This is a genomic window from Burkholderia sp. 572 (genome assembly GCF_040545135.1).
Classification (GTDB): domain Bacteria; phylum Pseudomonadota; class Gammaproteobacteria; order Burkholderiales; family Burkholderiaceae; genus Burkholderia; species Burkholderia cepacia.
The window spans coordinates 337,622-394,066 of the sequence record NZ_JBEPLH010000001.1 but is presented as its reverse complement, the minus strand read 5'-3'; the positions used below and the strand labels follow the sequence as shown (position 1 = coordinate 394,066).

Annotated in this window: 53 protein-coding genes and 1 pseudogene (1 of these 54 running past the window's edge); 33 read left to right on the top strand and 21 right to left on the bottom strand. The window is 65.3% G+C overall.

The genetic code is table 11. The annotated features are described in order from the left end of the window. Together ABIC51_RS01850 and ABIC51_RS01845 are read right to left on the bottom strand one after the other, a co-directional pair. A protein-coding gene (locus tag ABIC51_RS01850; protein ID WP_021161391.1) for a chemotaxis protein CheC crosses the window boundary here: on the bottom strand, positions 1–198 show its start. It extends 429 nt beyond the left edge of the window; the window shows 198 of its 627 coding nt (coding positions 1–198); the start codon lies at positions 196–198; its stop codon lies beyond the left edge, outside the window. Next, positions 191–559 (bottom strand): response regulator, encoded by a 369-nt coding sequence (locus ABIC51_RS01845; RefSeq protein ID WP_021161390.1) that lies wholly within the window; start codon positions 557–559, stop codon positions 191–193. The genes ABIC51_RS01850 and ABIC51_RS01845 overlap by 8 nt, the downstream gene beginning before the upstream one ends. Before the next feature lie 481 nt (positions 560–1,040). On the opposite strand from ABIC51_RS01845, the gene ABIC51_RS01840 reads away from it, so the two are divergent. Continuing rightward, a complete protein-coding gene (locus ABIC51_RS01840; protein ID WP_059693255.1) occupies positions 1,041–3,299 on the top strand; it encodes a hybrid sensor histidine kinase/response regulator family protein in 2,259 nt (752 codons plus the stop codon). Positions 3,300–3,344: 45 nt separating this feature from the next. Here the strand turns inward: ABIC51_RS01840 and ABIC51_RS01835 are convergent, their stop codons facing one another. Next, positions 3,345–3,899: an NADPH-dependent FMN reductase gene (locus ABIC51_RS01835; protein ID WP_175860475.1), complete on the bottom strand. Its 555-nt coding sequence runs from the start codon at positions 3,897–3,899 to the stop codon at positions 3,345–3,347. 365 nt (positions 3,900–4,264) lie between these two features. Between ABIC51_RS01835 and ABIC51_RS01830 the strand changes: the two genes are divergently transcribed. Together ABIC51_RS01830 and ABIC51_RS01825 are read left to right on the top strand one after the other, a co-directional pair. Then, positions 4,265–4,864: an RNA polymerase factor sigma-70 gene (locus ABIC51_RS01830; protein WP_027790201.1), complete on the top strand. Its 600-nt coding sequence runs from the start codon at positions 4,265–4,267 to the stop codon at positions 4,862–4,864. Further along, positions 4,842–5,057, top strand: a complete 216-nt coding sequence (locus tag ABIC51_RS01825; RefSeq protein ID WP_059495285.1) for a zf-HC2 domain-containing protein — start codon at positions 4,842–4,844, stop codon at positions 5,055–5,057. Before ABIC51_RS01830 ends, ABIC51_RS01825 begins: the two co-directional genes overlap by 23 nt. 122 nt (positions 5,058–5,179) lie before the next feature. On the opposite strand, the gene arsC is transcribed toward ABIC51_RS01825, so the two are convergent. After that, complete coding sequence (gene arsC / locus ABIC51_RS01820) at positions 5,180–5,539, bottom strand: arsenate reductase (glutaredoxin) (protein WP_034195996.1); 360 nt, start codon at positions 5,537–5,539, stop codon at positions 5,180–5,182. Between the two features lie 389 nt (positions 5,540–5,928). Then, positions 5,929–6,213, bottom strand: coding sequence for a hypothetical protein (locus ABIC51_RS01815; RefSeq protein ID WP_354006317.1), 285 nt, complete (start codon positions 6,211–6,213; stop codon positions 5,929–5,931). A 409-nt stretch (positions 6,214–6,622) separates the two neighbouring features. Here ABIC51_RS01815 and parA point away from each other — a divergent pair, with 409 nt between their 5' ends. Beyond that, positions 6,623–7,285, top strand: a complete 663-nt coding sequence (gene parA, locus ABIC51_RS01810; RefSeq protein ID WP_027790199.1) for a ParA family partition ATPase — start codon at positions 6,623–6,625, stop codon at positions 7,283–7,285. Positions 7,286–7,308: 23 nt separating this feature from the next. Continuing rightward, a complete protein-coding gene (locus tag ABIC51_RS01805; RefSeq protein ID WP_021163724.1) occupies positions 7,309–8,370 on the top strand; it encodes a ParB/RepB/Spo0J family partition protein in 1,062 nt (353 codons plus the stop codon). 92 nt (positions 8,371–8,462) lie between these two features. Here ABIC51_RS01805 and ABIC51_RS01800 read toward each other — a convergent pair whose 3' ends face one another. Further along, positions 8,463–9,830: a replication initiation protein gene (locus ABIC51_RS01800; RefSeq protein WP_021163723.1), complete on the bottom strand. Its 1,368-nt coding sequence runs from the start codon at positions 9,828–9,830 to the stop codon at positions 8,463–8,465. A gap of 1,822 nt (positions 9,831–11,652) precedes the next feature. On the opposite strand from ABIC51_RS01800, the gene ABIC51_RS01795 reads away from it, so the two are divergent. Next, positions 11,653–12,834, top strand: a complete 1,182-nt coding sequence (locus tag ABIC51_RS01795; protein WP_175898514.1) for a DNA-binding protein — start codon at positions 11,653–11,655, stop codon at positions 12,832–12,834. 136 nt (positions 12,835–12,970) lie between these two features. On the opposite strand, the gene ABIC51_RS01790 is transcribed toward ABIC51_RS01795, so the two are convergent. The 3 genes from ABIC51_RS01790 to ABIC51_RS01780 all read right to left on the bottom strand — a co-directional run bounded on the left by ABIC51_RS01790 (position 12,971) and on the right by ABIC51_RS01780 (position 15,235). Beyond that, positions 12,971–13,996: a tyrosine-type recombinase/integrase gene (locus ABIC51_RS01790; RefSeq protein ID WP_027790197.1), complete on the bottom strand. Its 1,026-nt coding sequence runs from the start codon at positions 13,994–13,996 to the stop codon at positions 12,971–12,973. A 109-nt stretch (positions 13,997–14,105) separates the two neighbouring features. Continuing rightward, the gene (locus tag ABIC51_RS01785) at positions 14,106–14,483 is read right to left on the bottom strand and encodes a DUF2471 family protein (RefSeq protein ID WP_021163720.1); all 378 of its coding nucleotides are present in this window, start codon (positions 14,481–14,483) and stop codon (positions 14,106–14,108) included. A gap of 140 nt (positions 14,484–14,623) precedes the next feature. Next, positions 14,624–15,235: a helix-turn-helix domain-containing protein gene (locus ABIC51_RS01780; RefSeq protein ID WP_175898516.1), complete on the bottom strand. Its 612-nt coding sequence runs from the start codon at positions 15,233–15,235 to the stop codon at positions 14,624–14,626. 161 nt (positions 15,236–15,396) lie between these two features. Here ABIC51_RS01780 and ABIC51_RS01775 point away from each other — a divergent pair, with 161 nt between their 5' ends. Further along, positions 15,397–16,596, top strand: coding sequence for a glycine C-acetyltransferase (locus tag ABIC51_RS01775; RefSeq protein WP_021163718.1), 1,200 nt, complete (start codon positions 15,397–15,399; stop codon positions 16,594–16,596). Between the two features lie 13 nt (positions 16,597–16,609). Further along, positions 16,610–17,638 carry an L-threonine 3-dehydrogenase gene (gene tdh, locus ABIC51_RS01770; protein ID WP_021163717.1) on the top strand — a complete coding sequence of 343 codons (1,029 nt, stop codon included), beginning with the start codon at positions 16,610–16,612 and terminating at the stop codon, positions 17,636–17,638. A 396-nt stretch (positions 17,639–18,034) separates the two neighbouring features. On the opposite strand, the gene ABIC51_RS01765 is transcribed toward tdh, so the two are convergent. Beyond that, positions 18,035–18,451 (bottom strand): hypothetical protein, encoded by a 417-nt coding sequence (locus tag ABIC51_RS01765; protein ID WP_226129874.1) that lies wholly within the window; start codon positions 18,449–18,451, stop codon positions 18,035–18,037. Further along, positions 18,448–19,086 (bottom strand): GNAT family N-acetyltransferase, encoded by a 639-nt coding sequence (locus ABIC51_RS01760; protein ID WP_146254272.1) that lies wholly within the window; start codon positions 19,084–19,086, stop codon positions 18,448–18,450. Before ABIC51_RS01760 ends, ABIC51_RS01765 begins: the two co-directional genes overlap by 4 nt. A 183-nt stretch (positions 19,087–19,269) precedes the next feature. Between ABIC51_RS01760 and ABIC51_RS01755 the strand changes: the two genes are divergently transcribed. Together ABIC51_RS01755 and ABIC51_RS01750 are read left to right on the top strand one after the other, a co-directional pair. Further along, positions 19,270–19,875 carry a TetR/AcrR family transcriptional regulator gene (locus ABIC51_RS01755; RefSeq protein ID WP_354006316.1) on the top strand — a complete coding sequence of 202 codons (606 nt, stop codon included), beginning with the start codon at positions 19,270–19,272 and terminating at the stop codon, positions 19,873–19,875. A gap of 63 nt (positions 19,876–19,938) precedes the next feature. Continuing rightward, the gene (locus ABIC51_RS01750) at positions 19,939–20,418 is read left to right on the top strand and encodes a nuclear transport factor 2 family protein (protein WP_175898518.1); all 480 of its coding nucleotides are present in this window, start codon (positions 19,939–19,941) and stop codon (positions 20,416–20,418) included. Between the two features lie 493 nt (positions 20,419–20,911). On the opposite strand, the gene ABIC51_RS01745 is transcribed toward ABIC51_RS01750, so the two are convergent. Next, positions 20,912–21,997, bottom strand: coding sequence for a tartrate dehydrogenase (locus ABIC51_RS01745; protein ID WP_175898520.1), 1,086 nt, complete (start codon positions 21,995–21,997; stop codon positions 20,912–20,914). A gap of 117 nt (positions 21,998–22,114) precedes the next feature. Between ABIC51_RS01745 and ABIC51_RS01740 the strand changes: the two genes are divergently transcribed. Then, the gene (locus ABIC51_RS01740) at positions 22,115–23,038 is read left to right on the top strand and encodes a LysR substrate-binding domain-containing protein (RefSeq protein ID WP_175860480.1); all 924 of its coding nucleotides are present in this window, start codon (positions 22,115–22,117) and stop codon (positions 23,036–23,038) included. 158 nt (positions 23,039–23,196) lie between these two features. On the opposite strand, the gene argC is transcribed toward ABIC51_RS01740, so the two are convergent. Continuing rightward, a complete protein-coding gene (argC, locus tag ABIC51_RS01735) occupies positions 23,197–24,144 on the bottom strand; it encodes an N-acetyl-gamma-glutamyl-phosphate reductase (protein ID WP_124532139.1) in 948 nt (315 codons plus the stop codon). 120 nt (positions 24,145–24,264) lie between these two features. On the opposite strand from argC, the gene ABIC51_RS01730 reads away from it, so the two are divergent. Further along, positions 24,265–25,149 (top strand): LysR family transcriptional regulator, encoded by an 885-nt coding sequence (locus tag ABIC51_RS01730; protein WP_060068055.1) that lies wholly within the window; start codon positions 24,265–24,267, stop codon positions 25,147–25,149. Positions 25,150–25,224: 75 nt separating this feature from the next. Here the strand turns inward: ABIC51_RS01730 and ABIC51_RS01725 are convergent, their stop codons facing one another. Genes ABIC51_RS01725 through ABIC51_RS01710 form a run of 4 tightly spaced genes read right to left on the bottom strand, consistent with a single transcriptional unit; the run spans position 25,225 to position 28,542 of the window. Then, positions 25,225–25,689, bottom strand: a complete 465-nt coding sequence (locus ABIC51_RS01725) for a hypothetical protein (protein WP_175898521.1) — start codon at positions 25,687–25,689, stop codon at positions 25,225–25,227. A gap of 60 nt (positions 25,690–25,749) precedes the next feature. Beyond that, positions 25,750–26,967, bottom strand: a complete 1,218-nt coding sequence (locus tag ABIC51_RS01720; RefSeq protein ID WP_354006315.1) for a patatin-like phospholipase family protein — start codon at positions 26,965–26,967, stop codon at positions 25,750–25,752. Then, on the bottom strand, positions 26,964–27,749 hold the full coding sequence (locus tag ABIC51_RS01715) for a 3-hydroxybutyrate dehydrogenase (RefSeq protein WP_027790185.1): 786 nt from the start codon (positions 27,747–27,749) through the stop codon (positions 26,964–26,966). Before ABIC51_RS01715 ends, ABIC51_RS01720 begins: the two co-directional genes overlap by 4 nt. A gap of 52 nt (positions 27,750–27,801) precedes the next feature. After that, on the bottom strand, positions 27,802–28,542 hold the full coding sequence (locus tag ABIC51_RS01710) for an acetoacetate decarboxylase (RefSeq protein ID WP_354006314.1): 741 nt from the start codon (positions 28,540–28,542) through the stop codon (positions 27,802–27,804). 443 nt (positions 28,543–28,985) lie between these two features. Here ABIC51_RS01710 and ABIC51_RS01705 point away from each other — a divergent pair, with 443 nt between their 5' ends. Next, complete coding sequence (locus tag ABIC51_RS01705; protein ID WP_021157499.1) at positions 28,986–29,567, top strand: undecaprenyl-diphosphatase; 582 nt, start codon at positions 28,986–28,988, stop codon at positions 29,565–29,567. A 24-nt stretch (positions 29,568–29,591) separates the two neighbouring features. Here the strand turns inward: ABIC51_RS01705 and ABIC51_RS01700 are convergent, their stop codons facing one another. The 3 genes from ABIC51_RS01700 to ABIC51_RS01690 form a co-directional block, all read right to left on the bottom strand. Continuing rightward, positions 29,592–29,816 carry a hypothetical protein gene (locus ABIC51_RS01700; RefSeq protein ID WP_027790184.1) on the bottom strand — a complete coding sequence of 75 codons (225 nt, stop codon included), beginning with the start codon at positions 29,814–29,816 and terminating at the stop codon, positions 29,592–29,594. A gap of 167 nt (positions 29,817–29,983) precedes the next feature. Further along, on the bottom strand, positions 29,984–30,811 hold the full coding sequence (locus ABIC51_RS01695; protein ID WP_226159901.1) for a siderophore-interacting protein: 828 nt from the start codon (positions 30,809–30,811) through the stop codon (positions 29,984–29,986). Positions 30,812–30,848: 37 nt separating this feature from the next. Then, positions 30,849–31,562: a PadR family transcriptional regulator gene (locus tag ABIC51_RS01690; protein WP_354006313.1), complete on the bottom strand. Its 714-nt coding sequence runs from the start codon at positions 31,560–31,562 to the stop codon at positions 30,849–30,851. 261 nt (positions 31,563–31,823) lie between these two features. Between ABIC51_RS01690 and ABIC51_RS40835 the strand changes: the two are divergent. The 20 genes and pseudogenes from ABIC51_RS40835 to ABIC51_RS01595 all read left to right on the top strand — a co-directional run. Beyond that, positions 31,824–31,922: pseudogene (locus ABIC51_RS40835) on the top strand (transposase); the annotation flags it as partial. Between the two features lie 382 nt (positions 31,923–32,304). Beyond that, a complete protein-coding gene (locus ABIC51_RS01685) occupies positions 32,305–33,789 on the top strand; it encodes a flavin monoamine oxidase family protein (protein ID WP_027790179.1) in 1,485 nt (494 codons plus the stop codon). Positions 33,790–33,799: 10 nt separating this feature from the next. After that, positions 33,800–34,459, top strand: coding sequence for a c-type cytochrome (locus ABIC51_RS01680; protein WP_146254265.1), 660 nt, complete (start codon positions 33,800–33,802; stop codon positions 34,457–34,459). A 35-nt stretch (positions 34,460–34,494) separates the two neighbouring features. Next, positions 34,495–35,169, top strand: coding sequence for a hypothetical protein (locus ABIC51_RS01675; protein ID WP_175860484.1), 675 nt, complete (start codon positions 34,495–34,497; stop codon positions 35,167–35,169). Between the two features lie 61 nt (positions 35,170–35,230). Then, entirely contained in the window at positions 35,231–35,833 is a 603-nt protein-coding gene (locus tag ABIC51_RS01670; protein WP_175898523.1) for a TetR/AcrR family transcriptional regulator, read from the top strand. Between the two features lie 244 nt (positions 35,834–36,077). Continuing rightward, positions 36,078–36,911, top strand: coding sequence for a phytanoyl-CoA dioxygenase family protein (locus tag ABIC51_RS01665; RefSeq protein ID WP_027790175.1), 834 nt, complete (start codon positions 36,078–36,080; stop codon positions 36,909–36,911). Between the two features lie 16 nt (positions 36,912–36,927). Then, positions 36,928–37,341 (top strand): RidA family protein, encoded by a 414-nt coding sequence (locus ABIC51_RS01660; protein ID WP_027790174.1) that lies wholly within the window; start codon positions 36,928–36,930, stop codon positions 37,339–37,341. Between the two features lie 215 nt (positions 37,342–37,556). Further along, on the top strand, positions 37,557–38,924 hold the full coding sequence (locus ABIC51_RS01655; protein ID WP_027790173.1) for a DUF1329 domain-containing protein: 1,368 nt from the start codon (positions 37,557–37,559) through the stop codon (positions 38,922–38,924). 78 nt (positions 38,925–39,002) lie between these two features. Further along, a complete protein-coding gene (locus tag ABIC51_RS01650) occupies positions 39,003–40,847 on the top strand; it encodes a DUF1302 domain-containing protein (RefSeq protein WP_175898525.1) in 1,845 nt (614 codons plus the stop codon). A 56-nt stretch (positions 40,848–40,903) separates the two neighbouring features. Beyond that, positions 40,904–43,264 carry an efflux RND transporter permease subunit gene (locus tag ABIC51_RS01645; RefSeq protein WP_175860489.1) on the top strand — a complete coding sequence of 787 codons (2,361 nt, stop codon included), beginning with the start codon at positions 40,904–40,906 and terminating at the stop codon, positions 43,262–43,264. Between the two features lie 31 nt (positions 43,265–43,295). Beyond that, on the top strand, positions 43,296–43,580 hold the full coding sequence (locus ABIC51_RS01640; RefSeq protein ID WP_027790170.1) for a hypothetical protein: 285 nt from the start codon (positions 43,296–43,298) through the stop codon (positions 43,578–43,580). A 31-nt stretch (positions 43,581–43,611) separates the two neighbouring features. Further along, positions 43,612–44,580, top strand: coding sequence for a WD40/YVTN/BNR-like repeat-containing protein (locus tag ABIC51_RS01635; protein ID WP_146254260.1), 969 nt, complete (start codon positions 43,612–43,614; stop codon positions 44,578–44,580). Positions 44,581–44,616: 36 nt separating this feature from the next. Continuing rightward, positions 44,617–46,098 carry a flavin monoamine oxidase family protein gene (locus ABIC51_RS01630; RefSeq protein ID WP_146254259.1) on the top strand — a complete coding sequence of 494 codons (1,482 nt, stop codon included), beginning with the start codon at positions 44,617–44,619 and terminating at the stop codon, positions 46,096–46,098. Then, the gene (locus ABIC51_RS01625; RefSeq protein ID WP_027790167.1) at positions 46,099–46,770 is read left to right on the top strand and encodes a c-type cytochrome; all 672 of its coding nucleotides are present in this window, start codon (positions 46,099–46,101) and stop codon (positions 46,768–46,770) included. A gap of 173 nt (positions 46,771–46,943) precedes the next feature. Then, positions 46,944–48,074 carry a saccharopine dehydrogenase family protein gene (locus ABIC51_RS01620; protein ID WP_027790166.1) on the top strand — a complete coding sequence of 377 codons (1,131 nt, stop codon included), beginning with the start codon at positions 46,944–46,946 and terminating at the stop codon, positions 48,072–48,074. 42 nt (positions 48,075–48,116) lie between these two features. Next, positions 48,117–49,670, top strand: coding sequence for a class I adenylate-forming enzyme family protein (locus ABIC51_RS01615; RefSeq protein WP_175898529.1), 1,554 nt, complete (start codon positions 48,117–48,119; stop codon positions 49,668–49,670). A gap of 25 nt (positions 49,671–49,695) precedes the next feature. Next, positions 49,696–50,937 carry a thiolase family protein gene (locus tag ABIC51_RS01610; protein ID WP_146254257.1) on the top strand — a complete coding sequence of 414 codons (1,242 nt, stop codon included), beginning with the start codon at positions 49,696–49,698 and terminating at the stop codon, positions 50,935–50,937. An 11-nt stretch (positions 50,938–50,948) separates the two neighbouring features. Beyond that, positions 50,949–52,433 (top strand): NAD(P)/FAD-dependent oxidoreductase, encoded by a 1,485-nt coding sequence (locus tag ABIC51_RS01605; protein WP_027790163.1) that lies wholly within the window; start codon positions 50,949–50,951, stop codon positions 52,431–52,433. Positions 52,434–52,597: 164 nt separating this feature from the next. Further along, positions 52,598–53,272: a TetR/AcrR family transcriptional regulator gene (locus ABIC51_RS01600; protein ID WP_226128305.1), complete on the top strand. Its 675-nt coding sequence runs from the start codon at positions 52,598–52,600 to the stop codon at positions 53,270–53,272. Between the two features lie 173 nt (positions 53,273–53,445). Continuing rightward, on the top strand, positions 53,446–54,735 hold the full coding sequence (locus ABIC51_RS01595) for an acyl-CoA dehydrogenase family protein (RefSeq protein ID WP_175860493.1): 1,290 nt from the start codon (positions 53,446–53,448) through the stop codon (positions 54,733–54,735). Positions 54,736–55,194: 459 nt separating this feature from the next. On the opposite strand, the gene ABIC51_RS01590 is transcribed toward ABIC51_RS01595, so the two are convergent. After that, a complete protein-coding gene (locus ABIC51_RS01590; RefSeq protein WP_146254256.1) occupies positions 55,195–55,599 on the bottom strand; it encodes a DUF2384 domain-containing protein in 405 nt (134 codons plus the stop codon). Positions 55,600–56,445 lie beyond the last annotated feature (846 nt).

Genomic DNA, 56,445 nt, shown 5'->3' with positions numbered 1-56,445 from the left:
CACGTTGTCGTAGATGCCCGTCATCTCGCGCAGCGCATCGCCCGCGTCGGTCGCTTTCACGACCCGCACGCGCGGCACCGACAGTTCGATGAAGCGCCCGAGCAACAACGCGAGCCGTGCGGCGGCACGGCCCATTGCGAGGTTGGCGATCTCCTGCAACGCGTCGCGTTGCTCCGCCGTGAACACCGAGTCAGGCATACAACCCATACTCCTTGAGAATGGGCAGCAATGCCTCCGACGTCACGGGCTTGGCAACGAATGCGATCGCGCCCAATTCGCGCACGCGTGCTTGCGCCTGCGGCTGGATATCGGCGGATACCACGATCACGAACGTGTTCAGATCTTCGTGGCGCAGTGTCTCCAGCACCTGATATCCGCTCATGTCGGGCATCGTCAGGTCCAGAAACATTACGGAAGCTTTGCCGTCACGATACAGCGCCAAGGCCTCTCGACCATTCGCGGCATACGCGACATCGACGTCCCAGCCTCCCGGCAGCGCCTTTGTCAGAAGTTTGCGAGCGAGCAGCGAATCGTCGGCAATTACAATCGGCAAAGGCATGGGGCGATGCGGTATACGGAATGGTCTCTCTCGCGTTAACGACCGCGCGGCGCACTTCTTGAGGCGCCAATGCGTTCGGGCGCGGGCAGCCGCCTTGCAACCGCGCGCGGGCGCCGCAACGCGGGCGCGCGCGACGCGCCGCGCGGCGAATGCCGGCGGGCGCAGATATCTGTCATAGGGAAAGCAAGGCGCGATTCTCGGAGTAAACCGGAGGCGATGCAACTCGCCATATTCACCATTTCGGACAGAATCGGTCCGAACATGCGCCATTCCGAAAACAGCCGCGACCATTTTCGAGATAAGCACGCAAAATTTTTCCTTGTGTACGTTTGCGCTGCCGGATTCGTCGCGTTTTCAATCTGACGAATTCCCCCTGTCGAAATCGACAGGATTACTTGCGTCCGGGTGCATCCTGGGCCGTACGGCGGGCCGTCGCAACTCGTTTATGATGGCAGGCACCTTCGCCTCACCCGCTTCCTCGATGACGTCCGACCGGCCCGCCGATTCCCACGCTCCCGCCTCCACGCCCGCCGACGACTGGCAGGACGACGGCAACTATGCGTCCGGTGCGCCCGAGCACGATTTCGCGGTGCGACGCGTGACGCTGATCGTGCTGCTCGTCGCGGCGATCGTGCTGCCCTGCATCTACGTCGTGGTGATGGCGTACAACGACCTGAAGACGCGCGAGGCCGCCGCGAGCGACGTGACGATGCGCACCGTGCGGGTTGCCGAGGAGCACGCGCTCAAGGTGTTCGACCTGAGCGAGACGCTCGATGCGCGCATCGTCGATCTCGTGCAGGACATGGACGATGCGACCGTGCGCAACAGGGAGTCCGACATCCACGAAGCGCTGAACACGATCGGCGGCGGCTATCCGCAGGTGGCGGCCGTGTCGATCTTCGGCGCGAGCGGGATGCTGCTCGCGAACAGCCTCTACTATCCGGCGCCCTATGCGTCGATCGCGAACCGCGACGATTTCGCCGGCATTCGCGACGGCAAGGTGATCGAACACATCTCGCGGCTGATGATGGGGCCGCTCAAGCTCGAGAACATTCCCGTGTTCAACACGGGCGTCGCGCGTCGCCATAGCGACGGTTCGTTCGCCGGAATGGTGTCGATCGCGCTGAAGTCGTCGTATTTCAACGCGTTCTACCGCGACCTGCTCGGCGGCGCCAGCACGCCGATGACGATGGCGCTCGCGCGCTCGGACGGCGCGGTGATCGCGTCGTATCCGCCGCCGCCGGCACTCGCGCACACCGACCGCGCCGTCACGTTCGGCGACGCACGCAACGATCCGCGCGCCGGTGTCGTGCGGGTGCGCCACGACGGCGCGAGCAGCGAGATCGTCGCGTATCGCCAGGTCGGCAGCTATCCCGTCTACGTGACGTGCTCGTATCGCACGTCGGCGATCTGGCGTGAATGGTACGAACACCTGAGCGTGCTGTTCCTCTCGATGTTCGCGCCGTCGGTCGCGCTGTGGTCGGTGATCTGGCTGTCGCTCAAGCGGCTGAAGGCGGAAGAGGAGGCGTGGGACCGCTGGCAGGCCGAAGCGTCGATGCGCCGTTCGATCGAATCGGCGTACCGGCAGTCGCGCAAGATGCAGGCGCTCGGCAATCTCGTCGGCAGCGTCGCGCACGATTTCAACAACCTGCTGATGATCATCTCGAGCAACGTGCAGATCGTGCGGCGGCGCGGGGTCCAGCATCTCGACAAGGAGCTCGGCGCGATCGAACGCGCGCTGAAGAACGGGCAGTCGCTCACGCGCCAGCTCCTCGGCGTCGCACGCAAGCAGCCGCTGCACAACGAGACGATCGACGTCGGGCAATGGGTCGGCACATGCCGCGAACTGCTGAAGACGTCGCTCGGTTCGAAATCGTCGCTGGTCGTCGCGATCGAGCCCGGTGTGTGGCCGATCCGCGTCGACGTCGCCGAGCTCGAACTCGCGGTGATCAACCTCGCGGTCAACGCGCGCGACGCGATGGCGGCCGGCGGCCGCTTCACGGTCGGCGCGCGCAACGTGACGCTGCGTCGCGAGGACGGCTTTCCGCTGACCGGCGATTTCGTGCAGATCTCGCTCGACGATACGGGTTCGGGCATGGCGCCCGACGTGCTCGCCCGCGCGTTCGAGCCGCTGTTCACGACGAAGGCTCAGGGGATGGGGACGGGGCTCGGCCTGCCGCAGGTATTCGCGTTCTGCGAACGCTCGGGCGGCCTCGCGACGATCGACAGCGCCGTCGGTGCCGGCACGTCGGTGCGCCTCTACCTGCCGCGCGCGCGCGCCGAGGATGTCGTCGCACGGCCGCCGGCGGTCGCGCACGACGCGGGCACGGGCGCGCTCGCCGGCCTGCACGTGCTGCTCGTCGAGGACAACAGCGAAGTCGCGGCCGGCACCGAAGCGCTGCTGTCGCTGCTCGGGCACCGCGTGACCTACGCGCCCACCGCCGACGACGCGTTGCGCCTGATCGAAGGCGCGGCCGCGAACGACGCGTTCGACCTCGTGATTTCGGATATCCACATGCCGGGCAGCCTGAACGGCATCGACCTCGCCGAAGCGGTCGAGAAGCGGCCGGAGAAGCTGCCCGTGATTCTCGTCACGGGTTACGCGGAGGAACTCGACCGCACGCGCACCGTCAACGTCCGCGTGCTGTCGAAGCCGTTCGACATCGCGCTGCTCGACGAGATCCTGCTGGGCATCCGCGAAGCGCGCGACGCACGGCACGCGCGACACGCCGGCACGTGACCCGCTACGTGCGGGCCGGCGCCGGCGGCATGAACGGGGCGACGCTCAGGCCGACTTCAGCAAGCGCACCCAGCCCGTGTAGCGATCGACGAAACCCTGCAGGAACTTGCGGGTGTCTTCGCTGACGATCTGGCCCTGATCGTCGATGCGTGCCGGATCGTGCTTGATGAACATCTCGGGCTGCCCGAGCGTCTTCACGTCGAGGTACGCGAGCACGTTGCGCAGGTGCTGCTGCGCGAGCGCGGTACCCGTCGCACCCGGCGACGTGCCGAGCACCGCACCCGGCTTGCCCGACCACGAATTGGAACCCCACGGGCGCGAGCCCCAGTCGAGCGCATTCTTCAGCACGCCCGGAATCGAGCGGTTGTACTCGGGCGTGAAGAACAGCAGCGCATCGGCGGCTTCGATCGACTGCTTGAAGCGCTTCGCGACTTCCGGGAAATCCGCGTCGTAGTCCTGGCTGTACAGCGGCAGTTCGCCGATCTCGACGAACTCGAACGAGAAATCGGCGGGGGCGAGCGAGATCAGGGCGTGCGCGAGCGCGCGGTTCCACGAAGCGCGACGCAGGCTGCCGACGACCACAGCGATGCGATAGGACATGACATTCTCCTTCCGGTGAGTGAGGAATCGGATCGATTGCTTCCGAACGAGCGACAAAGGTCTGTTTATAGGCAAGCCAGCCCGCGAACCGCCCCACGGGGCCGCCCGACCGACTTTCCACAAGGTTTTCCACAGAAATTGTGGATAACTTGACCGTTATGATCTGACGTTACAAACTGCCCGCCGCGTGTCGAAGTCGACACGCAACACAGGGTTCGGCAAGCATAGCGCAGCGCGTCGACCGGTTTCGTGAATTCGTGACGGAACATGCATTGCAGGCGGGCACCGCGCCCAGTAAGCTGCTCGCACCGCGACGCGCCCGCTTGGTGGCGCACGCGATTGCCTCGAGACACCGCAACCCAGACATGCCGTCCGAATACGACGATCCCGCCTATCTCGCGCAACTGCGGCGCGACCTGCTGCGCTTCGCGCGACTCCAGCTCCGCGATGCCGACGCGGCCGAAGACGCCGTGCAGGAAGCGCTCGCCGCCGCGTGGTCGCACGCGGGCGATTTCGCCGGGCTGTCGGCCCACAAGACCTGGGTGTTCGGCATCCTGCGCAACAAGCTGATCGACGTGCTGCGCGCGCGGCAGCGCACGGTGAGCTTGTCGGCGCTCGATGCCGAGCTCGACGGCGAATCGGCGCTCGATCGCGAGCTGTTCAAGGAAAACGGGCACTGGGCCGCGCATGCGAAGCCGCGACCGTGGCCGCGCCCGGAAACGCTGTTGCAGCAGCAGCAGTTCTGGACGCTGTTCCAGACCTGCCTCGACCACCTGCCGGAGCAGATCGGCCGCGTGTTCATGATGCGCGAATTCCTCGACGTCGAGATTACGGACATCTGCAGCGAATTGACGCTGACGACGAATCATTGCAGCGTGCTGCTGTATCGGGCGCGCACGCGCCTGCGAACCTGCCTCAGTGAAAAAGGACTGACGACCGAAGATGCTGCCGGGGAAATGTACTGACGTGACGCGACTGCTGTCGGATGCGCTGGACCGGCATCTGACCCTGCATGAGCGCCTGCAGGTGCGTGTACACCTGCCGACCTGCAGTGGCTGCAGGGCCTATCGCGGTCAGATCGCACTGCTGCGGACAGCCGCGAAAGCGGCGGCGGGGCGGGGGCCGGACGACGACGACGGGTCGTCCGGGGAAGGCTAGGGGCGGCTTGCTTGGTTGCGATCACCCGGGTGGTGGTCGCACGGTGTCCGGCGATCGGATCGGCTTCGAATGCCGATGTTTGTACCCGGCCGATGCAATCAGAAAAATACGGCGGGCAAGAATTATTCGAACAGCGCCTGCACCGATTCGGGCGGCCGGCCGATGGCGGCCTTGCCCCGATAAACGACGATGGGCCGCTGCAGCAGAATTGGATGAGCGGCAATCGCCGCGTAGGCTTGTGTGTCGGTCAGATCGGCGCGGGCCAGATTCAGCGTCTTGTACGGTTCCTCTCCGTCGCGCAGCATGTCTCGAACCGGGCGGCCAAGCTGCCGATGCAGCGCTTCCAATTCCTCTACCGTCGGTGGCGTCTTCAGGTACTCGACGACATTCAGGGGCGCACCGGTGGTATTCAGCGACTCGATCAAAGCAAGCGTCTCGCGCGACTTCGAGCATCGGGGGTTGTGGTAGATCGTGATCATCATTCAAGCCTGGAGGGTAGAGCCCCGTATTGTAGCCAGTCTGCATCGGGTGTCTGGGCCGGGAGGTTGGCGCGGGATCGCGGGATTTCGAGTGGATTTGCTGCTTCGCGGAAGCAGATGGACCAGGTCGTGCGACGGACCATGAGAGGGGAGTGCTGTTCGGGATGCGCTTCACGGCGTTGCGTTGATGTGTTTATGCGCATAAAGGTGAGCGGTGTTCTGCCGCGGGATGACGGATCGAGGTGCCGCACGCCAGATCAATACGATGGGAGGTTCCGACCGGAAAGGAGGCGGGCGGGTGCGTCGTACGTCGGTTGCTTTATGCGCATAAAGCGGGCGGTTGCCGGGCGAGGCAGCTCTCGATTCGCGGCGTGGTGACAGTGGAAACGTCCTCACGTGGATGCGATTGCTACGTCGACATGCCCGATGGTCAATCGCCGCGCACTGGATTCCGGAGCAGTCGGGGTGTGATCTTTCGCCGCTCGCCGCTCGCCGCTCGCCGCTCGCCGCTCGCCGCTCGCCGCTCGCCGCTCGCCGCTCGCCGCTCGCCGCTCGCCGCTCGCCATCGCCATCGCCATCGCCATCGCCATCGCCATCGCCATCGGCCGCAGTTTATGCGCATAAACGAGACGCCCAAAGGCAGCGAGGTGTGCCGACGTACACGGGTTCAGCGGCATGCCTCAACGCGGTGTACCGGGCCAGGACATACCGCTAACACTCCACTATCAGAGGTGCAGCTCCCCCCGGTCACGCGGTCGACAGCCGCGGTTTCAGCGGAGTTTATGCGCACAAACTCTCCAGCTCTCAGCCCCAACTGCCTCATCGAACGAAAGGACAGCGCACCACGATCCCGCGGCAACTCGCTATTCACACCGACGGCGCCACACTTGATGACTCAAGCCCCGCCTCGTTCATCGACGTTACAGACATCCGCTACACCATCCAATCGGGCCACTCGCCATCTCCGGTTCGTTTATGCGCATAAACCGATAGCCCGAATGGCCAATGCGTAGTTGTCGAACGACAATTTCATTGAAATTCAAATATCGTCCTGTAGAATTCCAACGACCAAAATAGGAGTGAAAATTGGCCGCGGAAATCATTGCAGTCACTCAACAAAAAGGTGGCGTCGGCAAAAGCACGATTGCCATGCACCTCGGTGCCGCGTTCCATGAAAAAGGGAAGCGCGTCCTCGTCATCGACGCAGACCGTCAAAACACGCTGGTTCACTGGTCGAGCGCATCCGGCGACAGCGAAAACGGCATCCCGTTTCCGGTCGTCAACCTCGCCGAAGCCGATGGCCAGATCCATCGCGAGATCAAGAAGTTCATCAACGACTACGACATCATCGTCGTGGACTGCCCGCCGTCGATCACCGAGAAAGTGTCGGGTGTCGTCCTGCTGGCCGCATCGATTGCCGTGATTCCGACGTCGTCGTCGCCGGCTGATTACTGGTCGAGCGTTGGGCTGGTCAAACTGATCCAGCAGGCGCAGGTCATGAACGAAGACCTCCGCGCGGTCTTCCTGCTGAACAAGACCGAAGAGAAGCGCATGCTGACCCGCGAGCTCAAGCGCGCGCTCGAGGAACTCGGCTTCCCGTTGCTGAAAACGCAGATCCCGACCCGGGAGGCGTACAAGCAGGCGATGGCGCTCGGTCAGACCGTGCTGCAGATGAACGATCGTGGCGGCAAGCTGGCCGCCACGGAAATTCGCGCATGCGCCGACGAAATCGTCGCCATGCTGCCCTGACTTTATGCGCACAAAGGAGTCACATGAAACCCTCCCAATTTGCCAAAGGATTCCAAGCGCGCCCGGATATCACGACGAGCGAGAAGCGCACGGCGCTCGATCGACTCAATGCGATCGACGGCATCGTCAAGTCCGAGACCCCCACCCCGGCGCCGACCAAATCCGCGAAGAAAGACACCGCGCCGCAGCCCGCTCCCGAGCTCACGCTCGATCCGTCGATCGATGAATCGGCGCAATATCGTGCGTGGCGTCTCGAGAACCGCTATGCGCCCGGGCAGGTGATCGAGCTGTCGCTGAAGGCGATCAAGCATAGCCCGTTCAATCCGCGGCACTTCTATCTGAAATCGTCGATTGCCGAACTCGCGGTCAACCTCGCGAAGCAAGGGCAACAGCAGGCGATCCACGTGATTCCGGACTACGACAATCCGGGCACGTATTTCGTCAGCGATGGCGGCCGCCGCGTGCGGGCGCTAAAGGAAGCCAACAAGGAATCGGTCAAGGCGATCGTGATCGACGTGCCGATCGGCATCCAGAGCTACAAGCTCGGCTACGATCTCAACGTCCAGCGCGATTCGCAGACGGTGTTCGACAACGCCGTCGTGTGGCGCCGCTTCCTCGACGACAAGCATTTCCAGAGCCAGAAGGAACTCTCCGAGCACCTCGGCCTCGACGAATCGACGGTGGCCGTCGCCCTGTCGATCGGCAAACTGCCGGAAGCGATCATGCAGGAAATGGTCGCGCGCCCCGATCGCTTCGGTTCAAACATGGCGTATCAGGTTGGCCGCTATCACAATGCGCGCGGCACCGAGGCCACGCTGCGGCTGATCAACAAGATCGTGTCGGACGATCTCAGCACGCGCCAGGTGTCGGACATCGTCAAGGGCCGCGTCGCGGCGCAGGAAACGCCGAAGGCTGCCGGCCGTCAGCGCTATGCGCAGCGTCTCGAGATCAAGCTTGGCGGCAAGTCGGTCGGCGACCTGAAGTCGTATGGCGAAGATCGCATCGAACTGCGCCTGCGCGGCCTCCCGAAGGACAAGCGCGACGCGATCCTCGAGCAGCTCGAGCGGATGCTGTTGTCGGAGTGACGGAAACGGCCGGCTGGGCCTGGTGAAGATGCCGGGCCCGCCAACCCCGAGGGCGGGGCCGGCGGCGGCCCGTCAGCGGGCCTGAGCGGGCCTCAGGCGGCCCGCGACTGGTTCAGCGTGAACGACAGCAGGTCGCCGTCCGTCGGCTCGCCCCAGGTCTTCTGGGCCAGCCAGTCGAAAAAGGCCGTCTCGGCCAGCTTGGAATCGAGGCCGCGCTTGCGCCAGTCGTCGCGCAGATGGGTGCCCATCGTCGGCAGCGCCTCCGACTCGAACGACTCGCGCGCCACTTCGCGCTCGGCGTCGCCCTGCTCTTCGTACAGCACCTTCGCTTCCTTGCGGCGGAACGCGGCGAATTCGCTCAACAGGCGTGCCTTCAGATCGTCCGGCTGGGCCGCCGCAATCTTCGCAGGCGGCGTGCCGGCAGGCAGCGCGTCGACCGATTCGACCGGCGGCGCATAACCCTTCTTCAGCGCATCCTTGAACAACGCCGGTGCGCTGCGCACCGGCGGCAGCGTCGTGCTGCGCATCCGCTGCTCGGTCATCTGCAGCGCGGCACGAATGCGGTTTTCCTCGCTGTCCGCATAGAGCGTCTGCGCTTCCTTCAGCGGGATCCCGATCTTCACCATCCGGTCGACCAGCGTGCTGTCGAACACGTTCGGATGTTCGTCGAGCGCGAGCATCGGCTGCTTGCGCTCGGTCACACGGAACTGGATCTCCGCGACCCGACGCCCTTCACGGTGTTCGATCAGCTCGACGAAGATGTTGGTGACCGCGTTGACTTCCGCGATCGCGGGACGCAGATAGTCGCGCTTGAAGTACTTGTACTCGCGCTTCGCTTCGTCGCCGGCTTCCGTGTCGGGCGTGCCCGACAGGATCGGCCGCCACCATTCCCACGGCTCACGCATCGTCAGGTGGCTCGGGTTCGTCAGGTAGCGCACGCAGATTTCGTACAGCGCGAGGCCGGCGCTGCTGCGCAGCTGGCTCTGGAACTGCAGGCTCAGGCGCGCGTACTGGACCGGGTCGAGCAGCTTTTTCTTGATCTTCGGCGCGAACGAGAATTCGACCCACACGCGGCGGGTCGCCGGATCCTCGAGAATTTCGGCGTCGGCGATCAGCGTCGAGATCCCCCACTTGCGTCCCGGCTTCTGGCTCGACGTCCCCGTGCTCCATTCGACCTGCACCGACACCATGCGGCGCAGGTGTTCCTTCACCAGCGCGGTGTCGTTCGAATCGAAGGCGGAGTTGGCGACGATGTCCGAGAGCAGCGCGCGATACGTATCGCCCGAGTCGTCGGCCTGCTGCGCCACGGCCAGCAGGACATTGAACAGCTTGCGAGTGAGGAGCGTGATCTTGCCGCTCTTCGGCTGAATTGCGATCGCCTCGACGGCCTTACGCAATTCGGCTGAACTGGCACTCACCACATCCACATCGGTTTTCTTGGCGCGCTTCGTCGTGGCCATACGTCGGGTCGGAGGAGAAGTTTTCCGGAAGGATAGCGTCTGCGGTGAAGTGCGTCCAGAACGACATGCTCACCATAGCGGGTGAAGTGCGCGTGTAAAACGGCACTCACCCCAGGCGCTCCCGAAAATCCTCACCGGTCCGGATTTGCAGCGTTCCGGACTCGTCCAGACGTGCTGCGGGATGCGCCGATTCACAGAATTTCACCTGTGCCCGGAACGTGCGAAATGCATTCCCGTATCGGCTCACCTTTCGATTTGTCGTAATTTTACGACTGCGCTGCCGTGAGTTCGTCACAGGGTTGCGATCCCACCTCATCGCGCTTCCCGATACGACCCGTTCAGGCCTGTATGCATGTACAGGCGCGACTCTCCGGGCGATCGTGATCGGGTTCGCCGCCCCGGAAGACGCCCGCCAAACCGGCCCGCGGGACCCGAACGAACCTGCTGTGTCGGCCCGGGCGCGCATTGTACAGCGCACAAACCGTATCGGGTCCCGAAAAAACTCACCTTGAGCACAGCATGTTCATTCATCTGAATGCCGACGAATGCCCGGCACGCGCGGGATCCGCCATCAGAGCCTCCCGAAAACGCTCACCTTACCGAAAAATCGCTGTGCCACTTCTGGCACGGAAATGGCTCCCGAAAAACCTCACCGTAACCGACGCGGTATCAAAAACCTCAATGCCTTCCGATACTTATGCACAGAAGGCATTTGGCTGTGCACCGCCGACATCCCCCGAAAATCCTCACCTTTCGACGGAAATCCTTCATACGACAACGGTATGTCGCCCCCCGAAAAATCTCACCTGTACCAAAAAGAGGCACAGCAAAAACGAGATTTCTTCCAGTCCTGGCGGGCTTTTCGGCCAATTCGGCCGTCCACGGATCCCGAAAACGCTCACCTTTGATCATTTTTCAGGCAAATTCCATTCCCGGAAAGGCTCACCTGTGGCCCGAATCACAGTCTGTGATCCATGCCCCGAAAAAGCTCACCTCAGCGAGATCCGGGCAGGAAAACCCGGATTTCCCTCCCGAAAAACCTCACCTTTAGTGCATCACAGGCCCACGAGAGCACTTTTGCTGTGCAAAATGGCGTCCCTTTCCCGGAAACCCTCACACCAAACACCCGTGGAGTCCCGTGAAACCTCACCTTTCACAGAAACTGCCTAAAAGATGGGCAGAATCGGGGCACAAAGAAGGTCCCGCAAATTCTCACCCATGTCTGCACAGGCAGAAAACTGTGCAGTCAGGCACAGCGCGGGTTCTGTGGCTGTGAGGCCCCGAAAAGCCTCACCTTTGGGAAATCTCGTGTTTCACTGTGATCCCGAATCCGCTCACGACCTTTCCCGCAACGGCTCACGCAGCTCCCTGAACCCCATCACTTCAGCTCCCGCAGAAGATCACCTTGGCTCCCGTAAAACTTCACCTTGTCGGCCTGAAAGCCTTGCAGCATAAGGCTGTGCCGTGGCGTTAACGTTTTTAACTAAGGGTTCAAGGGTGTTTACTTCTAATACTCTCAAGACATCGGCTGCAGAGTTTTCCACAGACACCCCAACCCCTGAACACCGACAGACAACCGGAGCCGTTGTCATGTGAAACAAATGCCGAAATTCGGGATCGACGGAAAAACGCTTGCACGACAAGGACTTGGCTAACTTTCTTCGCTTTGTTTCACGGAATCCTGGACCACAGTCGCCCAGATCGGCTCACAGATCCGATTTCTGTGCAAAGCGACGTAAATTCACAACGTTGAGCCGAAACAAGTATCGATAAGTACGTATTTCGTTATGATTGCCACACTTCAATGTCTGTGAGCACAGCGATGACCCTGGACGAAATACGCCAAACCATTCGGGACGAACTGGAATCGCTGCGTGCAAGAGGTGCGCGACGGCAGGAATTGTCGCTGCATGCATGCAAGCGGTTGTTCTTCGATCTTGGCATCCGGCCGTCGGCTGCCAACGTCCGCGATCTCACCCAGACCGGCAGCGCCAGCGATATCCCGAAAGACATCGACCATTTCTGGGAGCGCATCCGTTCCGCCTCCAAGGTCAGGCTCGACGGTGCCGCAATTCCGAAAGCGGTCGAGGAAAAAGCCGGCGCGTTGCTCGGGGCACTCTATGAAGAAGCGTTGAAAGCCGCGCGAGACAGCCTCGATGGCGATCGCGAACAGGTCCGCGCCGGCGTAGCCGACGCCGAACAGCGGTTGCGCGACGCAATCGTCCGCCAGGAGACGCTCGAAGGCGCGCTCGCACGTGGCGAAGCGAAAAACGAGCAATTGCAGGCGCGCGTGACCGAACTCGAAGTCCAGCTTGCATCGCAAACGACGCACGGTTCGGCAAACGAAGCGACGTTACTCACCACAGTCGCTCGACTGGAGAAGGAGCTGGCTGCGGCGGCCGGCCGTATCGAAGCCGAGCAGGCGCAGAACGCCACGCTGCGCGACCGCATCGATGCGCTTCAAGCCGAACTTCAGCAGCGCACCGAGCACTACGCCCAGCAAATCAAGGATGCGGTGGCCGAAGCCGAACGCCGCGTCAAGCCGATGCTGGTCGAGCTGGATTCGTTGCGCAGCACGGCGTCGACCTACCAGAACGGCTTACGCGACGTTCAGCGCAAGGAATTCGATTTCCTGCAGCAATTGAGTGCGGCCAAGGCGCGTGCAGACCGGCTCGAAGAACAATTGCGCAGCCAGGGAGATGAACTGGAACGCGCGACGCGCGATGTGAGTTTGCTGCGCGCGAGCCGCGGAATGAATCCGGAAATCGCAGCGCTGATCCGCCGCCTGGCTGATGCCGGGCAACTGGATGCGGAGGCGTTTGCCGCGATCGGCACCTCACTGGATCAAGAGACTCCAGTACCGGCCCATTGTCCGCATTGCGACGGTGAGCCCGAGCTGTCACACGGAAATGAGGGTTTTGAAGTGGCCTGCCCCGAGTGCGAACACGCTTCGGGCGCATGGCCATCCCGATTGGAAGCCGTCGCCCGCTTTGTGCGCACGTGACGCAAGGGGCTGCTGCACCGCACAGGTGAGACGATCCGGGAAACTTGAGGTGAGGTTTTTCGGGAGCGATTGAACGGTGAGGCTGTGCCGCACAAGGCTGCTCACGGATCGCTTGGCGTGAGCAGCCGTTTGGGGATCAGTGAGTTTCGTCGATGCCCGACGCGTCACCGTCGGCATTGTTGTCGGCCAGACCGTCGCGCCAGTTCTTCCATGCGCGATGCAGACGGTTCGACGAGATCGGTCGCATGAAGCCCAGCCATTTGCCGACTCGTTCGGGCGGCACGTCGTGTTCGAACAGTTCGGCCGCGTAGGTATTACGCAGGGTTTGCGGGCTGGCGCGTGCGGTGCGTGACGACGTGAGCCCGGCGGATTCGACGATCGCGTCGATGGCGCGCAGCATCGTCGCCTTGTGCATCGGCCGCCCGGCATGGGATGCAGGGAACACGAGTTCACCGGGAATCTCCTGGCGCTTGCGTTCGGTGAGCCACGCTTCGAGCAGGGCGATCGCGAACGACGCCAGATGGGTTTCGCGCGCGAAATCAGGGTGCGTCGACTCGATCTGCAGCGAGGTTCCAGCCGTGTTGATGCAACTAATCGTAAGTGCACGAGCTTCGCCGGTTTTAATGCCGGCGCCGAGAAACGCGGCAACGAGCGCGCGGTCGCGCCGCTCTTTCCAGTACGCGGAACCGGATACGCCGATCGGCGAAAACAGGTACGTGAGCAACGTCGCGCGCTCGGCCGGCGTGAGGAAACCGGTAGGTTCGTTGTCGCGAGCCTTGCGCCAGTTCGCTTCGCCATCCTGAGCAATGAACCGGGCCGGGTTGGTCGACGCGTATTCGGTGCGCCGGATATGGTCGAGCACGCGCTCGATCAGCCGAAGATAGCGCATTCGCTGGGTTTTCCGGATCGGGAGTTCGCCGACGAAATTCGCGATGGTTGCCGTATCGACCGTCGCCAGATTCTTCTGGTGCGTACGCAGCCACGTGAGAAACGCGCCCCATTGCGCGCGATAGACGTCGGCCGATGAGCGACGATAGTCCTGCATGGCGAGCCATGCATCGAATGCGGCTTCGGGAGAGAGGATCCAGTCGGACGCGCCGCGGTCGAACAGGTCCGTTTCTTCCGGGCGTGCCGGGATGTCGGGAGAGGCGGGAAGGGACATGTGATTTATTCCGTTAGTTGCGTGTATGGTAGCCCTTTCCGCAACGTCTCGGGCATCAAGAGGCAAGGGGCAGGACAAGGCCGCCACGCGTGGCGGCCTGGGCGGGCAGTCAGTCGCCCCACGCCTTGGACGGGCGGTGAGCCCGCTCGCGAGGCGCGGTGTCGTTCGAGGTTGACGCGGCTTCGTATGCGAGAACCGCGAACGAAAATACGGCGGGTAGCGCGTTCGAGCGCCCGAAGTCGATCGGATCGTCCGTTTCGGGAAACGTCATGTCCGACGGCCGTTCGAACAATTGACGCATGCCGGCCTCGTGCCGGCTGGCAAAGCCGAGATCGGCAAGCGCCTCGGCTTCGATCGCATGCAGCAGGCGCCACGTCAGCGGGACGCGCTGGCGGATATAACGCCCGGCGATATGGCGAACGATCAGCTCGAGGTCGTGCGCGGCAGCCTTGAAGCTGAGCGCGGCCAAATCTTGTTCTTCTGTCATTGCAGGCTCCTGTCGACCGGGCAGGCGCCTCGGTGCGCCGGCTCCAGCCCATGCATGGCGGAATGTCCGTATACTGTACAAACATACAGTGTTTTCCGCAACTGGCCTGCAATCGGCCTTTCGGCCAGCTATCCGCGCCGTCAGCGGTGTATCACGATCAGCAGTGCCCGCGCCTCGGTCTTGCCGGGATTGCGGATCGCGTGCGGCTCGTCGGCCGGGTAGCGCGCTGTGTCGCCTGCCTTCAGGCGCCGGCTTGCCGCCGCGGCTTCGATTTCCATCGCGCCCTGCAGCACGGTGAGGTGCTCGCGCGTGCCGGGCTCGTGGGCGTTCGATATCAGTGCGCCGCCGCCCGGCAGCGTCAGCTCGTACCACTCGAACTTGCCGGCGAGGTCGATCGGGCCCCACACGCGCAACTGGTATCGGCCGTCATGGCCGGCGAGTGTCGGAATGTCGTGCGGGCCGTCGACGCGGATAGTCTCGGGCGCCTTCGGTTGCGAGAACAGCTCGTCGAGCGTGATGCCGAGTGCGTTCGTCAGCCGCCACGCCACGGCGATCGTCGGGTTGGCCTTGTCGCGTTCGATCTCGGAGAGCATCGATTTCGATACGCCGGCTGCGCGCGACAGGTCGTCGAGTGTCAGCTTGCGTTCGTTGCGCAGCCGCTGGATCTGCTCGCCGACACGCGGCGGCGTGGCGGCCGGCGGTTGCGGTGCGGCGCTGGCAGGCGTGCGCCGCGAACCGGAGGAACTTGCCATTTGGATTCCGTTCGCTTAGAGTTGTTCGGTATTTCGAATTCTAGTTCGGAATATCGGATAAATGCGGTCAACCGAACGACCGACTATAACAGTAGCAGGCCGTTGCGCCGCCGCCACGAGTGGCGCGTTGCGGAATGCGAAACCCTGTCAGGAGCTTTGCGATGCGTGATGCCTTTCTCGCCCAGGTGCGCGGGACGCTGGACCAGATCCGCGCGGACGGTTTTTACAAGACCGAGCGCGAGATCGCGAGTCCCCAGGCGGCAGCCGTGCGGCTCGCCGGCGGTGCCGGCGTGCTCAATTTCTGCGCGAACAACTACCTGGGCCTGGCGAACGATCCGCGCCTGATCGACGCGGCGAAGGCCGGCCTCGACCAGGACGGCTTCGGCATGGCATCGGTGCGCTTCATCTGCGGCACGCAAACCGTGCACAAGCAACTGGAAAGCGCGCTGGCCGCCTTTCTCGGCACCGAGGACAGCATCCTCTATTCGAGCTGCTTCGATGCGAACGGCGGGCTGTTCGAGACGCTGCTCGACGAGAACGACGCGGTGATCAGCGACGAGCTGAACCATGCGAGCATCATCGACGGCATCCGCCTCTGCAAGGCGAAGCGTTTCCGCTACAAGAACAACGACCTGTCCGACCTCGAGGCGAAGCTGAAGGAAGCCGATGCAGCGGGCGCGCGCCACAAGCTGATCGCGACCGACGGCGTGTTCTCGATGGACGGCATCATCGCCGACCTGAAAGGCATCTGCGATCTCGCCGATCGCTACGGCGCGCTCGTGATGGTCGACGATTCGCATGCGGTCGGCTTCATCGGCACGCACGGCCGCGGCACGCCCGAGCACTGCGGCGTCGAAGGCCGCGTCGACATCATCACGGGTACGCTCGGCAAGGCGCTCGGCGGCGCATCGGGCGGCTATGTCGCCGCGCGTCGCGAAGTCGTCGAGCTGCTGCGCCAGCGCTCGCGCCCGTATCTCTTCTCGAACACGCTTACGCCGAGCATCGCCGCGGCATCGCTGAAGGTGCTGGAACTGCTCGGCAGCGACGAAGGCGCGAAGCTGCGCGAGCGCGTGCGCGAGAACGGCGCGCGGTTTCGCAAGCAGATGACCGAAGCCGGTTTCACGCTCGTGCCGGGTGCGCATCCGATCATCCCGGTGATGCTCGGCGATGCGCAGCTCGCGACGAACATGGCCGACAAGCTGCTCGGCGAAGGCGTCTACGTGATCGGCTTCTCGTTCCCCGTCGTGCCGCGCGGCCGCGCCCGCATCCGCACGCAGATGAGCGCCGCGCATACGCCTGAACAGATCGACCAGACGGTCGCCGCGTTCGTGCGCGTGGGCAAGTCGCTCGGCGTGATCTGACGGAGGCGCGACCATGAAAGCACTGGCAAAGCTCGAACGCGGCCCCGGCCTCACGCTCACGCGCGTGAAGCGTCCCGAAGTCGGCCACAACGACGTGCTGATCAAGATCCGCCGCACGGCGATCTGCGGCACCGACATCCATATCTGGAAGTGGGACGACTGGGCGCAGAAGACGATTCCCGTACCGATGCACGTCGGTCACGAATATGTCGGCGAGATCGTCGAGATGGGGCAGGAAGTGCGCGGCTTCGCGATCGGCGATCGCGTGTCCGGCGAAGGCCACATCACGTGCGGCTTCTGCCGCAACTGTCGCGCGGGGCGCCGGCATCTGTGCCGCAACACGGTCGGCGTCGGCGTGAACCGCGAAGGCGCGTTCGCCGAGTATCTGGCGATTCCGGCATTCAACGCGTTCAAGATCCCGCCCGAGATCTCCGACGATCTCGCGTCGATCTTCGATCCGTTCGGCAACGCGACGCATACGGCGCTGTCGTTCAACCTCGTCGGCGAAGACGTGCTGATCACCGGCGCGGGCCCGATCGGCATCATGGCTGTAGCGATCGCGAAGCACGTCGGCGCGCGCAACGTCGTCATCACCGACATCAACGACTACCGGCTGGAACTCGCGCGCAAGATGGGCGCGACGCGTGCAGTCAACGTCGCGCGCGAGTCGTTGCGCGACGTGATGACCGACCTGCACATGACCGAAGGCTTCGACGTCGGCCTCGAAATGTCGGGTGTGCCGAGCGCGTTCACGAGCATGCTCGAGGCGATGAACCACGGCGGCAAGGTCGCGCTGCTCGGCATTCCGCCCGCGCAGACGGCGATCGACTGGAACCAGGTGATCTTCAAGGGGCTCGAGATCAAGGGCATCTACGGCCGCGAGATGTTCGAGACCTGGTACAAGATGGTCGCGATGCTGCAAAGCGGCCTCGACCTGTCGCCGATCATCACGCATCGCTTCGCGGCCGACGATTACGAGAAAGGCTTTGCCGCGATGCTGTCCGGCGAGAGCGGCAAGGTGATTCTCGACTGGACGGCCTGAGTGCCGCGGGGCAGTGCTGCGTGTTCGCCGCCTGCCCCGCTTTCGTTTACGTCTGCGTTTCCGAGGCCGAAACGCGCGAATCCGGGCTCAAGGTGAGATTATTCGGGAGCTGTCTTGGCGCGCCGAATCGCGACACGATTGCGCATCGGTGAACTGCAGTCGCACGTTCACTTCACCTGACGGAAGCTGCCTCGCTTTCCGCCCTCGTGCCTTCCGGCACCTGCTCTCCCCTTCCAGACACTTCCCCGCTTGCCTTGCCGCGCGATCGCTCGTCATGCAACCGCATGCGATGTCGTGCCGAACCGTGGCGTCGACCGTGAGCCCGCGCGCGTCGTTGCGACTCACTCATGCGTGAAACCATTCGATATCGATCGACGTCGATCGGTGCGCCGACGGCTACTTGATCCGTTCACCGTTCAACCCGCGCGGATCGAGCTGAAGACTCAACACGACGAGCCAGCGTTTCGGACACTGCGGTGCAACGTCGACCGGGCCGCCGTGCACTCCGGGCGCGGTGACGAACCCGTGTTGCGCCGCGTATTGATATGCGCGCAACGCATCCGCTTGCAGCCAGAAGCCGACCAGCGCGCACGTCACGAAACGGAACAGCAGCACCGCTGCGGCATCCGGCGCGAAGCCGGCCACGACCAGCAGGCTGTCGAACACGAATGCCAGCACGTGCGCGACCGCGATCGTGATGATCGTCAGCTTCAACACGCCACGCAGCCGCAGTGCAGCGCGCACGCGTGCCTGCCGGACGGCGAGCCGGGTGCGATCGTCGCCGCCTTCGCGCTTCGGCATGTCGTGTTTCACGACGCGGCACCGACAGGTCGTGCAATGTCGATCCGCGTCGTATCACCGGCAACGATGCGACCGCTCGTGACGCAGACCGATTTGCACAGGATCGTGCTGTCGTAGTTGTGCCCCGGAAAGCGCATCACGTCGACCGGTTGAAATCCTTCGCGACGATAGAAATCGATGAGCCGGACCGCCGCGTAAGGTACGTCGAGCGCCAGGTGCGTCGCGCCGCGCGCGACGGCCCGCCGTTGCGCGAATGCGAGCAGCGATCGGCCGATGCCGCGGTCCTGCCAGACGGGATCGACGGCCAACTGGCCGAGCGTCGCGACGTGCCGGCTGCGGTACGGATCGCAGCGGGAATCGGGATCGTGCGAACGCATCGTCATCGTCGCGACCAGGTGCGCGTTGCCGAGCGCAACGAAGCACTCGCCGGTGAGTACGCGTTCGCGTGTCGCCGAGGCCGGCTGATCGACGCACGGGCAGTTGAAGCCCAGTGCGCCGAGCGGTGCGAAGGCGCGATGCAGCAGCGCGGTCAACGTGTCGTACGAATCGTTGCGCGGGTCGAAGCGCCGCACGACGACGCGGCCGTCGAGCCGCTTGGCATAAGCCGCATAGGCGCGCGCGGGGCGCGCGGATTCCGGTCGCTGCATGATGTCCTTTCGCCCAGACAGGGTGACCGAAGTGTAGTGAGCGTCGCGCGTCCGCTTCAAGAAAAAATGTCGTAAACGCGGCGGACTTGCATCGCGCGGCCAGGTTGCAATTCAGCCCTTCCGCCAGCAGGGCTTTTTCATCCGGGTGTTGACGGTGGAGAACGATCGTTCTACCGTAAACCCATGAACACACATCACGACCCTTCCGGCGAACCGGGCGTTCGCGACCGGCTGCTCGATGCAGCCGAAGCGCTGATCTACTCGGGCGGCATCCATGCAACCGGTGTCGATGCGATCGTCAAGCGATCCGGCGCGGCGCGAAAGAGCTTTTATTCGCATTTCGAAGCGAAAGAGGCGCTGGTGCTGGCCGCGCTCGAACGTCGCGACGAGCGCTGGATGCGCTGGTTCGTCGACGCGACGCTGGCGCGCGGCAAGGCACCGCGCGTTCAGTTGCTCGGCATGTTCGACGTACTGCGCGACTGGTTCGGGCAACCCGACTTTCACGGTTGCGCGTTCCTCAACGCATCGGGCGAGATCCCCGATGCCGACGATCCGGTGCGCGTCGTCGCACGCGCGCACAAGGCGCGCTTGCTGGCGTTCGTGCGTGAGCGGTTCGATGCGTATGCCGATGAAACCGGCATCGAGCGCCGCGGGCTCGCGCGCATCGCGCGTCAGTGGCTCGTGCTGATCGACGGCGCAATCGGCGTGGCGCTCGTCAGTGGTGATGCAAACGCCGCGCGCGATGCGCGCGCGACGGCCGAACTGCTGCTCGACGCGGTATCACGATAGTCGAAGCAGCGAATCCGAACCGGCCGCGGTCGTCCGTGGCCAGAACCTGAACAGGAGCAACCCATGTCCGCTTCCCTCGAAGTCCGTCCGCCCGTTCCGCCCTTCACGCTCGAAACGGCGCGCGAGAAAGTGCGCGCCGCCGAGGATGCGTGGAACACGCGCGACCCGCAGCGCGTGTCGCTGGCCTATACGCCGCAAAGCCGATGGCGCAATCGTGCAGAATTCGTGACCGGCCGCGACGAGATCGTCGGCCTGCTGCAGCGCAAGTGGGCGCGCGAGCTCGACTACCGGCTGATCAAGGAGCTGTGGGCATTCGACGGCAATCGCATCGCGGTGCGCTTTGCGTACGAATGGCATGACGATGCCGGCAACTGGTTCCGTTCGTACGGCAACGAAAACTGGGAGTTCGACGAAAACGGGCTGATGGCGCATCGTCACGCGAGCATCAACGACCTGCCGATTCGCGAGCAGGATCGTCTCTATCACTGGCCGCTCGGCCGTCGTCCGGACGATCATCCCGGGCTGTCCGATCTCGGCCTGTGACGCGCGTGTCGACTGGACGAACCGGCGAACGCATCGCCGGGCTTCAACGGTGAGGAAATTCGGGAGTCGATGCGCTGAAGGTGAGGTTTTTCGGGACGAGGGGAAATGTCGCGTCGGACTGTGTGCTTCGAGCCGTTCGACGCGGCATCGTCCCGGGCAAAGCGGACGTGCCATGCACGTCGGGATCTCGTGATGCGCGTATCGGTGTGCAACGGTGTGCTTCACCATGTGATGCATCTCACCGATCGGGGCCGGTAGCGGTTTGACGATCGGTGTGCACGCATGTGGCGTGCAACTCACCGATCGTATCGACGTCGACGACGGATGGCGCGTGCCGTGCGCGTTGCGGTGCGACGTTGCTCACCGCTCGACTTCACCAGGCAGGCGCAGGAATTCGCACACGTGCGCAAACGCATGGCGTGCAACTCACCGCACACCGATTCGTGCAGCCTCTGCCCGGCGCGTGTGATTGCGATTGCGCCGGGCCTGATCGTCAGCCCGCGATGCGCGCGGCGATCGCCTCGCCCACTTCCTGTGTCCTCGCGTTGCCGCCGAGATCGCGCGTATGCGGCCCCGTGCGCAGCACGTCCTCGATCGCGGCGACGATCGCATCGTGCGCTTCGCGTTCGCGGCCTGCGCCGTTGCCGAGGAAGTCGAGCATCAGGGCCGCCGACCAGATCATCGCGACCGGGTTCGCGATGTATTGCCCCGTGATGTCGGGCGCGGAGCCGTGCACGGGTTCGAACAGCGACGGAAACGTGCGGTCGGGGTTCAGGTTCGCCGACGGCGCGATGCCGATCGTGCCCGTACACGCGGGCCCGAGATCCGACAGGATGTCGCCGAACAGGTTCGACGCGACGACGACATCGAAGCGGTCCGGCTGCAGCACGAAACGCGCGCACAGGATGTCGATGTGCTGCTTGTCGACGGCGATGTCGGGATAGCATTCGGCCATCTCGGCCGTGCGCGCGTCCCACCACGGCATGCTGATCGCGATGCCGTTGCTCTTCGTCGCGACGGTGAGGCGCTTCGCGCGCCGCTGCGCGAGTTCGAACGCGAATTTCAGCACGCGCTCGGTGCCGTGACGCGTGAAGATCGCCTGCTGCATCACGATCTCGCGATCGGTGCCTTCGAACATCGTGCCGCCGACCGACGAATACTCGCCCTCGGTGTTCTCGCGCACGATCATGAAGTCGATGTCGCCCGCGCGGCGGCCGGCGAGCGGCGACGGCACGCCGTCGAACAGGCGCGCGGGCCGCAGGTTGATGTACTGGTCGAATTCGCGGCGGAATTTCAGCAGCGAGCCCCACAGCGAAACGTGATCGGGTACCGTCGCGGGCCAGCCGACCGCGCCGAACAGGATTGCGTCCATGTCCGAGAGCTGCGCCTTCCAGTCGTCCGGCATCATCTTGCCGTGCTGTGCGTAGTAGTCGCAGCTCGCCCAGTCGATCTGGACGAAGTCGAAGCGGATGCCGAAGCGCGCGGTCACGGCGTCGAGTGCGCGCAGGCCCTCGGGCATCACTTCGCGGCCGATGCCGTCGCCGGGGATCACGGCAATTCTGTAGGTCTTGTCGGTCATGCAAAGCTCCTTGGCTGGTGGGCTGGCCGCGGGGAGAGGCAGCGGCGCGTCACGTCATTCTATTTATTTCCATCTGGATTAAAATCGCGCGAAAGGTTAATCGACTTTCCACGAATCGTGAACAAATCGCCGAATCTCGACGACCTGCGCGTGTTCAGCCTGGTCGTCCGCCTGACCAGCTTCAGCGCGGCCGCCGAGCAGCTCGCGGTGTCGCCGGCCTATGTCAGCAAGCGCATCGCGTTGCTCGAGGCGCAGCTCGGCACGCGCCTGCTGCATCGCTCGACGCGCCGCGTGACGGTCACGGAAGCAGGCGAGCGCGTGTTCGCGCGCGCCGAGAAGATTCTCGACGACGTCGATCATCTCGTCGAGGACGTGTCGACCACGCGCACGGTGCCGCGCGGCACGCTGCGCATTTCGAGCAGCTTCGGCTTCGGCCGGCACATCGTCGCGCCGGCGCTGCTCGACTTCTCGGCACGCTATCCGCAACTGAACGTGCGGCTCGATCTGTTCGACCGGCTCGTCGACGTCGCGGGCGAAGGCTACGACCTCGACGTGCGCATCGGCGACGAGATCGCCGATCACCTGATCGCGCGCCGCCTCGCCGCGAACTACCGCGTGCTGTGTGCGTCGCCCGACTATCTCGCCCGGCGCGGTACACCGCGCTCGCTCGCGGATCTCGCATCGCACGACTGTCTTGCCATCAAGGAGCGCGATCACCCGTTCGGCGTGTGGCGGCTGAACGTGCGCGGTGAAACGGCCACGGTGAAGGTTGGCGGCGCGCTGTCGACGAACCATGGCGAGGTCGCCGTGCAATGGGCGCTGGCCGGGCGCGGCATCGTGCTGCGTTCGATCTGGGAAGCCGCGCCGCTGATCGAACGCGGTGCACTGTGTCGCGTGCTGCCGGACGCAATCCAGCCCGCGAACATCTGGGCCGTGTATCCGGAGCGCGTTGCTGCGTCGGCGAAAGTGCGCGTGTGCGTGGATTTTCTGATGGAGACGCTGGCCGGTTTGAATGCCGCGGCGAGTGACGATACGGCCTGAAACCGGCTAAAGGTGAGCTTTTACGGGGGCATGTGCGCAGCATCGGCAGGCCCCGTTTCCGGCTCGCAACCGCGTCGCGAGCTGGTCGTGTCGAACGGGTATCAACACATCGCGGTCGCGAGGTGCCGGGCCTGCCGACGCTGGTGCCCGCACACGGCTTACGCCGCTTTTGCCGCGCCTGCCGCCCCGAGCATCAGGTCGAGATTCTGCACGGCTGCGCCGGATGCGCCTTTGCCGAGATTGTCGAACACGGCGGACAGCAGCACCTGGCCGTGCTCGGCATTGACGAACACGCCGAGCCGCATGTCATTGGTGCCGTTCAGCGCTTGCGGATCGAGATGCGTGATCGCATGCGTGTCCGCGAGCGGCGTGACGTCGACGTGGCGCGATTCGGCGTAATGGTGCGCGAGACACGCATGCAGTTGCTCACCGGTCACCCCGGCAGGGAGCAGCCGCAACTCGATCGGCACGGTGAGCACGATGCCTTGCCGATAGGCACCGTAAGCCGGCACGAACAACGGACGGTTCGCCAGACCGGCATGCAGCTGGATCTCGGGCGGATGCTTGTGCGCGAGGGCGAGGCCGTAGACCTGGAGCGGTTTCGCGTGTGAAGCGCCGTCCGACTCGAACGCGTCGACGGCCGCCCGCCCGCCACCCGAGTATCCGGACACGGCATGGATGCTCACCGGGTAGTCGCGCGGCAGCAGCCCGGCCTGTAGCAGCGGCCGCAGCAGCCCGACCGCGCCGGTCGGGTAGCAGCCCGGATTGGTGACACGCCGTGCGTGTGCAATCGCCCGTGCCTGCCCGTCGGCCATCTCGGGAAAGCCGTAGACCCATTCCGGCTGCGTGCGATGGGCCGAACTCGCGTCGATCACGCGTACCGCCGGATTCCGGATGAAGCCGACCGCTTCGCGTGCGGCCGCGTCGGGCAGGCACAGGATCGCGATGTCGGCTGCATTGATCGCTTCGGCGCGCCGCACGGGATCCTTGCGCTCGGCCTCCGGCAGCGCGACGAGCCGCAAGTCGGTGCGCCCGCGCAGGCGCTCGTGGATCTGCAATCCGGTCGTCCCTTGATCGCCGTCGATGTAGACAGTGGGCTGGCTCATGGTGGTCGCGTTCCTTCGGTTCAGTCGTCGGGAAAGCCGTATCGTCCACCGAGCGCCTAGAATAGGAAAAATTGAATTTACTGACCATCAGATTCAGTTTTCTTGAACGAGAGGTGGAGAATGCGGGAGATCAGCCTGGACCGCCTGCGCACGCTGGTCGCCATCGCGGACCAAGGGTCCTTTGTCGCCGCGGCGCAACTGCTTCACCTCGCGCCGCCGACCGTCAGCCTTCACATTGCCGAACTGGAGAGCCGCATCGGCGCGCCGTTGCTGTCCCGCACGCGTGGAAACGTGCGGCCGTCGCCCATCGGTGAAGTGCTGGTGGAGCGCGCGCGCCGCCTGCTGGCCGAGGTCGAATCCACGCTGGACGATGTGCAGCGACAGGTGCAGGGGTTGACCGGACGCGTACGCCTCGGCGCATCGACCGGGGCGATCGCGCACCTGCTGCCGCAGGCGGTGGCCCGCTTGCGCGAGCAGCATCCGGACATCGATGTCCAGATCGCGGTGCTCACGTCGCACGACACGCTGGCGCGCATCGCACAGGGCACGCTCGATGTCGGGCTGGTGGCGCTGCCGCAGACGGCGGTCGCGGGGCTGTCGATCCGCGCGTGGCGGCGCGATCCGGTGATGGCGTTTCTGCCGGCGGACTGGCCGCTTCCGGCGCGCGTGACGCCCGGCTATCTGGCCGCCCGCCCGCTGATTCTCAACGATGCGACCACCCGCCTGTCACGGCTGACGGCGGAATGGTTCGCGCTCGGCGGCCACCGGCCGGAGCCGCGGATCGAACTCAACTACAACGATGCGATCAAGAGCCTGGTCGCCGCGGGCTACGGCGCGACGCTGCTGCCGCACGAGGCGGGTGCCCCGCTGCCCGATGCGCGCATCGTCATGCGGGCGTTGCGCCCGGCGTTGTGGCGTGAACTGGGGATCGCCCATCGGGCGGGGCCGGTCGAGCGGGCGACCCAGCATGTACTCGATGCGTTGTGGGCGCTCGGCGCGCGATAGCGCACCGGCATGCGGGCTAGGCGGCGCGGCGGTTCATGCGTGCATGCCGTGCCCGAGCATCCACGGCATGCCGTCTCAAAGCCGGTTGTCCTTCGCGAGCGTCAGCACGCGCGCCCAGCGTTGCGCGTCGCGCTTGTCCATCATCGGCAGCTTCCATTCGCTGCGCGCGCCATCGCGCACGTGCACGACGAGGTGCCAGCGGCCACCGATCGGCGCGGCCTGGCAGCCGTCGAGCTGCGACAGCGTATAGCGGCCGTCCGCGCCGTCGTGCGACAGCCACAGCAGCCCCTGCGTCGCGGACACGCGCAGCTCGCCCCACGCGCGGTGCACGACGTGGGTCCAGCCTTCTTCCTTCGTATTCGGTGCGATGTCGCGGTGGCGCTTGATCCACCAGGCGACCAGCGCGATCAGGAGCGCGGCGGCGAGCACGGCGGCCGCGATCGCGACCGGCTGGCCGAACTGCGCGGCGATGACGTGAAACAGGTGAACCGCGCCCCATCCGGCAGCGATGAGCGCGAACAGTGCAATGAAAATCGGCATGTCTGATCGGAGAAGAGGACGGACCGGCGCATGCATCGCGCCGATCCGTCGCGCACGGCATTACCGTTTGCGGTGAATGTCGTGCGTCACGAAGCCCGCGTCGTTGTTGGGCAGCGCGAGGCCGTCCTTGACTGCGAGCGTCTTGCGGATGTCGTCGAGACCCGCGGACCAGTGGTCACGCATCGTCGACAGACCGAACTGATAGTCCTTGTAGTGATGCTCGTACGCCTTCTGCTGGTAGATCAGGTGCTGGATGTTGTACTTCTTGCTGGACGACATCGCATCGGCCTCGACGCACCAGGGATCCGCCTTGCGCTGCTCTTCCGGCACCTGCTCGAGCACGTGGCGCAGCACGTTGCGGTAGCGCTGTTCGCGCTGCAGCGTGTCGGTCACGAAGCGCGTGCGGCTCGAGTACTGCACGTCCTTCGTGCGCTCGGCGACGTCGGCCATCGTGCGCGGCAGCGGCCCGCGCGCGCTCCACAGGTCTACCTGGAACGCGAGCGTGTCGCGGCGCGGCCGTGCGCGGAGCACTTCCATCAGCGGCGTGTTCGACACGACACCGCCGTCCCAGTAGTACTCGCCGTCGATCTCGACCGGCGGGAACGCGGGCGGCAGCGCGCCGGACGCCATGAAATGCTCGGGTGCCAGACGGATGCGCGAGTTGTCGAAGTACACGAAGTTGCCGGTGCCGACGTTGACCGCGCCGACCGACACGCGCGTTTCGCCCGAATTGATCCGGTCGAAATCGCACAGCTTCAGCAGCGTCGCGCGCAATTGCGACGTGTCGTACCAGCTGATCTTCTCCGGATGATCCGACACGCCCGGCAGCGGCGGCGGAAAGCGCGGCACGAAGAAGCCCTGCTGGCCCTGCATCATCGCGCTCGCGGCCTGCGACGCGGTGAAGAACGTACGAACCTGGTCGATGCTGTTGAACAGCGCGAACTCGAATGCGGCTGGAACCGTCGGGAAGAACGCCGGCTTGCAGATCGTTTCCCAGAACTCGCGCAGCCGCTCGACGCGATGCTCGGGCGCATTGCCCGCGATCAGCGCGGTGTTGAGCGCGCCGATCGAGATGCCCGCGATCCAGTCGAGCGGAATGCCCGCCTCGTGCAGCCCTTCGAACACGCCGGCCTGGTACGCGCCGAGCGCGCCGCCGCCTTGCAGCACGAGCGCGATCGTTTCGTACGGCAGCGTGTGCGCGGCGGCCGGTGCGCCGGCCTCGTGATGCAGGTCCGCCGCATCGACGGCCTGCTTTTCGGTGCGGGCGTGCGGCTTCATTGCATGAACCAGCCGTGGCTGACGATGAACGACTGGCCCGTGAGCGCGGCGCTCGGGAACGCCGACAGGAACAGCACCGTCTGCGCGACGTCCTGCACCGTCGTGAACACGCCGTCGACCGTATTGCCGAGCATCACCTTCTTCACCACTTCCTCTTCGCTGATCCCGAGCTCCTTCGCCTGCTCCGGAATCTGCTTGTCGACCAGCGGCGTGCGCACGAAGCCCGGACATACGACGTGCGAGCGCACGTTGTGCTTCGCGCCTTCCTTCGCCAGCACGCGGGCCAGGCCGAGCAGCCCGTGCTTGGCCGTCACGTACGCCGATTTCAGCGGCGACGCTTCGTGCGAGTGCACCGAACCCATGTAGATCACGACACCACCGCGATCGTCCTTGTACATGTGCTTGAGCGCGGCCTTGGTCGTCAGGAATGCACCGTCGACGTGGATCGCCTGCATCTTCTTCCAGTCGGAGAACGAGTAGTTCTCGATCGGGTTGACGATCTGGATGCCCGCGTTCGACACGAGGATGTCGACCGAGCCGAACGTTGCGGCCACCTTGTCGATACCGCTGTTCACGGCTTCCTCGTTTGTCACGTCCATCGCGACGCCGATCGCCTTGCCGCCCGCCTTGACGATCTCGTCGGCAACGGCGTTCGCGCCGTCCTGGTTCAGGTCGGCGATCGCGACGGCCGCGCCCGCTTTCGCGAGCTCGAGTGCGATTTCCTTGCCGATGCCGCTCGCGGCGCCCGTGACGACTGCGGTCTTGCCATTCAGGTTGCTCATGTTCGAATTCCCGTGGTGAAAGGTTTGACAGGGAGAAAGGACTGCGGACGTGTTACTGAGCCAGGTAATCGTAGACGACTTCGCCGAGGCCCAGTGTCAAATCCGCGACGATGTGCCGGGCTTCGACGATCTCGAGCACGGGCAGGTCGGCTACCGGCGCGAGCGCATGCGGCGCCAGCTCGAGCGATGCGGGGCCCGTCCACGCGCCCTTCATCTTGATGTCCTGCATGTAGTAGCGGACCAGTTCGCAGACGCGCGCGGTGCCGTCGACGTGCGGGATGATCTTCAGCAGGAAATTGGGGCCGGCAAGACGCTTCGTCTGCTCGTCGATGTCGAGTTCCTTGTGCTTGTAGCCCATCGTGCCGGTCGCGACGCGCACCTTGCCGTAGTCGAGCGTGCCGAGGAGGTGGTCGGTGTTCACGTGCAGCGTGGGCGATGCGAGTTTCTTCGGGAAGCCCCACAGTTCGCGGCCGCCGGCGATCGGCGGGTGATCGTCGAGATACATCGCGAGCGTATAGCCGCCCGGCTGGCCGTTGTACTCGACGGGAATGACCTGGCCGCTTTCGGTGTAATCGCCGAAGCCGGTCGAATCGGCCATGCGGATGAATTCGGAATGCACGAGCGGCTCGGTGACCTGCAGCGGCTCGGGGACGATTTCGCGGAGACGGTCCGGATCGGTGCGATACGTGATGATCAGGAACTCACGATCGACGAAACGGTAAGGGCCCATCGGGAAGGCAGGGCTGGTCAACGGCATCGCAAACGCTTTCGATCGGACATCGCTGGGTTTCATGCGGACTCCTTGTTGTTGATCGCTTCGTGGATGAGTGCTCGTAAGCTCGTAATCCTATGCCTGTGCGTTGCCGTTGTGCGATGCCGCATATGGAATTAATTGTTGCCGATTTCGTAGAATTCGACGCGTAAATATTGAGATGAATGATGCAAACGGTCCGGACAGCCCCCGGCGTCCCGATATTCGCATGCATCGATGACGTCACGATGTGAAAAAGGTGAGTCTTTACGGGACGGCAGGTGAGCCTTTCCGGGAGGCGGTCGCGCGGGAATGTGACAATTGTGTGAACTTGTGCTGCAGTGCAAGCTCTAAGTGCGTTCGCCGCGGCGGGCTTCGTCGCGTGCGTCCGCCGCATTAAGCATCGCTTAAGCGGGAGCGCCCTAGCATCGTTCGTATCAGGCCGGGCAACCGGCCGAGTTTTTACGCCTCACGCAACCGGATTCATGCAGACCCTCAATCTCACCCTTTTTTCCGCCATCAACGCCGGGGTTGCGCCGCAGCCGGGCGTTGCCCGCCTCGCCATCTTCGCCGCCGACTGGCTCGTCTATGCGCTGCCCGCGATGCTGCTGCTGACCTGGATCTTCGGCGCGCGCACGACGCGGCGCCAGGCGATCGAAGCCGGCGTCGGCGTATGCGTGGCGATCGCGCTCGCGCAGGTCATCGGACATTTCTGGTTCTCGCCGCGTCCGTTCATGGCCGGCGTCGGCACGCAACTGATTCCGCATGCGCCGGACAGCTCGTTTCCGAGCGACCACATGACGTTCGCGTGGAGCATGGCAGTCGGGTTGATGCTCGGCGGCACGACCCGGCTCACCGGGTTCGTGATGGCCGCGTTGGCCGCGGCGATTGCATGGGGGCGTATCTATGCGGGCGTGCACTGGCCGTTCGACATGGCGGGCGGCGTGCTGGTCGGCACGGCCGGCGCGCTGGCCGCGCACCTGTACGGACAACGCGCGACCGCGCTGCTCGAACGGCTCGGCGATTCGGTGCATGCAGTCGTGATGGGGCGCCGGCACGCGCCGTAAGCGGGGGGATCGGGCCGGACGCCGTCAGCCGGGTGTCCTGGCCGATTCAGCCGATGCGGATGGCCCGCCGCCCGCATCGTGCAGTTCGGGCGTATCGGCCGGATGTTGCGCGGCGTCGCGGTCGAGCGCGCTTTCCTTCAGGATCGCGCACATCGCGACGAACAGCGCGAGTACCACCGCGGCAAGGCCGCAATAGCCGGCGATCTTCAGGTTGCGAAGGAAAGGCGAAGCGGGGCTTTCTTTTGTCATGACCGGACGCTCCTGGGCGGGCTGCGACGGCTGTCGCCCGACAGCGGCGTCGCACACACAGATATATACCAGTCGCGATAGCGGTGCCAAGCCCGCTGGTGCGCCGACGCGACGATTGTGTCATCCGCCGGTCAACCGGGTACGCCTTTGACGGCTACCCGCATCCGTCAGTCTTCCAGGGTTTCGTGCACGGCCGCCGCGCCGCGCTTCCAGTAGGCCGCCGCGCGGATGCGCGATTTATCGACGCCGCGCTCGCCGGTCAGGTGCTGGCGTACCGCGCGTATCGACAGCGCTTCGCCTGCCGCCCACACGTAGCCGTCGCCGGACGGCGGCAGCGGCAGGTCGCGCACGGCATTCAGCAGCACGTCGCCGTTCGCGGCGTCGGCGTCGGCTTCGGCGCGGAAGCGCCAGATTTCATGCACGTCGGCGCGCGTGTCGAACGCGATCTGCGCGGTGCGATCCGCGACTTCCATCACGACGGCCGCGCGCGCACCGGCCGGCAATTCCTCGAGGCGCCGCGCGACCGCCGGCAGCGCCGTATCGTCGCCGATCAGCAGGTGCCAGTCGAAACCGGTCGGGACGACGAACGAACCGCGCGGGCCGCCGATGCCGAGCCATTGGCCGACGCGTGCCTGTGCGGCCCACTGCGACGCAGGGCCCGGGTGGTTCAGCACGAATTCCAGATCGAGTTCGCGGGCGGCGCGATCGAAGCGGCGCGGCGTGAAGTCGCGCGCGACCGGCCTCGGTTCGCCTTCCGGAAACTCCGGACCGTTCGCGCCGAGCGTCGGCATCGCAGGCCGTTCGGCGCCGGGCGGCGGGAAAAATACCTTCACGTGATCGTCGAACGACGCGGATTCGAAATCCGCGAGATCGGGGCCGCCGAGCGTGACGCGCAGCAGGTGCGGCGTCACGGCGTGCACGCGCAGGACCTGCAGCAAGCGGAACTTGAGGGTGTGGCGCACGCGGGTCACGGTGCGCTCGGATGTGTTCTGCATCAATCCGTTCTCCTGAGGTTTGACGGGACGGCGCGGATCACGCGCCGGTGCCGCCTTCGATTTCGGCCGTCGCACGGCGCAAGATGGCCGCGACGCGGCGCTGTTCATCCGGGCCGACTGCGCTCTTGTGCAGCAACGCGCGCTTGAGTGCGAGGCGCGCCTCGACGAACTCCGGCAGCCAGCCTGCTTGCGTTTCGTCCTGCGTTTCGTTGCCCGCCGATTCCCCGGCGAACGCACGGCGCATGAATTCCATCTTGCGAGCGAGGTGCGTGAGGCGTGCGAACAGCGTGTCGACCCGTTCGCGCTGCGCGTCGAGATGGGTGCGGCCGGCGTCGGTCAGTGCATACCGCTTGCGGTTGCCTTCCGCCTGCGACGCGACGAAGCCGACTTCTTCGAGATACGTGAGCGCCGGATACACCATGCCGGGGCTCGGGCTGTAGAAACCGTTCGAACGCGTGTCGAGCGCCTTGATCAGCTCGTAGCCGTGGCTCGGTTGCTCGGCGACGAGCGCAAGCAACAGTAACTGGAGATCGTCGGAGCTGAACTGGCGGCCGCGTGGCATGCCGTCGTCGCCGAAATCGCCAAAGCCGCCGCGCCCGCCACGGCCGCCGAACGGGCCGCCGCCACCGAACGGATCGTGGCCGCGGCGGTGGCGGCCGATCGCGTACCAGAGACCGGTGAACCAGTCAGGGCGGGCATGCGCACCATGACCGTCGCTTCGGGCATGGCCGCGGGAAGGGTTGTGTCGCATGATCGGGTCCTATATATCGGAAAACATATCTAAAGATATATATCGAAAGATAGGCCGTCAAGGGGATTTATTGGGGGATGGATGGCGGGGACTGGCGAAAAGGTGATCACGCTGTAGGTTGGCAAAAAAGGTGGCCTTTTTTGCAGTATTTGATCAAAACTATTGATGTGGAAATTAAATAGTTTTCATTGAAACTCCCAGTGTTTTTGTCTGGTCGGTCTGATCAGACCCCCGACGCGCATCGTTCCTTGCGACGGCGGTCTCAAGACGCGCGGCTGCCAGGACATCCTGATTACCGTGGTCGATGGCCTGGAGGGGCTCACCGAAGTCATCAGCATGACCTATTCGCGAATCCCGGTTGCGCCCCACGCATGAATTGGCATCTTGTGCGTCGAAGCGGCAATATTTTTTCTTTCCATAGCCTTTCAAATGCGCAGCAAGGTACTGTATGACAGGGGAATACCCTGCCTTTTTTTTTCGACCATGTTTTATGTATCATGACCTAACTTTTGCAACATGTACTAATTCAGGGCGCCAGAAAATCCTTATCGGTATGGGGCAGTACGGCGCGTGTACAGGCAGGAATGCGAACCGGATTAGCGCCCCCGTCAAGGGCAGGCGGCCCGGTGGCAGGTGAAGCGGATCGGGATCGCATCCTGTCTTCAGACTCCGCGCGAACGATGGCCGCCTGCCGCCAGGGCAGCCGGAGTTCGCGCCCCAATGCAGGCGTCATTCACAGATTATGTCCAGGAAGTCATCCACCAGCGGGGCGGCCGACCTGCAGCGCAGGCAGTGGCTCAAGGTTGCCGGTGCATCGGTCGCGGCGGGCGGTCTCGCACTCGGCGCCGCGCGGGCGAAGGCCGATGCGGCGCCTGCCGCCGGGAACGACAGCGGCGTGCTCGATGTCGCGATCGTCGGCGCCGGGCTGGCGGGCCTGACGGCCGCGCGCGACCTGCGCTACGCCGGCTGCGAATCCTTCGTCGTGCTCGAGGCGCGCGACCGCGTGGGCGGCCGCACGCTGAACTACGACGTGGGCGGCGGCCACGTGACCGAAGTGGGCGGCCAGTGGATCGGCCCGGGCCAGACGGCGGTCGCCGATCTTGCTCGCGAGCTGGAAGTCGGCACGTTCCCGAGCTACTACGCGGGCAAGACCGTGATTCTCGGCGGCGACGGGCGCGCCGAGATCGACCTGGAGGGCACCTTCGGCACCGACGAGGCCGTCGCGGCGAAACTGAGCAGGTTGTCGCGCGACGTGCCGTCGGGCGCGCCGTGGACGTCGCCCAAGGTCGGCGAACTCGACCGGCTGTCGGTCGGCGACTGGCTCGCGACGCAGGGCATCAAGGCGGAAGACCGGATGGGCTGGAACGCGTCGATCTCGCTGTCGGGCGGCGTCGCGCCGGCGAAGATGGGGCTGCTGCACTTCCTGTCGATGATCAACTCCGCCGATTGCGATTACGCGCAGCTCGATTCGATCAAGCACAGCGCGCAGGAAACCCGCTTCGTCGGCGGCTCGCAGATCCTCAGCATCCGGATGGCGCAGCAACTGGGCGACAAGGTGCGGCTGTCGTCGCCGGTGCGGCGGATCGTCGGCTGGGATCGCGATGTCGTGACGCTGGAAACCGATCGCGGCACGGTGCGCGCGAAAAAGGTCGTGATGGCGCTTCACCCGGCGCTGTGTCATCAGGTGCAGTTCGATCCGCCGCTGCCTGAAAAGCGCCACGCGTTGCAGCGTGCGTGGCCGGCCCATTCGCCGGCGCGCAAGACCGCGATGGTCTACCGCCGCCCGTTCTGGCGCGACAAGGGCTTGAACGGCCACATCTTCCAGACCGACGGGCCGGTGTTCTGGGCTTACGACAATTCACCGCCGGGCGGCGAGATCGGCGTGATCAACGCGTTCGTCCGGAATGCGTTGGTGCCGTCGGATCCGCAGGCCGCGAAGCAGATGCACATGGATCTCTATGCGCAGGCGTGGGGCGACGAAGCGCGTGCGCCGGTGTCGTACCACGATCGCGACTGGGGGCTCGCCGACCCGTGGACGCTCACGTGCGTATCGGCGATCCCGCCCGGCTTCTGGAGCGCGCACGGCGAAGCGCTGCGTGCGCCGTGCGGCAACCTGATCTGGTCGGGCACCGAGACCGCGAACATCTGGGCCGGCTACATGGACGGCGCCGTGCGCTCCGGTCACCAAAGCGCGCTTCAGGCGCTGAATGCGCTGCGTCATGCTTAGGATCACGAAGATGAAGAAACGGCTTTTATTGCTCACGGCGGTGGTGGCGATCGGTGCGTTGCTGGCCCTCTACGGCCCGACGTTGCTCGGCTTCTATCGCCTGCAGCGCCATATCGATACGGCCGCGCAAGCCGATGACGCCGACGGCGGCCCGTGGCCGCGCGTGACAGACGCGTGCATGGGCTGCCACGGCGTGAAGGGCACGTCGCTCAGCCAGGCGTATCCGAGCCTTGCCGGCCAGCCGGCGCAATACGTGGCCGCACAGCTTCGCGCATTTGCGGGCGGGCAGCGCACGAACCCGACGATGGGCCCGCTCGCGATGACGATGAGCGAAGCCGAGATCACCCGCGTGGCCGGTTATTACGCGAAGCAGGCGCCGCTGGACAACCGCTATTTCAAGCCGGATGCACGACTACGTACGAAAGGCGAGCAATTGGTAACGGGCGGCGCGTGTGCGGCCTGCCACGGTGCGCGGCTGACGGGGCAGGCGCAGTTCCCGCGGCTGGCCGGGCAGGGATACGACTACCTGCTTGCGCAGCTCGACGCGTTCGCGACGGGCTCGCGCAGCGAGGCGACCGGCACGATGCAGCGCGTCGCGCAGGCGATGTCGGCAGATGACCGCGCGGCGGTGGCGACCTATCTCGCGAGCCTCAGCTCCGCCAGGCAGTGAATCAACGGCAGCAATCGACTTCGGGAGTTCGAACCATGGATCACAGATCACTTGTCCTTTGTCTTTCCAGCGCGACGCTTGCGATGACGACCGGCCTCTATGGCTTCAAGTTCGTGCGCAAGCGCAACTTCCTGATCGGTATCGAGTGGTGGATCGTGACGATATCCGCGTCCAATGCCGTGATCTTCTTCGCGACCGAATCGCCGGTGTCGTACTTCATTTCGCACTTTCTGGACGCGTTCTCGCGCGGCTTCGGGATGCCGGTGATCGCGGTCGCCGGCCTGATGGCCGTCACGCACGGCTACCGGCCGTCGATGCGGCAGGACGTGACGCTGTTCGTGCTCGCGACGCTCGGGACGGTCGCGCTCGTGGCCGGCGTGTTGCAGCACGCGCTGCCGTACTTCTACGTGGCGATGTGGACACTGATGTCGATCTATCTCGCCGGTTTCGTGTGGCGGCTCGTGCGCGCCGGCCACGCGCTCCATGCGCTGACGACGACGCTCGCGCTCGTCGCCTCGCAGGCGATCGCGTGCATCTACGATTTCTACAAGATCCCGGGCGAGGAAACCAACGTCGTGTTCAATTTCTACGTACTGGCGTTGCTGACGTGGTCGTACCTGACCGTCGCGCTCTATTACGCCTATTGCGCACTGGAGCGGGAGAAGGGGCGCGGTCGGGCCGATGCCGGTGTGTTGTCGTATCCTAAATGAGTAGCTGTACTGAGGAGGTAACGAAGGATCGCTCCGGTTGCCGTGATCGTGGAGTGCGCGGATGGACCGCATTCGCCTGACCCGCGCCGAGCGGCGCGATGCGACGCGCGAACGCCTGATCGACGCCGCGCGCGCGATCTTCGCGGAGAAGGGCTATGCGGCCGCGAGCGTGGAAGACATTGCCGCGGCGGCCGGACACACGCGTGGCGGGTTCTACTCGAACTTCCGCGACAAGGCCGACGTGCTGTTCGAGCTGCTGCGCCGGGATCGGGACGAGGCTGCCGCGGCATTGCAGCGGATCGTCGGTTCGCACGATCCGGTCGACGATGCGCAGCGCGCGATGCTCGCGTATTGGCGAAGGGGCGCGACCCAGCCTGCAGTGCACCTGATGTGGCTCGACGCGCAGTTCCAGGCGGCGCGCGATCCGCGGTTCCGTGCGCGCTTCGGCGCGTTGCTACGAGACCGCCAGGCACTCGCGGCCGCGTGCATCGACGCGTATGCCGCGCGGGCCGGCGTGTCTTTGCCGTTGCCCACGCCGGTGCTGGCGCTCGGCCTGACCGCGTTGTGCGATGGCATGCAGTCGCACGGCGCGGCCGATGCGCTGGCCGACGCGGTACTGGTCGGCTTCATCGCGCACACGGTGTTCGACCGCGTGCGCGGATGACGGCGCGAAGACGCGGTGGCCGCGCGTTGTCGTGCGCCTGTATGAAGGCCGAAAGCCGATTGTCATGACGGGCCGGCGGCGGCCGGCCACAAACGTTCGATCATGCAGACGAAACAGGGAATACCCCGTCTTTTTCTTTTAATTATTTTTGTCATGATGACCTAACATAGTCATCATGTTCTACTGATGTGCCGGCAGTGAAGACGAACCGCCGGTTGAGGCTGAACGAATCGGGAGATAGACGATGGATGCAATGAAGCGAAAGGCGTTCTTCGAGGACGGAGCCGTGCTCATCGAAGGGGTGCTCAACGACGAACAACTCGCGCAATGCCGCGCGGTGTTCGACTGGGGAATGGAGAATCCGGGCCCGATGGCGACGACGCTGCTCGACGGCACCGAATACAAGTCGCACAACGACAACGCGAACCCGTATGCGAAGGAGCGGCTCGACGCGCTGGTCGGCACGCTGCCGTTCGGGCAGCTGTTCGCCGACCTGTGGGGTTCGAAGCACGTGTGGTACTTCGCCGAGGAGCTGTTCATGAAGGGCGGCGGCAAGAGCGCACGCTCGCCGTGGCACCAGGACACGTCGTACCTGCCGTGGCAGGGCATGCACTTCGGCAACGCGTGGATCAGCTTCGAGCACGTGCCCAAGCGTAATGCGCTGGAGATCGTGCGCGGCTCGCATCACGGCGTGCGGCATGACGGCACGACGTTCCAGAACGCCGAGGATCCGACCGACCCGCTGCACGGCGGCGACGTGTGGCCGCGCCTGCCGAACATCGAGGCCGAGCGCCGCGCGGCGCCGGATGCGTACGACATCCTGTCGTGGGAAACGAAGCCGGGCGACGTGCTGCTGCTCCATCCAGGCGTGCTGCACGGCGGCGGCGCGGTCGACGCCGATTTCCCCGATCGCCATACGCTCGTGCTGCGCTTTTTCGGCGACGACGCGGTGTTCAGCCCGCTGCCCGACGAAAGCCGCTCGGGATTCACGCCGGCCGGCGTGCTGTTTGTCGAGGAACTCGCCGGGCTGAAGGCCGGCGATCCGTTCCGCGCGCCGTGTTTCCGCCAACTCGTCTGAACCGGGAGAATTCGTCATGACAGCAACTCCGAAGCGGCAATCGATCGTGCCGGCTGCGTTCCAGCCGTGGTACGACGCGTACCACTTCTCGCCGGCGACGCGCGTCGGCGACACGATCTGGGTGTCGGGCCAGGTCGGCCTCGACGCGCAGATGCAGCCGGCCGACGGCGTGCAGGCCCAGGCGCGGATCGCGTTCGAGTGCCTGAAGGCGATCCTCGAGGAAGCCGGCGCGAGCCTCACCGATGTCGTGGAGCTCACGACTTTCCACACGGATCTGCAATGCGAGACCGAAGGCTTCGCGGCGGTCAAGGACGTGTATTTCCCTGACCGTTACCCGTCGTGGACAGCGGTCGGCGTCACGCAACTGGCGCTGCCGGGGCTGTGCGTCGAGATTCGCGCGGTGGCGGTGGCCGGCTCCGGCAAGGGCTGACGGAAGGCACGAGGGTTTTTCGCGGGATTTGCGTTCCATATAAATCGCAGTCCTGACAAAAAAGTAACGGGATAGCAGTCGATTGGCACGTGGCCGGCCGGGGACCCCGGCCGGCCTCGATCAGGGCGCGACGTCATCGTCGATTGACGACGACGATCGAAACAAATGCGTTTCGTCCGGGATGGGCGAGCGAAGGCGGAGCAGGAAGGAGAACTATGATGAAGAAGCATCGTTTCTGGACCACGTCCGCGATCGCGGCCGCTGCATGTGTCGCGATCGGCACCGCCGTCGCGGCGGACGACCTGACACCGGCCGGCGCCGACCGTTCGGCGAGCAAGGACGGCGCGGTGCCGGCTTATGCGGGCAAGCAGTCGCCCGACGCCGGCTGGGAGTGGGGCAAGGTACGCGGCGATTTCTGGAAGCATCGCAACGAGAAGCCGCTCTATTCGATCGACGCGGCGAACGTCGACAAGTATGCGGACAAGCTGTCGCCCGGCCAGGTCGCGCTGATCAAGCAGAAGAAGGGCTACCGGATGGACGTCTACCCGTCCCACCGCGAATGCCAGTTGCCGGATGCCGCCGAGCAGAACTCGAAGGCGAACCTCACGGCCGCGAAGCTGGATGCGAGCGGCGAGAACCTCGCCGCGGCCGCGTTGCCGGGCGTGCCGTTCCCGCAACCGAAGAACGGCATCGAAGCGATCCTGAACTACGAGATGCGTTATCGCGGCGAAGGCGTCGAATGGGCGCAGGTCGCCACGAGCATTTCGCCGCGCCCCGGCAGCAGCGAATGGATCGACGCGGTCGGCCCGCAGACGTTCTATTTCCCGTCGGCCAAGCTCGGCAAGACCTCGCCGCAGGAGGTCGACCAGTTGAGCGCCGCCGTTTATTTCCAGATGAACTCGCCGGCCGCGCTGGCCGGGCAGGCCTTCGTCCAGCGGCAGTACTTCAACAAGGATTCGGAAACCTACTACTACTTCCCGGGACAGCGCCGCGTGCGACGCATGCCGGCCTATACGCATGACGCGCCGTTGATCGGCTTCGAGAACCAGTACCTGATCGACGAGGCCAACATGATCAACGGCTCGCTCGACCGGTTCAACTGGAAGCTGGTCGGCAAGAAGGAAATGCTCGTCCCGTACAACGCGTTCGGCATGTACCGGTTCAAGAGCAAGCTGCACGACGTCGCGACGCCCGACGGCCTCGCCGCGGCGAACCGTCGCTACGAGACGCATCGCGTGTGGGTCGTCGAAGCGACGCTGAAGCCGAGCGCGCGGCACGTCGCGTCGAAGAAGGTGTTCTATCTCGACGAAGACAGCTGGCTCGCGCTCGTCGGCGAGGACTACGACGCGCAGGGCAAGTTGTGGAAGGTGCGGGAAAGCTACCCGATTCCGGTATGGGAGCTTGGTGGCACCTGCGACAACGAACCGCTCGCGCAGTACGACATGATCAATGGCCGCTATGTGTTCGATGCGTCGTCGATCGGTCAGGGCAAGGACATTCGCTGGTTCGGTCAGGCCGACGATCCGCGCTTCAAGCAGGATTTCTACACGGCGGAATCGCTGCGCTCGGTCAGCGAACGTTGACGGTGACCGGCTGACGGATACAAGGACCGGCGCGCGCAACGATCGTGCGCCGGCATCGAACAGGGGCGGAGGTGGATCATGGAACCGGCAAGATTGTTAAGGAATGCTACGGTATCGGTCGCGATGGCGGGCGCCGCGACGTCGAGCGCGTACGCGTATGACTTCACGTTGAACGGCGGGGCCCTGCAGGGCTCGTGGGTGTCGAACCTCACGGCCGGCGCCGGTATTCGCACCAAAAACCCGAGCTGCTCGCTCATCGGCGACCCGAACGCCTTCGGCTGCGGCGCGGGCGCGAACACCAACCAGTGGGGCTATGCGGACAACGGCGACCTGAACTATCGCAGGGGCCAACCGTTCAGCACCTACATCAGCGCGACCAGCGAGCTGCTGCTGAAGATGCCGAGCGAGGGGTTGAAGTTCATGGTGCGCGGTACCGGCATGTACGACTTCATGGCCAAGAACACGAACCGCACGCCGTTGTCGAGCACGGCCGCCGCGCAGGTCGTCTACAACGCGCAGCTGCTCGACCTGTGGGCGCAGAAGGATTTCACGATCGGCGGGCGCAACGCGCACGTGCGGCTCGGCAACCAGGTGATCAACTGGGGCGAGAGCATGTTCGCGCAGAGCGGCATCAACGCGACGAACTCCATCGACACACAAAAGCTGCTGATTCCCGGCTCGCAGCTCAAGCAGGCGCTGCTGCCCGCGCCGATGGTGAGCCTGGCAGCCGACCTGTCGCACGGGTTCAGCACCGAGGCGTACTACCAGTTCCAGTGGAACGGCAACCGCTATCCGCCGGTCGGCTCGTACTGGTCGGTGACGAACGGTTTCGGCCGCGGCGCGGAGCCGTTCACGATCAACACGAACAACCTGAACGTGACTGGCCCGAGCGCCGGCACGATCGCGAACGCGATCGGCGGATCGGGTGCGGCGGGCAACCAGGACACGCTCAATGCGATCAAGAACGGGCTCGTGAACGGCACCTACGCCGGGCCGCCGTTCAACGACATCGGCCTGCCGAGCACGACGAACCTGCCGGCGAAATACCGGCCGCAGTTCGGCGTGAAGTTCAACTATTCGCCGCGCTCGTTCGACGCGAACTTCGCGTTCTACTACCTGAACTACACCGACAAGTCGCCGGTGCTCGCGTCGCTCGCGAACGGCACCGAGCAATGGTCGTATCTCGGCCGGCGCCAGTTGTTCGGCGTCAGCGCGAACTTCGGCGTCGGCCCGTGGGCGATCGGCACCGAACTGTCGTACCGGCCGCGCGATGCGGTCGCGCTGTCGAGCTGCTACGGCGCGGGCGGCCCGCTCGACCTGAACACGAACGGCGTGGCCGGCGTGGACTGCCCGCAATGGGTCGACAAGAAGAAGTTCCAGTACGACATCAACGGGCTGCTCGCGCTCACGCGCAGCGAGTATCCGTTCCTGAAACTGCTCGGCGCCGATTCGGCCGCGCTGACGTGGGAACTGACGTGGATCTACTACCCGGGGCTGAGCCCGAGCGGCGTCACGCGCACGGTCGGCGGCCAGACCGTCACGCAGGTGCCGCAGACCGGCTACCTGCCGTGGCTGAACAACGGGTCGGCTGCCGGCTATCCGATCGGGATGGGCCAGGGTACGTCGAGCTCGGTGGGCGCGACGATCGACTTCAACTGGACCTATGACGGCACGCTGATTCCCGGCTGGCAGGTCACGCCGGGCCTGACGTTCAGCACCGGCCTGTACGGCTACACACCGACCTTCACCGCGAATTACATGCAGGGTGCGAAGTCGCTGAACGTCTACGTGCTGTTCAACCAGAACCCGCCGAACTGGCAGGCCGGCATCAACTTCACTTCGTTCTGGGGCGGTCACAACACGGTGGGCCAGCCTTATGCGGACCGCAATTTCGTCGGCTTGTTCGTCATGCGGAATTTCTGACGGCGGCGGGTGGCAGGTGGCAGGTGGGCCACCGCAATACATGAAGGGGTAACGTCGTGCTCAATCGTCTGGTCAGTCGCCTGGAAAGGCTTTTCTTCGGTCACCGCGCGATCGTACTCGCGGCGATCGCGTTGTTCACCGTCGCGATGGCCGTGTTCGCCGTGCAACTGCGCATGGATGCCGGCTTCGAAAAGCAGATGCCGATCGGGCACGAGTACATCCGCACGTTCCAGCAATACCGGAACGACCTGCTCGGCGCGAACCGGATCACGGTGGTCGTGCGTGCGAGGCACGGGTCGATCTGGTCGAAGCAGGGGCTGACGCGGCTGTACGACGTCACGCAGGCCGTCACGTACCTGCCGAACGTCGACCGGATCGGCGTGCGCTCGTTGTGGACGCCGAACGCGTTCGTCAACGAAGTGACCGACGAAGGGTTTCGCGCCGAGCCGATCATTCCCGGCACGGTCACGCCCGACCAGTTGACGCCCGACATCGTCGCGCGCGTGCGCCGCGCGACGACGCTCGGCGGCTACGTCGGCACGCTCGTGTCTCACGGCGAGGACAGCGCGATGATCACGGCCGAGCTGAACGAGCGCGACAGCGCCGGCAAGGTGCTCGACTACGTGGCATTCAATCACCTGCTCGAGGAGAAGATCCGCAAGCCGTTCGAGGATGCCGGCTACGACGTCCAGATCATCGGCTTCGCGAAACAGATCGGCGATATCGCCGACGGCGCGACGGCCGTGCTCGGCTTCTGCGCGGTCGCGCTGCTGCTGACGACGCTCGCGGTGTACTGGTATTGCCATTCGGTGCGCTTCACGGTGCTGCTGGTCGCGTGCTCGCTGACGTCGCTCGTATGGCAGTTCGGCACCCTGAAGCTGCTCGGCTTCGGCCTCGATCCGCTCGCGGTGCTCGTGCCGTTCCTCGTGTTCGCGATCGGCGTGTCGCATGGCGTGCAGCAGGTGAACTTCATCGTCCGCGAGATCGCGCACGGGCAGAGTTCGTTCGATGCGGCGCGCCACAGCTTCAGCGGCCTGCTGATCCCCGGCGTGCTCGCGCTGATCACCGCGTTCGTGTCGTTCATCACGCTGTTGCTGATTCCGATTCCGATGGTGCGCGAGCTGGCGATCACCGCGTCGCTCGGCGTGGCCTACAAGATCGTCACGAACCTGATCCTGCTGCCCGTCGCGGCATCGTGCTTCAACTTCACGAAAACCTATGCGGACAACTCGCTGAAGCGCGCGCAGCAGCGTGCGAAGCCGCTGCGCGTGCTCGCACGCGTGGCGGAGCCGAAGTACTCGGGCGTCACCGTCGCGCTGACGGTGGCGATCTTCGCGCTCGCCGCGTGGCAAAGCCGCGATCGCGTGATCGGCACGCTGCAGCCGGGTGCGCCGGAGCTGCGCGCGGACGCGCGCTTCAACCGCGACGCGACGTCGATCGCCGGCAACTACGACATGGGCCTCGACTGGCTGACGGTGGCGATCGAATCGACCGGCAAGGCGTGCGACAACCCGGCGGTCGGCCTGTATGAGGACGACTTCTCGGCCGCGATGAAGACCGAGCCTGGCGTCGTATCGGTGCAGTCGTACTCGGCGATGCTGCGCGCGTACAACCAGGGCTACAACGAGGACTTCCCGAAGATGAACGTCGTGCCGATCGCCGCCGAGAACTACGGCGCGGTGTCGGTCGACGTGTCGCGCTTGAAGGGCTTCATGAGCCGCGACTGCGGGATGACGGCCGTGCACCTGTTCTTGACCGATCACAAGGCGACGACGATCAACCGCATCCTCGACGACGTGAAGCAGTACCGCGCGTCGCATCCGTTCCCGGGCATCACGGTGCGGCTCGCCGCAGGCAACGCGGGCGTGCTCGCCGCGACGAACGACGAAGTCGAGAAGAGCGAGCTGCCGATGATGCTCTACGTGTATGCGGCGATCCTGGTCCTCGTGTTCCTGGCCTATCGCGACTGGCGCGCGATGCTCGCCTGTTGCGTGCCGCTGTCGGTCGCGACGTTCATCGGCTACTGGTTCATGAAGGAGCTGCAGATCGGGCTGACCGTCGCGACGTTGCCGGTGATGGTGCTGGCAGTCGGCATCGGCGTCGATTACGCGTTCTACATCTACAACCGGCTGCAGGTGCATCTCGCGGGCGGGCAGGACATCGTGAAGGCCGTGCAGCACGCGATGCTCGAAGTTGGCGTGGCCACGATCTTCACCGCGATCACGCTGGCGATCGGCGTCGCGACGTGGAGCTTCTCGGCGCTCAAGTTCCAGGCCGACATGGGCAAGCTGCTCGCGTTCATGTTCATCGTGAACCTGGTGATGGCGATGACCGCGCTGCCCGCGCTCGCGTCGCTGCTCGAACGCTGGTTCCCGCGCCGCAAGCCGGCCCGCGCGCCGGGCCTGTTCAGCCACTGAAGTTGACGCACATCCAGACGGAGATCCAGTCATGGTCAAGACCTTTGCTGTGTGCGGCGCACTTTGCCTCGTGGCGACAGGCTTCGCACGCTTCCATGAAACGGTTGCGCAACAGCCCGCGCCGGCCCGCGCGTTCGCAACCAACGCGCAACGCGTCAGCGTGCGCCACGCCACGGGCGGCGAACCGGCCGTGGCCCCGTCGTCGAACGACGGCGACGCCGGACGTCAGGCGGCGGCCGCGCAGGTTGCCGACAAGCCGCCCGTCATCGCGCTCGGCGTCGCGCATGCCGGCTGGTCGGTGCTGTTCAGCCACTGATGCCCGCGCACACCCCTACGGAGGTTCATCCATGATCAAGACGCTCATTGCCTGTACCGCGCTGTGCGCCGCCGCGGCGGCCTTCGCGCAACCTCAGGACGGAACGGTGGCGGCCTGGGCCACGAAGCCCGCGCATGCGTGGGCCGCGCCGACGCACCGGATGCTGATGGATGCGGCGCGCGCCGGATCGCGGATCGTCGCGGTCGGTGAGCACGGCATCGTGCTGCTGTCCGACGACGACGGCAAGACCTGGCGGCAGGCGCGACGCGTGCCGGTTGCGGCGGCGCTGTCGGCCGTGTCGTTCGCGGATGCGAAGCACGGCTGGGCCGTCGGCCAGTGGGGCGCGATTCTCGCGACCGACGACGGCGGCGACACGTGGGTCACGCAGCGGCTCGATACGTCGGTCGACCAGCCGCTGTTCTCGGTGCTGTTCACGAACGCGCGGGACGGGATTGCCGTCGGCCTGTGGTCACTGATGCTGCAGACGCACGACGGCGGCAAGACGTGGGCGCGCACGACGCTGCCGAAGCCGCCGGGCGGCGGCAAGGCCGACCGCAATCTCTATCACGCGTTTGCCGATGCCGCACAGGCGCTCTACGTCGTGTCCGAACAGGGGATGGTGCTCAAGTCGGCCGACGGTGGCGCGAACTGGGTCTATCTGCCAACGGGCGGCAAGGGCACGTTGTGGTCGGGCGTCGCGATGCCGGACGGCCGGATCGTGGTCGGCGGGTTGCTCGGCAGCCTGTTCGAGAGCCACGACGGCGGTGCGACATGGACCGCGCTGAATACCGGCGCGCACAGCTCGATCACCGATCTCGTCGCGACCGGCGGCGGGCTGGTCGGCGTTGGGCTCGACGGACTGACGTTCACGCAGCGCGTCGCGGGCGGCCCGTTCGACGTCGCGCAGCGCGCGGATCGCGCGACGCTCACCGCCGCGCTGATCGACGCGCGCGGCAAGCCGGTGCTGTTTTCGCAGGACGGCGTGCTGGCCGCGCCGTGAGTTGAATCCGAAAAAAGGAAGGATGGAGTACGCAAGATGAAAAGCAAGGACAAGCCGGACATGCAGGCCCGACGGCGGATATTGCGCGTCGCGGCCGCGAGCGCCGCGTCGCTCGCCGCCGGCGAGGTGTCGTTCGCCGAAGGCGCGGCGCCGGCAGCCGCCGATCGCGGCGTGTTCGACGTCGTCATCATCGGCGCCGGGCTCGCGGGGCTGACCGCCGCGCGCGACCTGCAGCGCGCCGGATGCGAATCGTTCGTCGTGGTCGAGGCGCGCGATCGCGTCGGCGGGCGGACCTACAACCACGATCTCGGGCACGGCGTGGTGTCCGAAGCCGGCGGCCAGTGGATCGGCCCGGGGCAGACGGCGATCGCCGACCTCGCCCGCGAACTCGGCGTCGATACGTTCCCGACCTATTACGCGGGCAAGACCGTCGTGCTGGCCGGCGACGCGCGCGTCGCCCAGGATTTCCACGGCGGATCGGGCGGCGACGACGCGCTCGGCGCGAAGCTCGGCGCACTCGCCCGCGGCGTGCCGTCGCGCGAACCGTGGACCGCGCAACACGCGGCGGAGCTCGACAAGCTGACCTACGGCGACTGGCTGCGCAAGCAGGGCGTGACTTATGAAGACGGCTACTTCCTCGGCCTCGCGGCGAAGCTGTCGCTCGGCGGCGCACCGGCCCAGCTCGGGCTGCTGCACTACCTGTCGATGATCAACAGCGCCGATTGCGACTACGCGAAGCTCGAATCGACCAAGGGCGGCGCACAGGAAACGCGCTTCGTCGGCGGCTCGCAGGTGCTGAGCATCCGGATGGCGAGCGAACTCGGCGCGTCGAAGGTGCTACTGTCCTGCCCGGTGCGCAAGATCTCGGGCTGGGATCGCGACGTGGTCGACGTGCAGACCGATCGCGGCGTGCTGCGCGCGCGGCGGGTGATCGTCGCGCTCAATCCGGCGCTGTGCGAGCAGATCGTGTTCGATCCGCCGCTGCCGGACGGCCGCGCGCAGTTGCAGCGCAACTGGCCGGCGAATGCGCCGATGCGCAAGACGGTGCACGTGTACGACCGGCCGTTCTGGCGCGACGACGGCTACAACGGACAGATCTTCGAGGTCGGCGGCCCGGTGTTCATGGCGTACGACAACTCGCCGCCGGACGGCTCGGTCGGCGTGCTCGCCGCGTTCGTCGCGCCGGGCGCGCTGCCGGCCGAGCCGAAGGCCGCCGAGCGGACGCTGTCGGCCATCTTTGCGCGCGCGCTCGGCGACAAGGCGCTGCATCCGACGCAGTTCCACGACTACGACTGGGGCCGCGTCGATCCGTGGACGCTGCAGTGCATCCACCCGTTGCCGCCCGGGTTCTGGACAAAATGGGGCAAGTTCCTGCGCCCGGAAGCCGGCCGGCTGATCTGGTCGGGCACCGAGACGGCCGACCTGTGGGCCGGCGCGATGGACGGCGCGGTGCGCTCCGGACACCGCGCGGCGTTGCAGGCGCTCGGCAAACTGGCCGGCCGCGGACGGGAGGCCTGAATGAAACGAACCTGGATGATCGGCGCGGCGCTCGTGATCGCGGGCGTGGCGGCAGCCGGCACGCTGTACGGACCCGACCTCGTCGACGGCATGCGTTACCAGAAGTCGATGGCCGCGATCGGCGAAGCCGACAAGGTCAACGGCGGCGCGTGGCCGCGGCCGCAGGAGACGTGTTTCTTCTGCCACGGCGTGCACGGGCAGTCGCAGAACGCGTGGTATCCGTCGCTGTCCGGCCAGCCGGCCACGTATATCGCCGCGCAACTGCGCGCGTTCGCCACGGACCAGCGCCGCAACGCGTATATGGGGCCGCTTTCGCGCGAACTCGACGACGCGAAGATCGCCGCGCTGGCGACCTATTTCGCGCGGCAGGCGCCGGCGCGCAACGAGGCCGTGCCGGCCGACGTGGCGCTCGACAAGCGGGGCATGGCGCTCGTGGAGGCGCGAAGCTGCCGCGCGTGTCACGGCGCGGCGCTGACCGGCAAGGATCCGGCGCCGCGCCTCGCCGGCCAAGGGCAGCTTTACCTGGAAACGCAACTGGCGGCGTTCCGCTCGGGCGAGCGGCACGATCCGACCGGCGCGATGAACGCGCTGGCCGCGACGTTGTCGGGCGACGACACGCGTGCGGTTGCGCACTATCTGGCCGGCCTGTCGCCGGACGGAGCGGCGAAGTGATGCGCGAAACGCGTCAGGGCCGGGAATACCCTGCCTTTTTCTTTGCCGTTTACTTTGTCATAGTGACCTAAGATAGGTAATGTGTTCTACAAAAGGGCACGCCGGATACGAAGCAGCAGTACCCGACCTCGAACCGAACCGGTTCTCGACAATTCACGTTTCAGGAGACAACCATGGCTAAGCACCCCGTCGTCGTTTATGGCGCAAGCGGTTACACCGGCATGTTGATCATGGACTGGCTGATCGACCAGAACATCCCGTTCACGGCGGTCGCGCGCAATGCGGGCCGCGCGAAGGAAATGATGGCGCAGCGCGTCGTGCGGCTCGAATCCGCGCAATACGAAATCATCGAGGCGGAGCACGACGTCGATGCGCTCGTGAAGGCTTTCCGCGGGGCGAAGGTGGTGTGCAACACGGTCGGGCCGTTCTCGAGCTTCGGGCTCGTCGGCGTCGAGGCCGCGCTGAAGGCCGGCTGTCACCACCTCGATACGACCGGCGAACAGTCGTATATCCGTGCGGTGCGCGACGAATTCGGTGAGCAGTATCGCCAGGCCGGCCTGCTGGTGTCGTCGTCGAACGCGTACATGTACACGTTCGCCGAGATCGCCGCCGAGCTCGCGCTCGAAACGCCGGGCATCGATGCGCTGGAGACGGCCACGCTGACGCGCGGCCCGCGCGGCGCGGCCGGCGTGAGCATCGGCTCGACCGCGACGATCTTCGACGGCGCGCGCCACGAGTCCTGCTACCTGTGGGAGAAGGCGCTCGTGCCGCACGCCGCGGACGCGTCGTTCACCGTCGCGACGCCGGAGCTGATGCAGCCGGTGTTCTGCCTGCCGTGGGGCGGCACGTCGCTGCCCGTCTATTTCGAGCACGATGCGCGCGTGCGCAGCTGCATCTCGTGCGTGGGCTTCTACGACAACAACGTGATGAAGCTGGTGCACCAGTTCGGACAGAAGTGGGAAGCCGAATACAAGCACCTGCCGCGTGAACAGCAGGACGAAGTGCTGAAGCAGGTCGTCGCGTCGACCACGCCGACGATGCCGCCGCGCGAGCGCACGACGATCCAGCGCAGCGTCGATGTCGCGATCGGCCGCGGCCAGCTCGCGGCGGTGCGCGCGACCGTGCACGGCGTCACGCCGTACATCTCGACGGGCGCGATTCACGCGGCCGGCGTGCTCAAGCTGCTCGACGGCGATACCGCGCGCACCGGCTTCGCGTCCGGCTCGAAGGCATTCGGCCATCGCTACCTGCTCGGCTTCCTCGAACAGCGCGGGCTCGCGCGCGCGACGGTCACGCAACTGTGACGGCCGCCGCCGCACCGGACCAGACCCAACGGAACTTGTGACATGGCCATTATCGATTTCTACGACCGCGGCTGGCGGCTCAATCCCGACGGCATCGCGTACATCCAGGACGATCGCAACTACACGTTCCAGGAGATCGGCGAGTTGTCGTGCCGCATCGCCAACGGCTTGCTCGCCGCCGGCTTCGCGAAGGAGGCGAAGGCGGCGGTGTGGGCCGACAACGACGTGATCGGCTGGAGCTGCGCGCTCGGGATGTGGCGCGCCGGGCTCGCGTACATCCCGGTGAACGGCCGCAACGCGGTGGCCGAGAACCAGTACGTGCTCGATGCGTTCGACTGCGAAGTGCTGTTCTTCCATCAGGCATTCGCGGCCGCGATCGATGCGCTGCGGCCGAGCCTGCCGAAGATCCGGCTGTGGGTGTGCCTCGACGCCGACCTGCCGTGGGCACCGTCGCTGGCTTCGTGGAGCGAGCACCAGCCGGCGACGCCGCCGGCCGTCGATTACGCGATGGACGACGTCGTCGCGCTGTCGGCCACGGGCGGCACGACGGGCGCGCCGAAGGGCGTGATGAACACGCATCGTTCGCTGCAAACGTACTTCGCGCAATTCATGATCGCGATGACGTACGACGATGCGCGCCCCGTGAATCTCGCCGCGGCACCGATGACGCACACGGCCGGCATGATGTCGCTGCCGTGCACCGCGCGCGGCGGCACGGTGGTCGTGCTGCCGAAGCCGGACCCGGCGCTGCTGCTCGGTGCGATCGTCAAGCACCGCGTGACCGAGTTCTTCTTGCCGCCGACCGTGATCTACCGGCTGCTCGACATCCCCGGCATCGAGCAGGTCGACTTCTCGTCGCTGCGCTATTTCCTGTACGGCGCCGCGCCGATGTCGGTCGAGAAACTCAAGCGCGCGATCGACGTGTTCGGCCCGGTGATGACGGGCGGCTATGGGCAGACCGAGGCGCCCGCGTCGATCTCGTACCTGACGCCGGCCGAGCACTTTGTCGACGGCAAGCTCGCGTCCGACACACGGCTCGCGTCGGTCGGCCGCCCGAACCCGCTGGTGCGCGTCGAGATCGTCGGCGAGCGCGGCGAGCTGCTGAAGCAGGGCGAGACCGGCGAGATCTGCGTACGCGGCGACCTCGTGATGAAGGGCTACTACCGCGCGCCGGACAAGACGGCCGAGACGATCGTCGACGGCTGGCTGCACACCGGCGACATCGGCCATCTCGATCGCGACGGCTATCTGCACATCACCGACCGCAAGAAGGACATGATCATCAGCGGCGGCTTCAACGTCTATCCGAGCGAGATCGAGCAGGTGATCTGGGCGCATCCGGCCGTGCAGGATTGCGCGGTGATCGGCGTGCCCGACGACAAATGGGGCGAGGCCGTGAAGGCCGTGGTCGAACTCAATGCCGGGCAGCAGGTGAGCGCGGAAGAGCTCGTCGCGCTGTGCAAGGAGAAGCTCGGCTCGGTGAAGGCGCCCAAGAGCGTGGACTTCGTCGCGGCGCTGCCGCGCAGCACGGCCGGCAAGGTGCTGAAGAAGGACCTGCGCGAACAGTACTGGCAGGGTCAGCAACGCAGGATCTGAACCTGCTTCATATGGATTCCATACGATGAGCAACATCTACATCGCCGGTATCGCGATGACCGTGTTCGGCCGGCATCTCGACCGCAGCCTCGACGATCTGGCGAGAGAGGCGCTGCAACGCGCATTGCGGGACGCAGGTTGCCACGCCGATGCAATTCGCGCCGCGTTCTATGCGGGCATCACGAACGGCCCGCTGCAGGGGCAGTTGTCGATTCCCGGCCAGGTCGTGTTCAGCAAGATCGGCCTCGAAGGCATTCCGGTGTTCAACGTCGAGAACGCGTGCGCATCCGGCAGTACGGCCGTGCACCTCGCCGTGCGCGAACTGCAGTCGGGCGCGTGCGACGTCGCGCTCGCGCTCGGCGCGGAAAAGATGAACGTCGCGGACAAGGCGAAATCGTTCGCGCTGTTCGAGGCCGGCTGGGACGTGTCGCGTGTCGACGAGAATTTCGCGACGCTCGCTCGGCTCGGCGAAGGGATCGAGCCGCCGCCCGGCTCGGAGTCCGAGCGCCCGTACAGCCGCTTCATGAAGATCTACGCGGCGATGTGCCGGCACCACATGCACACGTACGGCACGACGCAGCGGCAGATCGCCGCCGTGTCGGCGAAGAACCACGGGCATTCGGTGCACAACCCGTATTCGCAGTTCCGCCAGCCGTTCACGATCGACGAGGTGCTGGCGGCCGCGCCGATCACGTACCCGATCACGCTGCCGATGTGCGCGCCGCTGTCGGACGGCGCGGCGGCCGCGATTCTATGCACGGAGGAAGGGCTGGAGCGCATCGGCGCCGATCGCAGCCGCTGCATCCGGATCGCCGCGAGCGTGATCCGCAGCTTCACGCGGCGTCGCATCGACGAGCCGCACAAGCACATCGGCCGGCTCGCCGCGTTGCAGGCCTACGAGCAGGCCGGCGTGGGGCCGGAGGACATGGACGTGGCCGAAGTGCACGACGCGTCGGCGATGGGCGAAATCATCCAGGCCGAGAACCTCGGCTTCGTGCCGCTCGGCGAAGGCGGTCCGGCCGCCGAGCGCGGCGAGTTCACGCTCGGCGGGCGCATCCCGATCAACACGTCGGGCGGCCTCGAATCGAAGGGCCATCCGCTCGGCGCGACCGGCATCGGGCAGTTGTACGAGCTGGTCACGCAGTTGCGCGGCGAAGCGGGTGCGCGGCAGGTGGACGGCGCGCGTCATGCGATCCAGGAAAACGGCGGCGGCTTGCAGGGCGTCGAAGAGGCCGCGTTGGCGATTCACATTCTCAGCAGGGACTGACGGAGGCGGACATGGGCGACGCACACGGCGCAATCGCGCTCGGGCAGGGAGCGCAGGCAGGGCAGACGACGCGACAGGCGTCGGGCGGGGTCGGCGCGGCGGCGTCGATGCAGGCGGCGGGCGCCGACGCGGCCGGGCCGCTCGCGCGCTGGGGCGAGGAAATGCGCGCCGACGCCGCGTTGCGGAAGTATCGTCCCGTCGGCGGCTGGATCGACGCGCCCGAGCGCGCGCAACCTGAGCTTGAAGGCGACATGCAGGCGGACGTGATCGTCGTCGGCGCAGGCTTCGCCGGTCTGTCCACCGCGCTGGAACTCGCGGCGCGCGGCGCGAGCGTCGTCGTGCTCGAACGCGAATTCGCGGGCTTCGGCGCGAGCGGGCGCAACGCCGGCTATCTCGCCGGCGGCCAGGGACTCGAATACGAGCTGTTTCTCAAGCGGGTCGGCCACGAACAGGCCAAGCGGATCGTCGGTTTCTACGACGAGGGCGTCACATACGTCGAACGCAAGCTCGTCGAATACGCGATCGACTGCGACTACCGTGCGTCGGGCATCATTCGCGCGGGCGTGCATCCGTCGCAGGAGAAGCGCCTGCGCGAAAGCATGGCCACCGGCATCGAACTCGGCTCGCCCGCGCAGTTTCTCGATGGCGCGGCGATGCGCGAACGCGGCATTCCGCCGGCCTTCCTGTTCGGCGCATACGTGCCGGGCGGCGGCACGCTCGATCCCGGCAAGTACGTGACGGGCTTGCGGCGCGCGGCGCTCGCGGCGGGCGTGAAGCTGTACGAGAACACCGCGCTGCTCGATTTCGACGCGGGCGAGACGGTGCGCGTGCGCACCGCACGCGGCAGCGCGAGTGCACCGGTGCTGGTGCTCGCGACCAATGCGTACACGCCGCAGCTCGGCCTGCTCGGCGACAAGGTGATGCCGCTGCGCGTGTCGGCGCTCGAAACCGAGCCGCTGTCCGACGCGCAGCTCGCGGCGCTCGGCTGGCCGAATCGCGAGGGCATCGTCACGCCGCACCTGACGATGGAGAGCCATCGCCTGACCGCGCGCAACACGTTGTTGCTGACGACCAAGCGGCTGCATTACGTGTATGGCTCGCAGACGCCGAACGTGCCGGACGACGACGCGTATCGCGCGCTGCTGAAGGCGCTGCACACGCGCTTTCCGCAACTCGGCAACGTGCCGGTGCGCGCATGCTGGAGCGGCTACATCTCGTTCGCGGGCGATGCGTTGCCGGTGGTCGGTGTGGCCGGCGCGCACGGCAACGTGTTCTACACGGCCGGGTGTTCGGGGCATGGCGTCGGCACGCAATCGCTGATCGGGCGCGTGCTGGCCGAGCGCATTCACGATGGGCGATCGCCGCTGCTCGACACGTTGACGCACAAGACGCCGTCGGTGCCGCCCGAGCCGCTGCGGTGGTGTGCGATGACCGCGATGCTCGGCGTCGCGAACCTGCTCGACGAACGCGTGAACCGCAAGGTGCGGCCGGTGTAGCGGCATGCGATCGTCGCGACACGCACACGTGGATCCGGCCGGGCCGCCTGACGCAGGGCGGCTCGATGGAAAATGCAGCGCGCATCGGGTATAGTCGTTGGCGCTCCGTAAGGCACGGAGCATCCATTCGACGAAGCCGAAACGCCCTCTTCACGACGAACACGATGACAGTGTCCAACGAGCCGCGCAGTACGAGAAAGCGGCGCACTTCGACTCCCACCGCCGCAGCCGGCAACACCGACGGCTTGCGGGCGCAGGGCCTGCGCACGCGCAACACGATCATTCGCGTCGCACGCAAGCTGTTGCTGGAAGGCGGGCCGCTGGAGTTCTCGCAGCGCGCGGTTGCGGCGGCGGCAGGGATCAGCGTCAGCAATCTGCAGTACTACTTCCCGACGCGCATCGCCGTGTTGCGGGCCGTCATCGAGCCGGTCATCCAGGCGTATCTCGACGACATGAAGCGCGCGATCAGCAGCGAAGCGTCGCCGCGCGACGTGTTCGAGGAGATCATGCAGCGCTCGGTCTCCGATGCGAAGGATGCCAAGTACAACGCACTATTCCGGCATTTGCTGTCGTTTGCGGCCACCGATCCCGAGTGTTTCAAACTCTATGACGAGTGGTACGCGACGCTGACGCGCGACCTCGCGCAACTGCTGCGCGCGGTCACTCCGGCGTTCAGCGCGGCCGACAGCCGGCATGCGGCGACGATGCTGATCGCACTGGCCGATGGCCTCGCGATGCAGTACGGCACCGGCCGGCAGACGCAGGCGCTCGATGCGCATTTCATCGCGACGTCGCGCGCGATCGCCTACGGCACACTGACGGCGCCCGCGGGCAAATAACGGCGCGATCCGCCGCCGCGGCCATGCGAACGGAGACAGGGGAATACCCTGTCTTTTTTTTGCTTCCAGTGTTTGTCATGATGACCTATGTTTGGTATGTATTACTAGATATGGGATGGCCGGGCGCGTCCGCTGCCGGGCCGACATGATTCGAGTCCAGGAGGAGAACGGAGATGATTCGTCTGAACAAGTCCGCGGCGCTGCCCGTGGTCGGCTTGACCGGCTTCGAGACGCCGCTGAGCGAAGAGGAAAGCGCAATCCAGCACACGGTTCATCGTTTTGCGCGCGACGTGCTGCGGCCGATCGGCCGCGAGCTCGACCGGATGACGGCGGAGGACGTGATCGCGCCGGGCTCGCCGTACTGGGCCGCGATCGTCGAGAGCGCGAAGCTCGGGCTCGATCCGCAACTGATCGCGCAGTTTCCGCCGGAGACTGCCGTGCGCATCGAGTCGCTGATCGGCGAGGAGCTCGGCTGGGGCGATTCGGGCCTCGCCGTGTCGATCGGCGCGGCCACGATGCCGCTGATGATGGCGCACACGGTTGGCAACGTCGAGCTGGTCGAGATGTGCGCGGGCAAGGTCGGCTGCTGGATGAACACGCAGCCCGATCGCGGCTCGGACGCGGCGATCCTGTATCGGCAGGAACTCGCCGGGAACGGCCGCCAGCCGGTCGGCAACGTGACCGCGAAGGTCGGCGTCGACGAGATCGTGATCAACGGGCAAAGCTCGGCGTGGATCTCGAACGGCTCGGTCGCGCAGGTTGCGCTCGCGTACATGGCGGCCGACTACGGCGACGGCTTCTACGGCGAAGGCGAGCGCAGCGCGTTCACGAACGGCATCGCGATGATCCTGCCGCTCGATCTGCCCGGCGTGTCGCGCGGCAAGCCGCTCGACAAGATCGGCCAGCGCTCGCTGCCGCAGGGCGAGATCTATTTCGACAACGTGAAGGTACCGAAGCGCTTCGCGGTCGCGCTGAAGGACGACTATCTCGGCAACCTTGCGTCGACGTGGTCGTATGCGGGCACGCACATGTGCCAGGTGTTCGTCGGCGCGGCGCGGGCCGCGTTCGAACTGGCGCTCGCGTATTGCCACGAGCGCAAGCAGGGCGGCGCGCTGCTGATTGATCACCAGATGACGCACCTGCGCATCGGCGAGATGCTGCGTCGGCTCGAGATGGCGCGCGCGATCGCGCGCCGCAGCCTCGCGTTCTCGCGGATGTCGCCGCAGAGTCATCCCTATGCGACCGCGCAGGCGAAGGTCAGCGTGACCGAGGAAGCGATGAAGATCACGCACGAGGCGTTCCAGCTGTTCGGCGGCAACGGCACCACGCGCGAATTCCCGATCGAGAAGCTGTTCCGCGACGTGCGTTCGGCGCTGATCGAGGACGGCGAGAACTACGTACTCGCGTCGCGCCTCGGCGTGCTGGCCGGACAGCTTTATCAGAATGGATGGGCGCGTGAGTAAGGCCGTCCGATAGGCCAGGGCGTGCGCCGGATCGGCAGGGGTACGCGTTGCCCATTGCAGGCATGCGCCGCATGCAGCGTCATCGTCTACGATCTTCGATTCAAACCGCCAGGATCTATACGAACGAAACAGCTCCCGGCGATGCGGCTTTGTCAATCATCGCTGGGAGTTGCGCAATTCAGGCGCCGACTAATCCACCTAGGAGTGCGTGACTACTCTTGTTCATGATGTTCGAGTGTGTCCGAAGCGCACAGTCTCGAGCGGCTCTACTGTCAACGAGAACGAAAAGGAAAACGCCCGCTCTGCGGGCGGGCGTTTGAAGAGTTGGGGCAGGAAACTTACTGCGGAACAACGTCCAAGCCAGTATGCCCCGCACCCTGTTTCTTGTCGCCGGCCCTAGACCGGCTGAAGCATAAGGGTAGCCGCAATTTTACGGACTCACAACAGGTGCCCACTGCCTTATCCTGCGGCGCCTGTCTCAAGCGACGTGATATAGCGGAGCAAGTCGTCTGTACGTCCCTCCGAAATTAGCTGTTCGGCAGTCTTGTAGTCAAAGGGTGGCAAGGGCTCATTGCGATACCAGAAGAGAGAGCTCGGCACGTCACCGGAGACGTCGGTTGCAGCACGGATGATCCGAAGTGCGTCCCGAAGGAACTTCTGCACACTCTCCGATCCTGACAGGCGGCCAATTGTGTTGCGATGTACATTGGCGAGCCGCGCCAGCGTCTGCATATCGATATGCAGAGCGGCCGCGAAACGCCTGGCCGAGATGATCGGATCGGGGCTGTCTGGATCTCGCATAGACGCCATGAATTGCATGAAATCGCTGGGCGGTGCCGAATTGCAGGTGATGTCGGATCCCATGAGCGCCGCCCTTTCTTGGGTTCCGTCGTGCGCGTAAGTCACTGATTTTAAAAAACATCTAGAGCGATCTGCGATCAAGGGCCAATTTTTCTGCAAATTTTATAGGGAAAGATCACCTTTTCTGCCGCTTTTCAGCAGCGAAATTCGCAGAAAAGATGGCCAAGTCCTTGATTTGCATGGACCGCAGAGGCCACCTTTTTTGCCAACCTACACACGCTTGTTGGAGCAACCGCCGAGTAGGAGGGGCGAAGATTGTGTTCCAGCGATGTAACAAATGGGTCACCAACTGGGCGGGCACTGTACGAGCGTTGCGCATCGAGCGCTGCAGGTGTGGCGCGGCTCGAAACTTGTGGTGTTTTCTGGGTAGCGAAAATTCAACGCTCTTGAATTTCAGTGACGGTTCGCCGATAACGCCGCACTCTTTGTCGAGTGCCTGCATGACGGCATATGCGGTATCGATCGACTGCATCCGGATATGGGGCTGCCGCCTTGGCGCCACGTGAACCGGGTCCTCGCGCCCAGCGGATATGCGATCGAACCGCCCGACCTGATCGTCGGGCTTATGGGTTCGGTCGTTGCTGTGCCCGAAAAGGTGCCGTCCCTCGATACCCAGGCCAACGAACTGATCCAGCGCTCGCTGGCCCAGTCGGGAGATCTGCTCAATTCATGCAAGCGGTGTAGCGGGAGTGATCTGTCCTCGGCGATGAAGTCATCAAGACATTCGGGACGCAACGTTACTTGCTTGCGGTCCTCGCCGTCGACAAAACGCCCCATCGTCGCCTCTCATCGGAACGGATTGATCCAGCCCAGGTGATCGAACGCGTTTCTACACAGTCTCGGCCAGTG

Excerpts from the sequence above, each read along its gene's own strand:
- ABIC51_RS01775 (WP_021163718.1), top strand. The coding sequence starts at position 15,397 with ATGCGTGATGCCTTTCTCGCCCAGGTGCGCGGGACGCTGGACCAGATC.
- ABIC51_RS01795 (WP_175898514.1), top strand. The coding sequence starts at position 11,653 with ATGACCCTGGACGAAATACGCCAAACCATTCGGGACGAACTGGAATCG.
- ABIC51_RS01750 (WP_175898518.1), top strand. The coding sequence starts at position 19,939 with ATGTCCGCTTCCCTCGAAGTCCGTCCGCCCGTTCCGCCCTTCACGCTC.
- ABIC51_RS01785 (WP_021163720.1), bottom strand. The coding sequence starts at position 14,483 with ATGACAGAAGAACAAGATTTGGCCGCGCTCAGCTTCAAGGCTGCCGCG.
- ABIC51_RS01755 (WP_354006316.1), top strand. The coding sequence starts at position 19,270 with ATGAACACACATCACGACCCTTCCGGCGAACCGGGCGTTCGCGACCGG.
- arsC (WP_034195996.1), bottom strand. The coding sequence starts at position 5,539 with ATGATGATCACGATCTACCACAACCCCCGATGCTCGAAGTCGCGCGAG.
- ABIC51_RS01695 (WP_226159901.1), bottom strand. The coding sequence starts at position 30,811 with ATGCAGAACACATCCGAGCGCACCGTGACCCGCGTGCGCCACACCCTC.
- ABIC51_RS01815 (WP_354006317.1), bottom strand. The coding sequence starts at position 6,213 with ATGCCGCTGAACCCGTGTACGTCGGCACACCTCGCTGCCTTTGGGCGT.
- ABIC51_RS01705 (WP_021157499.1), top strand. The coding sequence starts at position 28,986 with ATGCAGACCCTCAATCTCACCCTTTTTTCCGCCATCAACGCCGGGGTT.
- ABIC51_RS01620 (WP_027790166.1), top strand. The coding sequence starts at position 46,944 with ATGGCTAAGCACCCCGTCGTCGTTTATGGCGCAAGCGGTTACACCGGC.
- ABIC51_RS01845 (WP_021161390.1), bottom strand. The coding sequence starts at position 559 with ATGCCTTTGCCGATTGTAATTGCCGACGATTCGCTGCTCGCTCGCAAA.
- ABIC51_RS01675 (WP_175860484.1), top strand. The coding sequence starts at position 34,495 with ATGGATCACAGATCACTTGTCCTTTGTCTTTCCAGCGCGACGCTTGCG.
- ABIC51_RS01780 (WP_175898516.1), bottom strand. The coding sequence starts at position 15,235 with ATGGCAAGTTCCTCCGGTTCGCGGCGCACGCCTGCCAGCGCCGCACCG.
- argC (WP_124532139.1), bottom strand. The coding sequence starts at position 24,144 with ATGAGCCAGCCCACTGTCTACATCGACGGCGATCAAGGGACGACCGGA.
- ABIC51_RS01665 (WP_027790175.1), top strand. The coding sequence starts at position 36,078 with ATGGATGCAATGAAGCGAAAGGCGTTCTTCGAGGACGGAGCCGTGCTC.
- ABIC51_RS01640 (WP_027790170.1), top strand. The coding sequence starts at position 43,296 with ATGGTCAAGACCTTTGCTGTGTGCGGCGCACTTTGCCTCGTGGCGACA.
- ABIC51_RS01655 (WP_027790173.1), top strand. The coding sequence starts at position 37,557 with ATGATGAAGAAGCATCGTTTCTGGACCACGTCCGCGATCGCGGCCGCT.
- ABIC51_RS01685 (WP_027790179.1), top strand. The coding sequence starts at position 32,305 with ATGTCCAGGAAGTCATCCACCAGCGGGGCGGCCGACCTGCAGCGCAGG.
- ABIC51_RS01590 (WP_146254256.1), bottom strand. The coding sequence starts at position 55,599 with ATGGGATCCGACATCACCTGCAATTCGGCACCGCCCAGCGATTTCATG.
- tdh (WP_021163717.1), top strand. The coding sequence starts at position 16,610 with ATGAAAGCACTGGCAAAGCTCGAACGCGGCCCCGGCCTCACGCTCACG.
- ABIC51_RS01650 (WP_175898525.1), top strand. The coding sequence starts at position 39,003 with ATGGAACCGGCAAGATTGTTAAGGAATGCTACGGTATCGGTCGCGATG.
- ABIC51_RS01715 (WP_027790185.1), bottom strand. The coding sequence starts at position 27,749 with ATGAGCAACCTGAATGGCAAGACCGCAGTCGTCACGGGCGCCGCGAGC.
- ABIC51_RS01690 (WP_354006313.1), bottom strand. The coding sequence starts at position 31,562 with ATGCGACACAACCCTTCCCGCGGCCATGCCCGAAGCGACGGTCATGGT.
- ABIC51_RS01805 (WP_021163724.1), top strand. The coding sequence starts at position 7,309 with ATGAAACCCTCCCAATTTGCCAAAGGATTCCAAGCGCGCCCGGATATC.
- ABIC51_RS01800 (WP_021163723.1), bottom strand. The coding sequence starts at position 9,830 with ATGGCCACGACGAAGCGCGCCAAGAAAACCGATGTGGATGTGGTGAGT.
- ABIC51_RS01760 (WP_146254272.1), bottom strand. The coding sequence starts at position 19,086 with ATGCAGCGACCGGAATCCGCGCGCCCCGCGCGCGCCTATGCGGCTTAT.
- ABIC51_RS01625 (WP_027790167.1), top strand. The coding sequence starts at position 46,099 with ATGAAACGAACCTGGATGATCGGCGCGGCGCTCGTGATCGCGGGCGTG.
- ABIC51_RS01840 (WP_059693255.1), top strand. The coding sequence starts at position 1,041 with ATGACGTCCGACCGGCCCGCCGATTCCCACGCTCCCGCCTCCACGCCC.
- ABIC51_RS01630 (WP_146254259.1), top strand. The coding sequence starts at position 44,617 with ATGAAAAGCAAGGACAAGCCGGACATGCAGGCCCGACGGCGGATATTG.
- ABIC51_RS01720 (WP_354006315.1), bottom strand. The coding sequence starts at position 26,967 with ATGAAGCCGCACGCCCGCACCGAAAAGCAGGCCGTCGATGCGGCGGAC.
- ABIC51_RS01725 (WP_175898521.1), bottom strand. The coding sequence starts at position 25,689 with ATGCCGATTTTCATTGCACTGTTCGCGCTCATCGCTGCCGGATGGGGC.
- ABIC51_RS01595 (WP_175860493.1), top strand. The coding sequence starts at position 53,446 with ATGATTCGTCTGAACAAGTCCGCGGCGCTGCCCGTGGTCGGCTTGACC.
- ABIC51_RS01790 (WP_027790197.1), bottom strand. The coding sequence starts at position 13,996 with ATGTCCCTTCCCGCCTCTCCCGACATCCCGGCACGCCCGGAAGAAACG.
- ABIC51_RS01825 (WP_059495285.1), top strand. The coding sequence starts at position 4,842 with ATGCTGCCGGGGAAATGTACTGACGTGACGCGACTGCTGTCGGATGCG.
- ABIC51_RS01670 (WP_175898523.1), top strand. The coding sequence starts at position 35,231 with ATGGACCGCATTCGCCTGACCCGCGCCGAGCGGCGCGATGCGACGCGC.
- ABIC51_RS01635 (WP_146254260.1), top strand. The coding sequence starts at position 43,612 with ATGATCAAGACGCTCATTGCCTGTACCGCGCTGTGCGCCGCCGCGGCG.
- ABIC51_RS01730 (WP_060068055.1), top strand. The coding sequence starts at position 24,265 with ATGCGGGAGATCAGCCTGGACCGCCTGCGCACGCTGGTCGCCATCGCG.
- ABIC51_RS01615 (WP_175898529.1), top strand. The coding sequence starts at position 48,117 with ATGGCCATTATCGATTTCTACGACCGCGGCTGGCGGCTCAATCCCGAC.
- ABIC51_RS01835 (WP_175860475.1), bottom strand. The coding sequence starts at position 3,899 with ATGTCCTATCGCATCGCTGTGGTCGTCGGCAGCCTGCGTCGCGCTTCG.
- ABIC51_RS01610 (WP_146254257.1), top strand. The coding sequence starts at position 49,696 with ATGAGCAACATCTACATCGCCGGTATCGCGATGACCGTGTTCGGCCGG.
- ABIC51_RS01680 (WP_146254265.1), top strand. The coding sequence starts at position 33,800 with ATGAAGAAACGGCTTTTATTGCTCACGGCGGTGGTGGCGATCGGTGCG.
- ABIC51_RS01830 (WP_027790201.1), top strand. The coding sequence starts at position 4,265 with ATGCCGTCCGAATACGACGATCCCGCCTATCTCGCGCAACTGCGGCGC.
- ABIC51_RS01745 (WP_175898520.1), bottom strand. The coding sequence starts at position 21,997 with ATGACCGACAAGACCTACAGAATTGCCGTGATCCCCGGCGACGGCATC.
- ABIC51_RS01710 (WP_354006314.1), bottom strand. The coding sequence starts at position 28,542 with ATGAAACCCAGCGATGTCCGATCGAAAGCGTTTGCGATGCCGTTGACC.
- ABIC51_RS01660 (WP_027790174.1), top strand. The coding sequence starts at position 36,928 with ATGACAGCAACTCCGAAGCGGCAATCGATCGTGCCGGCTGCGTTCCAG.
- ABIC51_RS01700 (WP_027790184.1), bottom strand. The coding sequence starts at position 29,816 with ATGACAAAAGAAAGCCCCGCTTCGCCTTTCCTTCGCAACCTGAAGATC.
- ABIC51_RS01605 (WP_027790163.1), top strand. The coding sequence starts at position 50,949 with ATGGGCGACGCACACGGCGCAATCGCGCTCGGGCAGGGAGCGCAGGCA.
- ABIC51_RS01600 (WP_226128305.1), top strand. The coding sequence starts at position 52,598 with ATGACAGTGTCCAACGAGCCGCGCAGTACGAGAAAGCGGCGCACTTCG.